This window comes from Vibrio sp. 10N.261.51.A4, assembly GCF_041471945.1.
GTDB lineage: Bacteria > Pseudomonadota > Gammaproteobacteria > Enterobacterales > Vibrionaceae > Vibrio > Vibrio crassostreae_C.
Genome location: NZ_JBFRPJ010000064.1, coordinates 3,968 through 49,538, shown reverse-complemented (window position 1 = coordinate 49,538; position 45,571 = coordinate 3,968). Strand labels below are relative to the sequence as shown.

Genomic DNA, 45,571 nt, shown 5'->3' with positions numbered 1-45,571 from the left:
TAATTACGCAACAAAGCCAACTTTACCTGCAAGCCAATTAGATACTTTCTTTTTTAATAGCACAGAAACACTTCACGTATAACAAAAGTTGGGAATACTTGGCTTATTGAATATTAGATTTTGTCGGCTTCTTAATAAACCGAACAATAAATAATCATTCAGAACAAAAACACCAAAAAGCGTTCATAAAAAAAGCAGTCAGTTAATAAGGGTATTTACAAGCGAAAGCCACCCTTATATTATACGCGCCATTGGAGGGATGGCTGAGTGGTCGAAAGCACCGGTCTTGAAAACCGGCAACCGTTAATAGCGGTTCTAGGGTTCAAATCCCTATCCCTCCACCACATTAAAGAAAGCCGCTGAGAAATCAGCGGCTTTTTTGTATCTGGCGTTTGCGTAAAGAACTTACGCAGTTTCCACTACGCCACCTTTCGGCTCACTTCAAAACGCCCGATCAATTGGTCTAAGCGGCTCAATGCATTGCCCATCAAAGAAACTCGACGTGCGAGTTGCTTAGTAGACAGTTGTAAGTCAGATATTGAACGTTGGGCTTTATCTGCCGTTTGTCCGTTTTTCTGACTGTTCTCATCTAGATTAGACATCGTGGTAAAGAGGTCACTCACCGCTGCTTGAATTTGTTCACTGCGAGCGTTTGAGTCGACTGTTAAGTTTCCTTTACTCACATTCTCGACGCCTCGCTCCATGGACTCAACAGCACTGCGAGACTTACTATGCAGCTCTTTCATTAGGTCACTAATATGGTTAGCAGCTTGTGAAGTTCGGTCAGCCAGAGTTCTTACTTCAGAAGCGACGACAGAGAACCCTCTCCCGTGTTCACCTGCTCTTGCCGACTCAATGGCCGCATTCAAGGCCAAAAGGTTAGTCTGCGCGGTGATGTCAGTAATGATATCTATAATGTCAGACACTTTGGTCATTTCATTATTCACCTCATTCACACTATGTGCCGAGCTTTCTACGATATTGCGAACAATCTCCATGCCTTCGACGGACTGATTGTATTCCTTCTCCGCACTCAGAACGGCTTGTTTCATCACCGTATCCATTTGCGTTGCTGAGACACTCGCATGAGTAATTTCACTCTGTTGATACTGACTCAATTGAAGCATATTGCTCAACGCTTGTGATGCATCATCACTGGTTTGCTTCATCACGACACTGCGACGAAACATCGATTCAGAAACCTCTCTAACTTCGTGACTCGCATGGATCAACTCACTCACCGTGTTATCTAAATTGTCGATAAAACTGTTAGTCCAGCGCCCTAGGTTGCCAAGTTCATTATGACTGAATGTGGTGGGATCTAGTCTCCGACTTAAATTGCCATCACCTTCGGCTAAGGTCTGCATTACCCCGGTCATTTCGTGAATCTTCTTCGCTAGTGGTTTAGCGCTAACTAAACGGAATAAGCCCAATGAAAGCAACGCGCAAGCGAACATAATGCCACTCTGTATAAAAGGTGTGAGTGTATAAAGGTTGGCAAACAGTAATGGAACAAATAGAGGCAGTAGCATGCAGCTGATGAAGTGCTTAGATAAGGTATAACTTAGACTTCGGTCTCTGTAGACCTCTTCTAAATCGGACTCACACATCATGCCAAAGGTATCTGGTGAACCATCCAATTGAAAGGTGATACCTTTGCCAATAACGGGTATGTGGCGATAGTCGGAATACCCGGGATAATCTATAAACAGGTTACTGCCATTTTTAATGGTTTCTCTCACGCCTGGGTGAAGCTGATTAGTGGCTGGGTCTGTAAAGCGAATCTCAAATTCGGTGTGGTGCTGAATCTTAACCGTTCCCCAATCAGTATGAATCCCTTGCTTTAAGTTCTCGCCGTGTGAAAAGGTATTATCTTCAAAGCGAGAACGAGAGAGCGCAACACCCGGCTGAGTATGAGGATCATGAATGGAGTCGACCATAAAGATATAGTTATCACCCGACTCGCTATAAATATGCCCCGCTTCTCTCTGAATAATGTCACCAATAACATCATTTGGAACACGACCACATAAGAATTGTTGTGGCCCTTCATCCCGAGAAAATGGGACATAAAACATCAACGTCACTTGGTCATGAAACGATGAACTCGAGGCCCCTACGTTCAACGTGCGTGGATCCATATACGGCCCATGAAGATAACGCTTTGAAGCCCCTTCAACTAAAGCCTTCTTGTCTCCAAGAGTAACCCCTATATGTTCATGATAACTCGATGCTTGTGCGATCCCCTTGGCATCGACGATCGCCAACTCAGAAAAATCCGTACTGCGTTTAAGAAGGCTAGCTAACGTCCCCTGAGCTTGTTCTTCCGTTCGACTTGCTAAATAAACCGCAGAGTCTTCTAAAAAATCCCATTGATTCTTGACCCAATTATGCAGAAGTTGAACTCGCGTGTGAGCAATACTTTCAAAAGCTTGTTCAAGCTCTTCCGTCCTACTTCTATTGAGGAAACAAGCTCTGCGCATAGCCAGTTTTCCTGTTGCGCCAAACCAATTAAGCCAACTACGTTCCTTGTCCGTCAGGTTCATTTTTATCCCTTGTGTTTTTATAGACACATGGGTAAAGCAATTTACAGACCACAATTAATCACACAAATACGTAACTAATTAATAAAAAAGAACTTTAAATGATCCATAATGGTGCAGCTGTGTCTTTTATGGTGCAATATGCGCTTATTTCACACCATCATTTCAATGAGCTATCAGGCGCCAATTTGAGAGGCTAACTGTAAACATGATAAGCCGCTTTTAACAGTTGCATGTGAATCGGCACCAGATCTTGGTGTTGAGTGCGGTATCCGCCACCGACTACGCTGGCCATCGGAATAGACTCTGATCTCGCTAATTCAATCATGAAACAGTCGCGTTCAAATATCCCTTGTGTCGAGACATTCAAATAACCCAGTTCATCGTCTTGATGGATATCGATCCCCGCATCATAAATAATCAGATCAGGTTGATGGTGAGCAATCGCTAACTTAGTGACTTGTTCAAAACAACGTAAGAACTCTGCATCTTCTGTTTCACGACTTAACGGCACATCTAAATCGGATAATGGCTTTCGTGCAGGAAAGTTTTTGTCGCAGTGGAACGACAGAGTAATGATGCCGTCGTTCTCTTGGCAAAGAGTTGCTGTGCCATCACCATGATGAACGTCGCTATCAACGATCAGCACTTTATCGATATGTTCAAAGGTCAGCGCGTGTTTTGCCGCTAAGACCAAATCGTTCAACAAACAAAAACCACTGCCAAAATCATGATGCGCGTGATGATAACCACCACTCAAATGAATCGCTAAACCACTCTCTATTGCCATTTCAGCGGCCAAGCAGGTTCCACCACTTGAGTAGAGTGTTCTTTCGATAAGTTGCTCACTCCAAGGGAAACCGATGCGTCTCATCTTTGCTGCAGGCAAATTACCAGATACAAGCAAATCGACATATTCACTATCGTGTACCTGCTTTACTTGTTCTATCGAAACAGGCATTGGCTGGAACATTTCGAATGCATTACCCCATTGTGGATCGCTATCCATTAGCGCCTCAACAGCACTATGCAACAACTGATATTTGTTGATTGGATAACGATGACCTTCTGGTAAAGGTAACTGCGAATAGATTGGGTGGTAAATTAAAGGAATCATAATCAGGCTAATTGCGTATCTTTCTCAAAATCATAACAGTCTCAGACTTGGCGACAACCCTAATTAAGGATAATGATTATCGTTACTATCAATTGAAGAAAAGAGATAACAATGAAAAACGTAATACTCATCTTTGGGGTGATCTGCGGCTCAGCGGCAGCAGTAATGATTTTTGTAGGAATGCTAATGGCCAGTTGGTGGAGCGTTGATTTTCTCGTGTTAAGCCATCAAACTTAACTAATTGAACTGAAAAGGAATCACCATGAGCGTTATTTTTATTACTGGAGCGAACCGCGGCATTGGCTTAAGCCTGACTCGACAATACTTGGAAAGTAATCACAAGGTGTACGCGACTTATCGTGATGACAATTCAGCAAAAGAACTGCTCTCACTCGCAGACCACAACACCAACCTTACCTGTATTCAATTAGAGATAACCGATTACCAAGCAGTAAGCCAACTCCCTTCGCAAATAGAGTCGATTGATATCTTGATCAACAACGCTGGCTACTATGGCCCTAAAGGCTACGGGCTGGGTAATACCGATGTTGAAGAGTGGCGTCGTGTATTCGAAGTCAACACGATTGCTCCACTGAAGCTTGTCGAAACATTATTGCCTCTACTAGCAGGCAGCAATATCAAAAAGGTCGCTTGTTTATCCTCTAGAGTCGGCAGTATGACTGAGAACACCTCAGGCGGCGGTTATATCTATCGCTCCTCTAAAGCCGCTCTAAACTCCGTGGTGAAGAGCCTAAGTAACGACTTAACCGAGAATGGCTTTACGGTGTTAGCACTGCATCCAGGTTGGGTGCAGACTGAAATGGGTGGCCCTAATGCTCTGATCGACACCGACACTTCAGCTTCCGGCCTTATTAAAGTCATCGAGTCAGCGAATACCGAAGTGAGTGGTCACTTCTTCAATTTCGATGGCAGCGAAATAGACTGGTAATCCACAGATGAATGCAGGGCATCTCTCAAACCTAGTTAAGCACTCAACGCTGTTTTGTCTAACAGTGATGCTAGCTGGCTGTTTCAGTGATGGTCCCGGCGACTTGTTCGACGACTATCAAACAAAGATAGCCAGAGTACAAGATGCTGACGAGATAATAGAGGAATGGGAATTTGAAAGCCTACCGAGAAAACGAGAACTGCTGCTTGACGTGCCCTCACTCTCTATCGGCCTCATCGACAGCTACCAGCTTCGTCAGTGTGGATTGTTCAATCTGATTGCAGAAAGAAATTCGGTTCTGGGCAAGGTCGCGGATGAGTTTCGTAATTACGATTATCAAGTCGCGCTACTTGAAGGCGTGGGCATGTGTTTATCCAGTAATGAATTAGACCCAGAGATCGTAGAATTACTAAGAGAAATTGAGCAACAGAAACTCGCACAGTTTCCACTGCATCAATGGAATCTCATCTATGCCAGCGATGCTATGCAGTCACAAATGCGGGGTAGTCAGTGGTTACGCGCTGATATAGGCGATCAGGTACGACAAACCAGTGATGCGTTAGAACACGTCAATCAAGCGTTAAACACATCGCTCGTTTCCGGCAAAACCACTGAGGTTCAAGAAGTATTAGAGAAGAGTTCGACCCTTGGGGATTTATACTACTCGCTCGCTCGGGCGTCAGTTGAGCTAGATACCATCACCAAACAGCTGACAACTTTTGATGACAAGATCATCTGTGGTAAACAACGAGACACCACTAAGTTCCGCTATCTCAACAATGTGTTCGAGCAACAATACATAGGTAAGGTTCAGCCTTACATGGCGCAACTGGATGGCTACTATCAGCACATAACCCCGCAACTAGGAATGTTTGACGCGCAACCTGAACTGCACAGTTATTACTTTCCTATCCAAGATGCACATCAAGCCTTTCGATCATCCACTCGTCGCCATGTTGACTATTGGCAGCAACTGTTTAAACGTTGTGGCCGTAAAGTCGGACGCTAATCCTAACCTCAATAAGTCTTAGCTTTTAGTGCTCTTTTTAGCGGAAGTACCTTTCTTAGCATAGGTACCTGTCTTGGCGTAAGACTTCTTCGCCCCACCGCCTTTACGGCGTTTGAAGGCAGGTCTCTCGACTTTAGGAAGGTGGCGGAGTGATTCAGGAACTTCTCCCGTTTTTACTTTACCCATTAAACCATCAATCTTGCTTTCTAACGCTTGCATGAAAGGCTGATACGCTTGATTTCGTTCTGCCATGCCTTGCAGCTGGTGCTCCCAATGTGCCGTCATGTCTGGGAAGGTAGAATCCTCAGGTAAGGCATGAATCAAGCCTCTGCCCGCAGGGCTACTGTGAATACTCTTACCTTGGCGCGTTAGCAGCTGCCTTTTGAATAGAGTATCTAGAATACCCGCACGGGTTGCTTCTGTGCCAAGGCCATCGGTTTCTTTCAAAATGGCTTTGAGATCTTTGTTCGCAACAAAACGCGCGATACCTGTCATCGCTTGAAGCAATGTCGCTTCCGTGAAGTGTTTTGGTGGCTCAGTTTTCTTATCACCAATCACGCCTTCACGGCACGTCAACACCGTACCTTTATCCAATGGAGGAACCGTATCCGTGCCATCCCCTTTTTCTTCGGTATCCGTTTTACCCATCAACACCTTCCAACCGGGGTTGATAAGCTGACGCCCTTTTGCGATGAACACGCCACCAGCGATATCAAAGACCAGCTTAGCATCAGCAAAAACCGCAGGTGGGTAAAACTGCATTAGATACTGACGAGCGATTTGCTGATAGATTTTCATCTCGTTGGCAGACAGGCCGTTCACCGATGACTTCTTCGGAGTAGGAATAATCGCGTGGTGAGCATCGACCTTACTGTCGTTCCATGCTTTTGATTTAAGAGAAAGGTCCGCACCTTGAGCGCCACTTTGCAGCTCTTTCGCATTGTTAGCGATAGCATCAACGATCGATTCTCGCTGCGAGTAGTGCTCTTTAGGTAGATAGCGGCTATCAGAACGTGGGTAAGTGATGAGTTTGTGTTTCTCGTACAATGACTGACACGTATCTAACACCTGTTGAGCACTCATACCAAAACGCTTAGACGCATCAATCTGCAAGGCTGACAGCGAGTAAGGCAGTGGCGCAGCTTGTTTACTTTGCTTTTGCTCTGATTCCGTCACCGTCGCGGGTTGATTCGCAATTCGGTTAGCCACATTCTCAACCAGCTTTCGATTGAGCACGCGCCCTTCTTCATCTTGCCATGGTTTACATGCTTCGCTTGGCTTCCAACGCGCACGAATATCAAAGCTCTGGCCGTGATTTTGATAAGGGATCAAAGCGTGCAAAGTGAAGTAATCTTTCGGAATAAAGTTTTCGATCTCTTCATCGCGCCTTACCACCAAACCAAGTACAGGCGTTTGTACTCGCCCGACCGACAACACACCTTGGTAGCCAGCCTTTTGACCGAGTAAGGTATAAGCACGAGTCATGTTCATGCCATACAGCCAATCGGCTCTAGAGCGCGCTAATGCGGAAATAGAAAGCGGAATAAAGTCACGGTTGCTGCGCATTTGAGAAAGTGCACGTTTTACGGCAGGTAAGTTCAAGTCGCTGATCAGTAGCCTGTCCATCGACTCTTTCTTAGCCTTAGAGACTTTGCAGTAATCAATCACTTCATCAACCAGCAACTGCCCTTCTCTATCCGGGTCTCCGGCGTGAACAATTTGAGTGGCGTCCTTCAATAGCTTTCGGATCACCGTGAGCTGTTTGCTTGAAGTCTTACGCGGTCTTAGCTGCCATTGCTCCGGCACGATAGGAAGATCGGCTAAATTCCACTTCTTATAACGGTCGTCATAAGCATCCGGCTCAACCTGCTCCAATAAGTGTCCAATACACCAAGTCACCACATCCCCATTACCACATTTGATAAACCCTTGGTCTTTCTTCTGTGGATTCGGTAGTGCGGCGGCAATCGCGCGGCCTAGGCTTGGTTTTTCAGCAATGATAAGACGAGACATGTTTTTCCAGATGCTACAAACAATTAGGGCCACATTATCTAATGTGGCCCTAATAAATCAAGAAAAACTGGTTGTTTATACAGTTAGCATTCAACTATTCAAGCTTCAGCTTTCTTTATAAAAACTCAACGAACTTAGAGAAGTCGCGCTCTGGCACTTTCATTGGTGTACAGCCTGGAGTGCCTAGGTATAGGAAGCCAACAATTTCATCGTCGCCTTCTAGGCCAAATGCTTGGTGTACTTCTGGGTGGAACATCCATTTACCTGAGCGCCAAAAGCCTTGGAAACCTTGTGCGACTGCGGCCATTTGCATCGCCTGTGCAGCACAACCCGCAGACAGATGTTGTTCGATAGCAGGCACTTTCTCGTGCTCAGTTACTTTGGCAATCACAGTAATCACCATCGGAGCTCGGAACGGCGCTTTTTTTACTTTCTCGATAACCGCTTCTTCGCTGTCATCCGCTTCAGCGGCGCGCACCAAGATGTCTGAAAGCTTTTGTAGGCCTGAACCTTGCGCGATAACAAAGCGCCATGGTGTTAGTGCACCGTGGTCTGGAGCACGCAGCCCTGCTTTGATGATGTTTTCTAACGCCACACCTTCAGGTGCCGGATCAGAGAGTTTTGCGATTGAGCGTCTGTTGAGCAATAGATCCAAAGCATCCATTTGAAGTCCTTACTATTTCTTTATTATTTGTATACTTGAACTTTAGCACAGAATACAAACGATAATAAATCTCAACGGCTGTCCATTTAGGCTAGATTAGAAACAATAAAGGCTCCTAAATCTATGACTTAGGAGCCTTGTTCAAAATCTAACTCAGCAAATTAAGTAACAATATCTACCGATAAGATTACAGTTTGATAGCTGATTCTATAACTTAATCGCTAGCTCAACACCTTGACGAATTGCGCGTACTGCATCCAATTCACCCGCGTAATCGGCGCCGCCTATCACATGCAGTTTGCCACCAAACTCTTGCCACATGTCTTCGAATGGACGAACTGACACCTGACCTGCACATACGATAACCGAGTCAGCATCCAGCACCTGCTCTTTCTTACCAACGCTGATATGCAGACCTTGGTCATCAATCTTGTTGTAGCTTACACCGCCCAGTAGATTCACACCTCGTTTCTCTAGCGTGCGTTTGTGAATCCAGCCCGTTGTTTTGCCCGGACCTTTACCAACGCGCCCCGCTTTACGCTGCATCACCCAAACCGTTTTGTCGCTGAATGAATCCGGGTAAGGATACAAACCACCTGGGTGTTCCATGTTCTTATCGATGCCCCACTCATGCAGCCAATCATCTAGGCTGTGTGACGCCGGCTCGGTGAGCATGGTTGCCACATCGACACCGATACCACCAGCACCAACAATCGCGACCTTTTCGCCTACTGGTGTCTTTTCGCGAATCAAGGTTTGGTAATCGACCACGTTTTCTTGGTCAATGCCCTCAATATCGAGCTTTCTTGGCTCTACGCCAGCAGCCATCACCACTTCATCGTACTTCAACAACATCTCAAACGTTGCTTCCGTATCCAGTTTCAGATTCACGCCGGATGCATCGATTTGGTTAGCAAAATAACGAATCGTTTCTCTGAACTCTTCTTTGCCCGGTATCTGCATTGCTAATCTAAACTGGCCGCCGATACGGTCATTTTTCTCAATCAAGTCAACCTTGTGTCCACGCTGGGCTAGTGTCGTCGCACAAGCTAAACCGGCTGGGCCTGCGCCAACAACCGCAATGGTCTTAGTCGCTTGCGCTGGCTGAACAACAATTTCAGTCTCGTAACAAGCGCGTGGGTTCACCAAACAGCTCGCACGTTTACCTTTAAACACGTTATCAAGGCAAGCTTGGTTACAACCGATACAGGTATTGATGAACTGAGCTTGGTCTTGAGCTGCTTTATTAACAAAATCCGGGTCTGCCAAGAATGGACGCGCCATAGACACCATATCAGCCTGCCCAGAGCTAAGAATACGTTCGGCCTCTTCTGGCGTATTAATTCGGTTACATGTCACCACTGGGATCGACACGTATGGTTTCACTTTTTCCGTCACCCAAGAGAATGCACCACGTGGTACTTGTGTCGCGATAGTCGGAACACGCGCTTCATGCCAACCGATGCCGGTATTGATAATAGTCACGCCTGCTTCTTCCAGCTTTTGAGCCAATAGAACAACATCTTCAAAGGTGCTGCCTTGCTCAACCAAATCCAGCATCGACAGTCGGAAAATAATAATGAAGTCGTCACCCACTGCTTCGCGAATCGATTTAACAATCTCCAGCGGGAAACGCATGCGCTTCTCATAAGAACCGCCCCATTCGTCGTAACGCATATTGGTACGTTTACAGATGAATTGGTTAATCAAGTAACCTTCAGATCCCATAATCTCAATGCCGTCGTAACCCGCGACTTGGGCGAGTTCGGCACTGTTGGCAAAGGCACCAATGGTCTTTTTAATCTGACGAGGGCTCATCTCACTTGGAGCGAACTTAGCGATAGGCGCTTTAATGCCAGACGCACTTTGCGCAAATGGGTGCATCGCATAACGACCTGCATGCAACAATTGAAGCGCAATTTTACCGCCGTGCTTGTGGACGGCTTCGGTAACAACTTGGTGCGCTTTAGCGTGCTTTACTTTACTGAATTCAGCACTGAATGGGGTTAATCTGCCACGTAAATTAGGAGAGAAACCACCAGTAACAATAAGGCCAACGCCTCCTTTTGCTCGCTCTTCATAAAACGCGGCGAGTTTGTGGAGACCTTCTTTATTTTCTTCTAAACCTGTATGCATTGATCCCATCAATACACGGTTACGTAACTGGGTAAATCCAAGATCGAGTGGTTCAAGTAAATGTGGGTACATGGCAGACATCACTTCTATTATTTTATCCTTGTGGTCTGACCACAGTATAGTTCAATCACCAAAAGTTCAAACAACCGTTTACATTTTTGTAACACCGATCATAATGCTGCACGTATTAATCGTTCAGAAGCCCTTAATTTGACTACACTTAATGAGAATATATATCGATTAACAATTCTTGGTGTAGTTTGAGCTTGGGAATTATCGTAGGATACTAAGCAGTTCATATTATTGAGATTAATGGTACTACGGCTTGTTAAAGCGACGTGATCTCACTGCGGAGACAGAATGAAAAAAATATTCAAATTTATAGGCATGTTCTTTAAAGGGATTTGGAAGCTCATTACGTTTGTACGTCTTGCGCTGGTTAACCTAGTCTTTTTACTCAGTATCGCCATCATCTACTTTGTGTACTTCCATTCAGATACGGCTCAACCGACGGTTCCTCAGGATTCGGCTTTAGTGCTTAATCTGTCTGGCCCTATTGTGGAACAAAGCCGCTATATCAATCCGATGGATTCGGTCACAGGTTCACTACTTGGCAAAGACCTTCCAAAAGAGAACATCCTGTTTGATATCGTTGAAACGATTCGCTACGCAAAAGACGATGACAAGGTTACTGGTATCGTTTTAGCTCTCAAAGAGCTGCCAGAAACCAACCTGACCAAGCTACGCTACATTGCTAAAGCATTGAATGAGTTCAAAGCAACAGGCAAACCGATTTATGCGGTGGGTGACTTTTACAACCAAAGCCAATACTACCTAGCCAGCTACGCAACTAAGGTCTTCCTATCACCAGATGGTGGGGTTCTTCTTAAAGGCTATAGCGCTTACTCGCTTTACTACAAAACGTTGTTAGAGAAACTAGACGTAAACACGCACGTGTTCCGTGTGGGCACTTATAAGTCAGCTATTGAGCCTTTCATTCGTGATGACATGTCAGACGCAGCGAAAGAGTCCGCTTCTCGTTGGTTAAGCCAACTATGGGGTGCGTACGTTGATGACGTCAGCAACAACCGTCAAATAGACGCTAAGACACTGAACCCAAGCATGGACACCTTCTTGAAAGAACTTGAGTCTGTGGACGGTGACATTGCAAAACTGGCCGAGAAACTTGGCTTAGTGGATGAGCTAGCGACACGCCAGCAAGTTCGACTAGAGCTTGCCGATGTTTTCGGCAGTGACGGCCAAGACAGCTACAACGCGTTTGGTTACTACGAATACCGTACAACCATGCTTCCAAACATGACTAGTGAATCACACGACGTTGCCGTGATTGTAGCGAGCGGCGCAATTATGGATGGCAAGCAACCACGTGGCACCGTTGGCGGCGATACCACAGCAGCCCTACTGCGCCAAGCACGTAACGACGATAAAGTGAAAGCGGTTGTACTTCGTGTCGATAGCCCAGGTGGCAGTGCCTTTGCTTCTGAAGTTATCCGTAATGAAATAGAAGCGATCAAGCAAGCGGGTAAACCGGTTGTTGTGTCGATGTCGAGCCTTGCTGCTTCGGGTGGTTACTGGATCTCGATGGGTGCGGATAAGATCCTAGCTCAGCCAACCACACTAACGGGTTCAATTGGTATCTTCAGTGTTATCACCACCTTCGAAAAAGGGTTGAACGATATTGGTGTTTACACTGATGGCGTTGGCACCTCACCTTTCTCAGGTCTTGGTATTACAACTGGACTTAGCGATGGCGCGAAAGACGCATTCCAAATGGGCATTGAAAACGGATACCGCCGATTCATCAGCCTAGTTGGAGAAAATCGCGGTCTGGAAGTCGATGCTGTCGACAAGATTGCTCAAGGTCGAGTTTGGACAGGTCAAGATGCGATTCAGAAAGGCTTAGTCGATGAGATTGGTGATTTCGATGATGCGGTTGCAGCTGCGGCTTCACTTGCAGAGCTTGAAAGCTACAACATCTACTGGGTTGAAGAGCCACTTTCGGCCACTGAACAATTTATTCAAGAATTTATGAACCAAGTTCAGATGTCGATAGGCCTAGATATTCAATCGATGATACCAAGCAGTTTACAGCCTGTTACTCAGCAGTTAGCTCAAGATAGCCAGCTGTTAGGCAACTTTAACGACCCACAAGGCCGATACGCTTTCTGCTTAAATTGCCAAGTTCAATAAGTTGAGCCAATAACTCAATAACTAAGGGGTGCCTCTGTGTGAGGTGCCTCTTTTTATTGCATGATAATTCGCTATAATCGCCCCCCTGTTCCCTACATCACACTAAGTATTAATCGCCATGGAAAGAAAACACATCTATATCGCGTACACCGGCGGCACAATTGGCATGCAGAAGTCTATTGACCACGGCTATGTTCCTGTCGCAGGTTTCATGGATAAGCAGCTAGCTGGCATGCCTGAATTCCATCGCCCAGAGATGCCTGAGTACACCATTCACGAATACTCTCCATTAATGGACTCTTCAGATATGACGCCACTTGATTGGCAGACTATCGCTGATGACATTCGCGCGAACTACGATAAGTACGATGGTTTCGTTATCCTGCATGGCACAGACACTATGGCTTACACTGCCTCTGCACTGTCTTTCATGCTTGAAAACCTCGGCAAACCTGTGATTGTTACGGGCTCTCAAATCCCACTAGCAGAGCTTCGTTCAGACGGACAAGCAAACCTGCTGAATGCGCTACACATTGCAGCAAACTACCCAATCAACGAAGTGACACTGTTCTTCAACAACAAGTTGATGCGTGGTAATCGCAGCACAAAATCACACGCAGATGGCTTCAATGCGTTTACGTCTCCAAACCTGAATCCTTTGCTAGAAGCGGGTATCAATATCCAACTTAGCAATAATGTAAAAGTAAACGAACAACCTGAAGGTGCTTTCAAGGTTCATAACATTACTCCGCAACCTATCGGCGTAATCACAATGTACCCAGGCATCTCACACGAAGTTATCCGTAACACGCTATTACAACCTGTTAACGCGATGATTCTGCTTACTTTCGGTGTGGGTAACGCACCACAAAACCCAGAACTGCTTCAGCACCTGAAAGATGCCTCAGAGCGCGGTGTTATTGTGGTGAACCTAACTCAATGTTTGGCTGGTAAAGTCAACATGGGTGGTTACGCGACAGGTTGTGCACTAGCAGAAGCGGGCGTGGTGAGTGGTTACGATATGACACCAGAAGCGGCACTGGCGAAATTGCATTATCTATTAAGCCAAAACCTAGGCTACGAAGAAGTGAAGGCTCAGATGCAACAAGTATTGCGCGGTGAGATGAGCTTATAACCTGTTCAAGGATTCACGTTAAAGCCAGTTATTCTATGAAAGTAACGGCGGCTTAACGTGAACTAAATCGTTTTATTGCTTATAAATAAACGAGTTAAACTAAAAGGGGTGGCACATTGCCACCCCTTTGTTGTAATTTAAGCTTAATGATTCGGGTTAACCCTAACAATGTCTTCTTGATCTGACTTAAACTGTTTCTTTAGTTCAGACTTAGATTTAAAGCTAATCTCACCACCAGCTGCAATTGTCATATGTTGAGCTTCAGAGTTATGTTTAGATTGGTATAACATAACCGCTTGCATACACGAGTCGCGCTGTTCTTTTGAGAGCGCCGTACCTTCTGGCCATTTACCCGTTTCAACTGCGTAGGTTAAACGTTCGTAGACCTCGGGTGTCATTGCGCTAAGAAGTTGTTCTGCATCCATGGTAAAGCCTTAGTTTTAACAATTTTCACCAGAAAATAACCCGTAACAGAATTGAGTCAAGAACCTGACCAATAATAAGTGCATCTGATCACAAGTGAAGGAATATGAAAATTATGAAATGGTTGGCGATTAGCCTATTGCCTTTCACTCTGGTTGGGTGTCTTGAAGGGAACAAAAATACCGATCAACTGTGCCAAAGCAATCCGGGTCTTCAGTGTGAACAATTGAACATGAACGATGGGCAATGTCGTGTCGCACGTACCGACCTCATCTGGCATCGATTTGAAGTTCAGAAGCAACCCACCGAAATCAACAAAATTAAAGAATTCGAATTAGTCACTGCCTACAAAAAGTGCCTAGAGCTCGCGGCACAGATCGAAACGATCGATCAATCTAAGCTGCAAGAGCGTCGCTTTACGGCATTAATGCACAGTATTGAAGAGTCAGAACGAATCGTTAGTGAGCTATCTCAATCAGACACACCAGAAACACTCTACTTCTTGTGGTCACAAACTGGTGATACTAATGCAAGACGCAGCTTCTTACAGTTAGAAGGAACTGAAGCATTAAATACGGCGGAGATGCAATATGCTCTAGCGACTTTCTATACCACGAGAGATCATGCCAAGACATTGAAGCTACTCAATAATGCGCTAACCTTGTCGAATAACTCGGTTGTTAATACTGAGATATTTAAGTCCATGGCTAGCATCAATCACAGCTTAGGCCATAGAGAAAAGGCGTACGTATGGGCAATGGTAGCCAAAGACTTTGACGTGCCGATTGCTTCTGAAGCCGAGCTCACGGTGTTGTACCATTTCGACAAGGCAACCTATAAGAAGCTAAATAAAGACGCAGATAACATCGTCGAAGCGATTGAGGATGGAATTTACAGCCCTTCAATCGTCCCGAGTTACTGATCGCTTCATTTATAGTGTTCTTACTTAAGCTTGTTATTCACCTGCTTTCAAATAAAAACAGCTACCTTTTTAGTAGCTGTTTTTATTTGTACTAGAGTTAAATCTGAAACCTTGGGCGTTTCAGCCTTCCTAAATCGACAAATGCGACCTGTAAGGATTAGACAATAGTTACAAGTTATTTCGTACTTTCGTCATTTTTGTTGAAAATTAACGACACTGAATTAACACAGAACCGTTCACCTGTGGTCTTCGGGCCATCTGGAAAAACGTGACCTAAATGGCTATCACAGGCGGTACAACGGATCTCTACACGCTTCATTCCGTGACTTAGATCTTCTATATAGCGTACTGCTTCATCATTCACTGGGGCATCAAAGCTTGGCCAACCACACCCAGAGTCATATTTGTTATCCGACAGAAACAAAGGGCTTTCACAGCATGTGCAGCTATAGACGCCAGTCTTATGGTTGTGCAGTAACTTGCCGCTATATGGGGCTTCAGTACCACGCTCACGACACACTGAAAATTCGTCGTCCGTTAGGCGCTCACGCCAGTATTCATCAGGCTTTATCATATTTCCTCCCTTTTGAATCACGTTAATATCTCTCCACATTCTCAGTTATTATATTTACTTTTTTCTATAAAGGCTTGCATATGAGTCGTTTTGTAGCACATACTTTCTCACCAGGAAACATTGTACATATACACTCATAAGTGAATCATCATTTAGGGGTATTTTACCCAACTGGAAGGGTACAGAGCCACTTGCAATGGTCAATTTTCAACCACTTACACCCAATTGTTAAGAAAAGCGTCGCTTTTTTTTGACATTAAACAAGTTAAGTCGGATTATCTATTGCAGATGTATACTGGATTCTGTAATTTTACTACCAGTTATCTTTAATCAGAAATTAAGTTGTGGAGCAACTACAATGACTATCAAAGTAGGTATTAACGGTTTTGGCCGTATCGGCCGTTTCGTATTCCGCGCAGCTCAAGAGCGTGCAGACATCGAAGTAGTAGGTATTAACGATCTAATCGACGTAGAGTACATGGCATACATGCTTAAGTACGACTCAACTCACGGCCGTTTCAACGGTACTGTTGAAGTTGAAGGCGGTAACCTAATCGTTAACGGTAAAACTGTACGTGTTACAGCTGAGCGTAACCCAGAAGACCTTAAGTGGGATGCTATCGACGTAGACGTAGTTGCTGAAGCAACTGGTCTTTTCCTAACTGACGAGACTGCACGTAAGCACATCACTGCTGGCGCTAAGAAAGTAGTTCTTACTGGTCCTTCTAAAGATGCAACTCCAATGTTCGTAATGGGCGTTAACCAAGCATCTTACGCTGGTCAAGACATCGTTTCTAACGCTTCTTGTACTACTAACTGTCTTGCACCTATCGCTAAAGTACTTAACGATAAGTGGGGCATTGAGTCTGGTCTTATGACTACAGTTCACGCTACTACAGCAACTCAAAAAACTGTAGATGGCCCTTCTGCTAAAGACTGGCGCGGTGGCCGTGGTGCTTCTCAAAACATCATCCCATCTTCAACTGGTGCTGCTAAAGCTGTAGGCGTTGTTCTTCCAGAACTAAACGGCCTTCTAACTGGTATGGCTTTCCGTGTACCAACTGCTAACGTATCTGTAGTTGACCTAACAGTTAACCTAAAAGAAGCTGCATCTTACGAAGAAATTTGTGCTGCAATGAAAGAAGCTTCTGAAGGCGAAATGGCTGGCGTTCTTGGTTACACTGAAGACCAAGTAGTATCACAAGATTTCATCGGTGAAGTTCAAACTTCAGTATTCGATGCTAAAGCTGGTGTTGCTCTAACTGACAAATTCGTTAAAGTTGTATCTTGGTACGACAACGAAATCGGTTACTCAAACAAAGTTCTAGACCTAATCGCTCACATCTCTAAGTAATTTCTTTTTAGAAATCGCTTTAGATAAGCATTAGCAAAGACTGTTTTGAGCAGACTTTGAAAAAGGCGACCTTAGTGTCGCCTTTTTAATGCCTGCTATCTTTTAAACCGCGTCTGTCTAAGCTCATCAAGATAGCCCAAACGCAAAATTCAATTCTAATACTGACTCTGCTTGTTACTCATGAAAACACAAGCATCACTCTAGTCAGCATTTGAATTCAATTTCCTTAGAAGGATCATGTAATGGATTTATCTACTCTACCTGCACTGGCGGTACTTTCTGACAACGTCACTATCGTTGAACACGAAGGTGTAAAACTGGTTCGCGTTATCCACGATAAAGCAAACGCAGCGATTTCACTGTTTGGCGGCCATGTGGTGTCATTCCAACCGCAAGGTCAAGAAGACCTAATTTGGATGAGCCAACAAGCTAAGTTCGATGGTAAAACGGCTCTGCGTGGTGGTATTCCAGTATGTTGGCCTTGGTTTGGTCGCATTGCAGCACCAGCACATGGTTTTGCCCGTTCAAGTGAATGGCAATTGGTTGAACACCGTGAAAGCGAAGCTGGCGTGATTGTTAGCTTAGGTCTGAAGCCAAGCGAAGAGACGCTAGCAGTATGGCCTCATCAGTTTGATGCTCGCTTGAATGTTGAGATCGGCGAACAACTAAAAGTAACGCTGGACGTGAAGAACACTGATTCTCAGCCATGGACTTTCTCTGGTGCACTACACACTTACCTAAACGTTGGCGATATCCACAACACAACCACCACTGGTATGGGTGCTGAGTACATTGATAGCCTGCAAGGTGGCAAGATCTGCCAAGGTGGATCTGAACTGGTACTGACCGACACGATTGACCGCGTTTACACGCAACCAGAAGCGCAAATCTTTGTTGCTGACAAGAAGCTGGATCGCACGCTAACAGTTGAAAACCACGGTCATAACTCTGCAGTACTGTGGAACCCGTGGGCAGAAGGCGCTGCAAGTATGGGCGACATGCAAGACGACGGTTACCTAACCATGCTATGTGTTGAATCAACACTGCACGCACCAAGCCTAGAAGCCGGTAAAACGCTCCGGCCGGGTGAAAACCACCAACTGATCACTGTGATTAGTGCCCAATAACCGTATAAATACAGTTATAAAAACGATTTTTGAGCGGCTTTATGTCGCTCTTTTACTTTTTGGTTTTAGCTCGTTACACTTGCGCTGTCTATTCTCCTTTAGAGGTCTCCATGACTTACCAATGCCCTTTGTGTCACCAACCTTTATCTCAAAACGATCGTACGTTTAAGTGTGAAAAGAACCATCAGTTCGACCTAGCGAAAGAAGGCTACGTCAATTTGATGCCTGCGCACCACAAACGCTCAAAAGATCCAGGTGACAACAAAGAGATGATGCAGGCACGTCGTCGCTTCCTTGAAGGTAACCACTATGACCCAATGCGCCAAGCGGTGGTGACGTTGTGTTCTCGCTATCTACCAGAAGAGACGCCTAGCCTATTGGATATTGGTTGTGGCGAAGGTTATTACACCAACGAAATTGCTGTGAATCTTCAAGAAAAGAAAGGGGCTACTTTTGGCCTAGACATTTCTAAGATTGCTATCAAATACGCCGCTAAACGCTACCCTGCTGTCGACTTCTCAGTTGCATCAAGCCATCGCCTACCCTTTGCTGAAAACAGCTTAGACGGAATTCTACGCATTTACGCGCCTTGCAAGGCTGAAGAGTTACAACGCACCATCAAAGATAATGGTGTGGTGATCACCGTGACACCAGCTAGCCGACACCTGTATCAACTGCGTGATGCAATTTATGATGGCGTTCGCTTGCACGACGAAGATCCAGAAGTGATCGAAGGTTTTACGCTTGAGCATCAAGAGCAACTAAACTATATGATGGAACTATCGGGGTCAGATGCATTCGACCTGCTACAGATGACGCCGTTTGCTTGGAAGGCGAGTGAAGAGTTTAAACTACAACTCACCGAGGCAGAGCAATTCAACTGTGAAGCTGACTTTATGCTGCGAGTGTACCGCAAACAAATTTAATTGATATTGATTATCGTTTGCATTGAAATCTTATCTTGCCTCCTTTAGTATGCGTGTTCTTCAAGGAGGCATTTCATGCAACGTATTATTCTTATCGGATTAGCTACTCTTCTCACGGCTTGTGCTAGTCAACCTGCAAAAGACACTTCTCAAAAAGTGGCTCAAACGGAATCCGTTTCCACATTCTATGACTACCAGTTCGCTTCTCCACAAGGCGAAACACTTTCTCTCGATGCATTACCCGAGCAGCTGATTGACGCTGATGTGGTTCTAATTGGCGAATGGCACACGCATTCTGCCATTCACCGCTTCCAAACCGACTTCTTAAAAGCGCGCCGCAACGCAACATCAAACATTGCGCTTTCAATGGAACAGTTCACTCGAGAGCACCAAGCCACACTTGACCAATACTTAAACGGCGAAATTGGCGAACAAATTCTCATGTCTCAAGCGGCAGCTTGGCCAAATTACGAAAGTGATTACCGCGCGTTAGTTGAGTTCGCAAAAGCCAACGACGTCGATGTTATTGCGGCAAATGCACCAAAGCCATTCGTGCAGTGTATTGGCCGTAAAGGATTGCCTTACCTAGACCAATTATCGACCGAGCAACGCCAATGGATTGCTGCCGAAGTGGATACTGGCGATAGCCCTTACAAAGAAAAGTTCATGGCTTCTATGCATCACGGTACGCCAGAGCAAACAGAAAAGCAGTTTTCCGCTCAGGTTACCTGGGACGAAACCATGGCTGAGTCGATTGTGGATTACCTAGCATCAAACCCTGATAAACAAGTGATTCACGTGGCTGGCAAGTTCCACACCGAGGGTGGTTTAGGGACGGCGGCATCAATTCTACGTCGTAACCCTGATTTAAAAATCGCCATCATCAGCCCGGTTGAAGCGATCTCATCGGATAGCGGTGATTATCAGCTTGAAGTGCTTTCGCCGCCGGCTCGCTTTGTAAAGAAAGAGAACCGAATGAAGGCATACAAGCATCTGTCAAAACGTAGCGCTAGCCTAGAGTGTGAGTAGGATCTGTTGATCCACTCTTCTAAGCTAAAGAGTCGATGGGCTAATCCTAGATAATTAGCCCATCGTCACAACTTGATCACGTTCCCGTCATTCATCCTAACTCTATCTAAAATCAAACATTCTTATCGGCACAAGACTTGCTTAGTAAATAGACGATTTAACCAAGCAGACGAAAATGTAATGTGCGAATAAAAAAACATCACTATCGATGATTAATTGCACAAGTTTTTCACACCTCTGCCGATACTATATTTAAGGATAGGTAAGGAGAGCTATATGACGCCAGTAGGAACGAGTAATACTCAGCTGTATTCGCCTTCGCAGATGAACGCTAAGAGTTCAGCTAACGAAGCTGAAAAGCCTACACCGCTTAAGGTTGAGCAAAATACGGTTAGGCTTTCTGATGAAGGCAAAGCACTCTTATCTGCCCTAAAAGAAATTGATAAAGAAGCGAAGAAAGTCGAAGCAGAAAACGCGACAGTTACCGATAAAGTTGAGTCATTCGCTCATGGTGCCTTGGGTATGGATCACCCAGATAAGATTGAAGAAGAAGATGATGGTTCTTATTCAGCGGGGCAATACCTGTCCGCAGCGGCAACCGTAGGCGGTATTCTTCTCGCACTCATTTAGCCTTGCCAACCTATCGCATTCTCTAGAATAAAAGCGATTTATCGTTACGACAATAGACCCGATTAGGTCTAAAAAACGAGTTCATTCCATAATTCCGCTCTCATTTTAATGGAATAATACTCGTGAAAAACACTTTTGAGCTTATCGATAAGCCAACCTTTTTTGGTGCTATAGCACTCCTACTCACGATAGTTTTCCCGCTCATTTTGTTCCCTGCACAGGGCGCAGACTGGATTGCGGTTGCGAAAACATTCATGACTGATCAACTCGGATTCCTGTATCTTGCTCTAGGTCTCGCAGCCTGTGCATTTATGGTGTACGTAGTATTCAGTGATATGGGACAAATTAAACTGGGCGAAGCTGATGAAGAGCCTGAGTTTAAAACTGCATCATGGGCTGCCATGCTATTTTGTGGCGGTATCGGTGCAAGTATCTTGTATTGGGGCTGTATTGAGTGGGCTTACTACTACCAATCACCGCCTTTCCAACTAGAACCTGGCAGTGAAGAAGCAGTACGCTGGGCTGCGACCTACGGCCTATTCCACTGGGGACCAATCGCATGGTCTATCTACCTAATCCCGGCAATTCCTATCGCTTACTTCTTCTACGTACGTAAACAACCTGTTCTAAAGATTTCAAGCGCATTAATGCCTGTTCTTGGTGAACACCGTAGTAAAGGCGTACCAGGAAAGATCGTTGATATCCTATTCATTTTCGGTCTATTAGGCGGCGCTGCAACAACATTAGGTTTAGCCGCTCCTCTGATCACTGAAGGTCTAAATCATCTATTTGGTCTACCTAAAAATAACCTAACGCAAGTGATGGTGCTTTTAGTGTGTACTGCGATTTTTGCTTACTCATCTTATGCTGGATTGGAAAAAGGCATCAAGATCCTAAGTAACATCAACTTCTGGGGTGCGATGGGTCTACTGGCTTTCGTTCTGATCGCGGGTCCAACAATCTTCATGTTAGAAACAGGCTTAGACTCAATTGGTCGTCTACTGTCTAACTTCTTCGTGATGGCAACGTGGGCTGAACCATTTGGTGGTTACGGTACATTCGAAAACACTCACTTCCCACAAGACTGGACGATTTTCTACTGGGCATGGTGGCTAGTATTTGCACCGAGTATGGGTCTGTTTGTTGCGCGTATCTCTCGCGGCAGAACCATCAAACAAATGGTGTCAGGGTCGATCTTCTTTGGTTCTCTAGGTTGTTTCCTGTTCTTCATGATCTTAGGTAACTACGGCCTATCACTGCAGCTTTCTGGTGAGCTAGATGTCGTTGCCATTTTGAATGCGGAAGGCGCAACCAAAGCTATCTTCTCGATGCTTGCACAATTGCCAATGAGCACGCTGGTTATCGCTGTATTTACAATGCTGTGTATCATTTTCACGGCAACAACATTTGACTCTATCTCATACATCCTAGCGTCTGTTGTACAAAATAACGTGACCGAAGAGCCAATGCGCTGGAACCGTATGTTCTGGGCATTTACTCTGTCGTTCTTACCAACGATTCTAATGTTCTTAGGCGGTCTAAGTACGCTACAAACGGCGGCGATTGTTGGTGGCTTACCACTGCTTGCTATCTCTGTGATGCTGATGATTTCAGCGGTTCGTGCGACTAACCTCGACCTACGCCATCAAGATGCGTATATCGAGCCAACGATCAACATCGAAGAACTGCCAGACATGGACCCTTGGTCTGCTGAAGGTATGGCGTTGGCTCAGTTTGAGAAAGAAAGAGATGCAGCACAAGAAGCCGCAGAACTTGAGCGTGTTGCTTACACAGAACTTGCCGCAGTGAAGAAAGAAATTCGCGCTTATGTGTTAGAACAAGGTTCACAAATGGAAACTCACGAGTTACCAGAGAACCTACAACAAGCACTTGAGCAGGCCGAGAGTAATCTTAGTGCCGCACAAGCGAAAAAGATCGAGTTATCTGAGCAAGCTCAGAATGCTCGTATCACGTTCAATCAGGTGGTTGCAGACTTACCGCTTGCTTGACATTAGCCATGACACAGTCCATTGATTTGGACCCTCCTAAATACGACAAAGGCTCACAGAAATGTGAGCCTTTTTTTTATTCGGGTGATTGACTAGTCTTCGTTAACTAGCGGTTCGGGTGGTTCAAGATGTGATCTTCCCAATCGACAACATCGATTTCGTATACCACTTTGTTACGAACGCTTTCACCTGCTGCATGCATCTCTGTTTTTGATCCGGTGATCAACGGGTGCCATTCAGGAATCGGCTTAGATTCTGATAAAAGGCGGTAAGCACAAGTGTCTGGTAGCCAGTGAAACTCATCGATCTTGTCACGAGTCAGCTTCAAACACTCTTCACCTGAAGTGAAGCGGTTCGGGTAATCTTTACACGAACATGTTTTGTCGTTTAACCAGCTACACGCCACATTGGTGTAGTAAACTTCATCGCTATCTTCATCCATTAGTTTATGTAGGCAGCACTTACCACAACCGTCGCAAAGTGATTCCCACTCATTCTCGGTCATCTGTTCTAATGTCTTTTCTTGCCAAAATGGATTCGTCATAGGATTACTTCTTACTCTTTTACTGGGGTGCGTGTTATACCGCTAGCCCATAAAAAGTTCAAGGATAATAATTGTTCATTCTTTGATTCAATCAACAGCTGTCACTCTCATCATTTTTTGCTACTATCGCGCACCCTGTTATTTAGTGAGTTTAATTTGATGGAATGTCGCCTAGGTTGTGGAGCATGCTGTATCGCTCCAAGTATTACATCTGCTATTCCTGGAATGCCTAATGGTAAGCCTGCTGGGGTACGCTGCATCCAATTAAATGAGCAAGATCTCTGCAAATTATTTGGTCAACCTTCACGCCCGAAGGTATGTCACCAATTCAAAGCTTGCCCTGTCATTTGTGGTAAAACCGACCAAGAAGCCCTTGATAACCTGATCGAGTTAGAAGCTATTACCTAAGCGGTATTAGCCCTTTTCTATATCCCAGCAATTTCTTTTCCTACTCATACTTTGCTTTAGGTTATAGGTGCTTATGAGGCCTCAATAGTCTTTCAAACAATACTGACTACCTCGCTATGAGTAATAACCGTTTCAGGAAACTCTCGGCGAAATAAAGCCATCGATAAGACATCACAAATCAATGAGGCCTTTATTCTCGTACCCATAAACCAACCAATAACTTGCCTTGAATAAAGGTCAATAATGGCAACTAATTATAGCCAATATTTGTTTGTAGCTACGTCGGTGATATCTCCTGCCCATTTTTAAATTAGCAGTCGTTGCACTGAAGACCTGAGCGAGCAAGGCCGTAACTACGGGTATTCAGTTCAGGTCAAGAAGTGGACAATATCTTATAAACTTGAAGTACTATGTGTATATCATCAGGTAGCGTTTTTATTTACTTTGTTGTCAGCCAATATATTGGATAATATGGCAATAATACATTATGGAAGGAAAATGTGATGAGTAAAAAAATGACCATGGCGGAGATTTCAAGACAGCTTGGAATTTCAACAATGACCGTGTCACGTTACTTTAATGACGGTTATGTCTCGGCTGAAAATCGCCTTAAAATTGATGCTATCGTCAAAGAAAATCATTATACCCCTAATATATTTGCTCGTTCCATTCGTAGCCAATCTAATATTATTGGTTTCGTTGCTCCTCGCATTGAGTCATATACAACTAGTTTAGTAATTAAAGGGGCACTGGCGGCTGCCAATGAATCACAAGTACGAATGCTTTTTCATGCCTCAGGGTTTAACCATGAGTCAGAATGCCAAGCTGTGAGAGAGTTTAATGGCTTAAATGCATTGGGCACTATTATTATTGCTTCAAAGCACAGTGTCGAAGAGACGTTTTATCAAACCTTAGACAATGTGTTATTTATTGGTAAAAACACCCCCCACCATTGCTGTTTATATTACCCCGACCATGCTGCAATTAAAGCACTCGTTTCCCAAACCATCACTCAGTTAAAACAACAGCAGGCACCGCTGGCAGCCGTACATTATATTTATGATGAGCGTATGCTTTCCAGCCGTACTAAGTTGATGCAAGCCACCATTACTGACACCGTCCCTGAGTTGAATTTTTCACTACAAGCTCTAGCCAACTCGGAGGACAAAGCCGGCTACCAGGCAATTCAATTACAGCCTAATCATGTCTACTTTTGTGCCACCGATAATATTGCTATTCGTTTATATCGTCGCGCCAAAGAACAGCAACTCAAGATTGGTCATAACTTATGGATTGTAGGCATGGGTGACTATGACTACAGCGATTTGTTAGTCCCAAGCCTGACTACTGTCGCTTTTAACTACTATCAAGTGGGCTACCAAGCTGTCAAAAAATTGCTCAAGCGCGATTTCAGTTCCGTTGAAGGCACATTCGACATAAGAATGAGAGAAAGTTCACAGTTTCTCTGAAATTGTATTGAGTCCAAATAGGTTCCATTTAACACTATGTGTTAACGATAACACACATAGTATAACCGATGACACTCGCTAATAATCTACACTCAAAACCACTCGCGTGGTGGAAGAAAGCAACTGCCTACCAAATTTATCCCCGTAGTTTTTATGATACAAACCAGGACGGTATTGGTGACATCAATGGGATCATTGCTAAGCTAGATTATCTTGCTGATTTGGGCATTGATTTAATATGGATCTGCCCATTCTACGCATCACCGAATGATGATAACGGTTACGATATCAGTGACTATCAAGCGATTCATCCTGACTTTGGAACCCTTGAGGATGTGGATAAATTAATCACTGCTGCTCATGAACGTGGCATTCGCATTATTATGGATTTAGTGATAAACCACACTAGCGATGAGCATCCATGGTTCATCGAATCGCGAGATAACAAAGATAGCCCTAAGCGTGATTGGTATATTTGGCGTGATGGTTGTGAGCCTACAGCTGAAAAGCCGACTTGCGAACCAAATAACTGGGAAAGTATTTTTCATGGTAGTGCATGGGAATATGATGACAAAACTGCACAATATTATTTGCACCTATTTTCTAAAAAACAGCCAGATCTTAATTGGGAAAACCCTGAAGTTAAACAAGCACTATTTAAAATGATTCATTGGTGGTTGGAACGAGGTATTGATGGTTTCCGTGTCGATGCAATTAGCCATATTCAAAAACAAGCTGGTTTACCCTCTTTACCCAATCCAAAGGGTGAAAACTATGTCTCTTCATTCGATTATCATATGAATGTGGCAGGGATTGAAAAACATCTGTATGAGTTAAAAGAGCAGGCGTTTTCGCCTTTTGATATCGTGACCGTTGGTGAGGCCAATGGGGTGACGGCCGACAACGCATTGCCTTGGGTTGCTGAAGCGACCGAGCACGATCAAGGTGGTGTTTTTAACATGATTTTTCAGTTTGAACACATGAAGCTATGGTCGGAAGAACAAAGCAACGAGAATTTCGATCTCGTGGCGTTCAAACGCATTTTATCGCGTTGGCAAGATGCCTTAGAAGGTAAAGGCTGGAATGCGCTTTATTTAGAAAACCACGATCAAGCTCGTAGTATTGATACTTTTGCCGATCCTAACTCTAGGTATGCCAGTGCTACCGCGTTAGCGAGTTGTTATTTCTTGATGAAAGGGACTCCATTTATTTATCAGGGCCAAGAGATTGGTATGGTAAATCATCAGTTTACTTCTCTTGACGAATTTAACGATGTATCTGCGAGAAATTTAATTCAAAAGCTATCGCAACAAGGTCAGAGCGATGCCGATATCTTAGCCTTGTTAAATCAAGTATCCCGCGACCACAGTCGCTTGCCAATGCAATGGAATGACCAGGATTTTGCCGGTTTTTCTGAGGTGCAACCTTGGTTCTCGGTGAATCAACAGTATGCAGATATCAATGTTGAGCAACAACAGCAAGATCCAAATTCGATCTTAGGTTTCTATAAGCAGTTGATTGCTTTGCGTAAGTCACATGAAAGCTTAGTGGTTGGCCGTTATCAATTACTGCTAGCTAACGATCCTAATATCTATGTTTATCAACGTGTTGCTCAAGATATGACATGGACCATTATTACCAATTTAAGTCCACAAGAGAGCGTTGTTGATATCGACTGCACCCAATTAGGCGAGTTAATGCTTGATAATCAGAATATTAACAATGAACACGTTCGCTCAGATTTTATAACAACGCAAATAGCCCCCGCTTATGCCGCGTATATATTTGCAAGAAAGTACTAAATTATATTTATGGCTAGGCGCTGATAACGTTAGCCTGTATTTAAATCAAGGAACTATTTATGAGTAAGTTACTATCGTTTGATTTTTGGCAACGATTTGGGAAGTCCCTTATCGTTGTTATCGCGGTGATGCCTGCCGCTGGTATCATGATATCACTAGGTAAAGTGGTCGCAATGTATGCGGGTGGGTTTGGTGCCATTGAAACACTAGGCGCTATAATGGAAAACATAGGTTGGGGGATCATTGTTAACCTTCACCTATTATTTGCGGTCGCGATTGGTGGCTCGTGGGCAAAAGAGCGTGCAGGTGGCGCATTTGCCGCGCTAATTGCCTTCATCTTAATCAACCGTATCACTGGGGTTATATTGGGCGTGGATAACGCTATGCTCAGTGACCCAGAAGCGGTTGTGATGAGCCTATTTGGTTCTGAGTTACCTGTCTCTCAATTCTTCACGAATATTTTGGGTGCTCCTGCCCTAAATATGGGTGTGTTTATCGGTATTATGTCTGGCTATTTAGGTGCCAACTTATTTAACCGCTATCATGACTTCGCTCGCTTACCTCAGGCATTAGCATTTTTCAACGGTAAGCGTTTTGTACCTTTTGTTGTTATTTTCTATTCGCTGATTATTGCGTTTGGTTTATCTGTAATATGGCCTTTAATTCAAGGTGCGCTTAATGATTTTGGTCAATGGATTGCTACCTCTAAAGACACTGCGCCGATCACTGCTCCTTTCTTGTATGGTACGTTAGAGCGTTTATTACTGCCATTTGGTTTACACCACACTTTAACTATTCCAATGAATTACACCGAGTTGGGTGGTACTTATGAGCTTTTGACTGGGATGAATGCGGGCTCAAGTGTTTATGGTCAAGATCCATTATGGCTTGCTTGGGTCAGCGATTTAAATAATCTTAAATTAAGCGATCCGACAACTTACCAACACCTGTTAGATACGGTGCACCCAGCACGCTTTAAAGCAGGCCAAGTTATTATCGCAGCCTCTTCATTGATTGGTATTGGACTTGCGATGTATCAATGTGTTGATAGTGATAAGCGCGCACAATATAAGCCAATGTTCTTATCTGCCTGTCTTGCTGTGTTATTAACCGGTGTGACTGAGCCTATTGAATTCATGTTTATGTTTATCGCTCCCGTTTTGTATGTTGCACATGCTGTGTTAACAGGAGTTGCATTTGCGTTGGTCGATGTGATGGACCTACGTGTACATGCCTTTGGTTTGATTGAGTTACTCACTCGTATACCTATGATGGTTTCAGCGGGCATCGGTGGTGATCTGGTTCGCTTTGCATTAGTTTCTATTGTTTTCTTTGTGGTTAACTATGGATTGTTCCGCTTCCTAATCGTGAAATTGAAGTTACCAACACCGGGTCGTATGGGTAACTACCTGGATGAAAGCTCAGAATCGATGTCAGAAGATGAGAAGATGAACATTATTATTCAGAATTTAGGTGGCCGTGCCAATATTGCTGAGATTGATGCTTGTATGACTCGCTTGCGTATTACAGTTAATGATCCGAAGTTGGTTGCTGAATATGCGTCATGGAAGCCGACAGGGGCTCTTGGTGCTGTGATTAAAGAACAGGGTGTACAAGTTATTTATGGCCCTGGGGTGGATGTTATTAAATCTAAGTTAATAGAGAAATATTCAGCACAACCTGCGTAATTCTTTTTAGATCAAATAACCTCGAGAAACGCAGCCTTGCGCTGCGTTTTATCTCACTAGAATAAATAAGTGAATAATAATGAAGTTAATGACACTAAATACCCACAGTTGGCAAGAAGAAAAACAGCTAGAAAAGTTAGATGTGGTCGCGCAAGCCATTATCGAGCAAGGGTGCGATGTGGTTGCATTACAGGAAGTGAATCAACATCAAGATAGCCCGGCCGTTGATGCCAATATATTAACCAATCACACTGTGTTGGCGAATAACTATGGTTATTTATTACAGAAAAAACTCATGGAATACGGTCATCACTACCAACTTACGTGGGATTTCGTTCATCAAAGTTATGAAGTATATCAAGAGGGGCTCTCATTTTTAACGCGACTACCGATTGTCGAACATGAGGTCATTGATTTAAGTGATAGCTATGATGTGAGCTTTTGGAAACATCGGCGAGCAGTGCGTATTAAAGTGACCTCTCAACAGGGTGATTTTAATCTTTATAATTGTCATTGTGGCTGGTGGAATGACTCAGAGAACTCATTTGAGGATCAGTTCGACCGAATCAAGGCAACTTTACCAACAGAGTTGAGCTTTCTATTAGGCGATTTCAACAACCCAAGCCATATACGTAATGAAGGCTATGATTACGTATTACAACGCGGTTTGATGGATTGTTATGAAGTTGCTGAAATCAAAGGTGATGGAACCACTGTCATTAAAAACATTGATGGTTGGGAGCAAAATAGCCAAGCGCTACGCATTGATTTAGTACTTAGTAATCAGCCTGTAGTGGTAAAGCAGCATAAGGTGATTTTTAATCACGATTTTTATCCGGTTGTATCAGATCACTTTGGGGTGTTGGTAGAAGTAGAACTTACTTAATTTTTATCAACTCATCGTAGTTTAAATAAAAAGAATACTGACACAAATACGGCTAATTATCAGGTCACTCTTACTTGCTAAAACAGCGATAGAATACGACTGACCTTAACGATCTTTAGTGCGAGTTCGAAGTGATTACATAAGATTCTCTGTTCTTTCTTTCAACTATATACACAAGATTTCACACTTCTGCGAAATCTAAACTATCTTGTTGATACTGGTACAGATTAATAAGGATCGTTATGAATAGGTATATTGCAGAAATGTTCGGTACATTTTGGTTGGTGTTAGGGGGTTGTGGTAGTGCCGTCTTGGCCGCTGCTTTTCCCGATGTAGGTATCGGCTTACTCGGGGTTTCCCTCGCGTTTGGTTTAACCGTACTCACCATGGCTTTTGCTATTGGCCATATATCCGGCTGTCATCTCAACCCTGCTGTTACAATAGGTCTTTGGAGCGGTGGTCGCTTTGATGCCAAAGACGTCGCACCTTATATTATTGCCCAGGTCATTGGCGGTATTATCGCGGGTGGTGTGTTATTCGTGATTGCTTCAGGCCAAGCAGGCTTTGACGCTGCGGTATCTGGCTTTGCTTCAAATGGTTACGGTGAACACTCACCGGGCGGCTATTCACTTACCGCTGCACTGGTCTGTGAAGTGGTCATGACCATGGTATTCCTATTCGTGATCATGGGCGCAACTGATTCAAAAGCGCCTGCTGGGTTTGCACCCATTGCGATTGGTCTCTGTTTGACCTTGATTCACCTTATCAGTATTCCTGTAACCAACACCTCTGTGAACCCTGCTCGAAGTACCGGCGTGGCTGTATTTGTCGGTGATTGGGCCGTTTCGCAATTGTGGCTATTCTGGGTTGCACCGATTATTGGTGCCGTGATTGGCGCGATGATATACAAAGCGGTGAGAGGTTCAGATTAAGCGCTGAAAAACGTCTAAAGCAATAAAAGAAAAAGCCGCTTAGTGATGCTTCACCAAGCGGCTTTTTTAGATCTTATGACGACCGAGTAAGGAGTGCGAAAGCGTGGTGCCATCCACCAGCTCTAGCTCACCACCAACGGGAACACCATGAGCGATACGGCTAGCGTTCACTTCATGGGCATTACATAGCTCAGCAATGTAGTGCGCTGTCGCTTCCCCTTCAACTGTTGGGTTAGTCGCTAGGATTACTTCAGAGATATCACCACGACGCAGGCGGTAGTCCAAAACATCGAGACCGATGTCACTTGGACCAATACCATCAAGTGGTGAAAGGTGGCCCATCAATACAAAGTAACGGCCTGAATATTGGCCAGTCGCTTCTATTGCTGCAATGTCTGCAGGGCTTTCTACTACACAGATTTGACCATTTTCCTGACGTTTAGGATTGGTACAAATGTGGCAAGTATCTTCTTCAGTAAAAGTACGGCACTCATTACAGTGACCAATTTCGGTCATTGCTTGGCTAAGAGCTTCAGCCAATTGTAGGCCGCCTTTTCTATCGCGCTGTAACAAATGAAAGGCCATACGCTGCGCCGACTTGGGGCCAACCCCAGGTAGACAACGTAAGGCCTCCATCAAATGCTCCAGCATATGACTGGTACGCATATTTAACCGTTCTAATGTTCAAGTAATAGCCTGTTCAACACAAACCACCACCTGAATTAACCTTTAAGAATAAGTTACTTAGAAAGGCATCTTCATACCTGGTGGAAGTTGCATTCCGCCAGTTACGCTAGCCATTTTCTCTTTTTGAGTTTCTTCAACGCGACGAGCCGCATCGTTGAAAGCAGCAGCGATAAGATCTTCAAGCATCTCTTTATCGTCTTCCATTAGGCTTTCATCGATATCAACACGGCGAACGCTGTGGCTACCAGTGATCGTTACTTTTACAAGGCCAGCACCTGACTCACCTGTAACTTCCATATTTGCGATTTCTTCTTGAAGCTTTTGCATGCGCTCTTGCATTTGCTGGGCTTGCTTCATCATGTTGCCCATACCGCCTTTACCAAACATGTTAATACTCTCTGGTCTAATTGGTTTATTAAAATTAATTAAGCTATACGAGCTTAAATGGGGGTTAAAACAGTGTGATTCAACCCCTCGATGTTCAGTTCTCAGATTTGCTTATCTGGGATGATATGCCGGTCACTAAACAAGAAAACGTTCTAGATAGGACGAACGCTGTCTCTGTCGAGTTCAGCGGCAAAACGTCTTTCAATGAACTGTACGTTGGCATCGTTTTCTAAAGCGGTAAACGCGTCTTTCAACTTACCTTGGTACAACCTTTCTCGTAATTCTAGCGGCGTTTCTCCACCATCACCGATTTCAACACTCAAATGACACTCTTCTCCAAGCACAGTATTGAGAGACTGCAATAATTCACTCTGTGCACGGTCCGTATTCAAGTGAGCTTGGCTCGCTCTTAACGTTAAAGTGATTGATGTGTCGTTTTTAGCAAACACTGAGTTCAATGCTAACTGTTCAACAAGCTTGGCTGTCTCTAGCTTTTGAATCGTGGCGGACCATTCATCTTGAGCAATCGACTCTTGAAGCAATTTGTCGACCATTTCTGGTGTCTTAATATGCTCTAACGCACGCTTGATCTGAGTAGGTGTAAGCTCTTTGCTCACCTCTTTCACTACAGGTTTAGACGGTTTCCAGCGATAAGGTTCATTATCGTTGGTCACATTTTCTGTCGAAGAGGCTGATAAAGAAGCTGGCGACACCCGCTCAGAACCACCGTGTTGCTGAGCAACTCGATCAAGTACTGAAGTTTTAGCTGGTGTCGCTTTAGCCTTTTTTGGCGCCGAGCCTTTGTTTTCTGTTGCCGCGCTGCCTCTACGTTGAGAACGTAATTGGTGGCGTAAACCACTCACAGGCGAAGTTGCACGCGCCGGCTGCTCTTGCGGAGCAGAAGGTGCAACGCTTGGCTGTTGAACCGGGCTCTGGTTTTGATAATTCGTTTGTTGCTGCTGAGGCTGATCTGCACCGTAGCTTGGACGCTCATCATAAGCAGGAGGCGCGTCATACTGGCTATGCGGGTAATCCTGTTCTGGATAACCTTGGTTACCTGAATGATCAGCGTAACCTTGCGAATCTGAATACTGTGCTGGATTCTGCTGCGGAGCCTGTTGCACCGGTTGCTGCTGCATAGCTTGCTGTTGAGGCGCCTGTTGTTGCATCTGAGGCTGTCTCGGAGCTGCCATTGGCGCAGGTTGACTCACTGACTGAGCAACGTTCTGAGCTTGAGCTGCTGGAACTGGCGCTGGGCTTGCCGACTGAGTCGAGATTGCAGTAGCAACCGCTTGTTCAGCAGGTCTAAAGGCCAACATGCGTAAAACTACCATCTCAATACCAACACGAGCAGTTGGCGATAACGGTAAGTCTTCACGACCTTTCAATACGATCTGGTAGTAAAGCTGAATGTCTTGAGGGCTTAGTGCCTTACTCAACAGTTCAAGCTTCTCAGCGTCAGGCTGTGCCTTATCTAGTGTAGATGGCAAAGCTTGGAACATCGCAAGACGATGCAGTTGAGTCGCAAGCTGATTCAGCAAACCGTCCCACTCAACACCGTTCTCAGCAAGGCTTTGGATACACGCCATCGCTTGTTGCGGCTGCTTACTGCTAATCGCTTCAAGCAAGTGGATAGCTTGGTCGGTATCCAGTGTCCCAAGCATATGAGCAACAGTATCTGTTACGACATTGCCGTTACCTAATGCGATAGCTTGGTCTGTAAGGCTTAGTGCATCACGCATACTGCCATCAGCAGCATGAGCAATCATTCCAAGCGCACGAGACTCAGACGTCACATCTTCTTGTTCAAGAATATGATCGAGCTGCTCGTGAATATTATCAACGCTGATCGGCTTAAGGTGGAACTGCAAACAACGCGACAAGATAGTCACTGGAAGCTTCTGTGGATCCGTTGTTGCGAGCAAGAATTTCACATACTCAGGCGGCTCTTCTAAGGTCTTTAGAAGCGCATTAAAGCTGTGCCTAGAAAGCATGTGGACTTCATCGATTAGGTAAACCTTGAAGCGACCACGTGCAGGCTTGTACTGAACATTGTCCAGAAGCTCGCGGGTATCTTCTACCTTAGTACGTGATGCCGCATCAATCTCAAGTAGGTCAACAAAGCGACCTTCATCGATTTCTTTACAGGTTGCACATTCACCACAAGGTGTTGAGGTAATGCCTGTTTCACAGTTGAGCCCTTTAGCAAACAAACGGCCGATGGTCGTTTTACCGACACCTCGTGTACCGCTGAACAGGTATGCATGGTGCAACCTGTTCTGGCTAAGGGCATTCTCTAATGCTGTTAAAACATGGGCTTGACCAACCACTTCTTTGAATTTGGTTGGTCGCCATTTTCGCGCTAACGCAAGATAGCTCATGAATAATTCCGAAAAGGATTAGTGACCGTCGAATTCGCAGATGCTAAACACTTCTAGACCTAAGCCTTGTAAGCGCTTGTCACCACCGATTTCTGGAAGGTTAATAACAAATGCAGCGTGTTCTACCACACCACCAAGCTGACGAATCAACTTTGTTGTTGCTTCAATCGTACCGCCCGTTGCTAGCAAATCATCAACCATCAACACTTTATCGCCTTCAACGATAGCATCAGTATGGATTTCTAGAGTGTCGGTGCCGTACTCAAGCTCATAAGATTGTGCCACAGTTTGACGAGGCAGCTTGCCCGGCTTACGAACAGGAATGAAGCCAACACCTAGCTCAAGTGCCAAAGGCGCACCAAATAGGAAACCACGAGCTTCAGTACCAACGATCTTAGTAAAGCCCATGTCCTTGTATGTTTCCGCTAGCAGGTCGATAGTCGCTTTGTAAGCTACTGGATCTTCCATCAAGCTTGTTACGTCACGGAACAAAATACCCGCTTTAGGGTAATCAGGAATGCTTTTGATGCTTGCTTTGATCAGAGAGATTTTTTCTGTGTTCATAATCTTATGCACTTCATTAGGCCGCTTTCCAAACTCTCGTTAACGAATCAAACATCAACGCTCGGAATTAAGGAAAGGTACGATTGGTATTCATTGCAACGAGAGTCATAACTCTGATTGCTGAAATAATAAACGCCCGCTATACAAGCAGGCACACTGGCTTAATGGTAGTGATTTTCTTTGCTGTCAGCAACCAACTCATGGGTTGGAAGTCGCATAAACCATGTGAGAAGAATAACAAGTACACAAATTAGGAAAGCCTTGACCCAAATGATAGGGGCAAAGTAGATGGATAACGCAAAACTCAACAAGATAAAGAATACGCCACGCGTTTTAACTTGTTTGGTGACGGCACCGTGTTGATACCAATTGTTCAGCAAAGGACCCAGCGTTTTGTGCTCATGCATCCATTTATGAACTTTCGGATTGCTTCGCATGAAGCATGCGCTGGCAAGAAGGAGAAAAGGAGTGGTTGGCAGAACGGGCAAAACTATCCCTAGAACTGCGAGAAATATACAAAGGCCACCAGCAATATTGAGGCTTAAAACTCGAACGCTAATTGTGGCCTCCTTGAGTTAGCTATCACCAATCGGCGACGACAGCTTAACTAGAATGTTGCGTAACCATTGAATACGCGGATCAACGTAAGTGTTGCTGGTAGCAATGGAATCATTAAAAATGCGGCTAAAAATCCTAAAAAGTAGAATACATTAAACGGGTCTTGAAAGTCTTTGTTATCTGCCATGATTGCTTCTTGTTTTTGTTAGTGAAGGTAAGTATCCGGCGAACCAAACCCGCTTTGCTAAATCGACATTTAACAAAAAAGGCATAGCCACACCATTTGCGCAACTATACCTTAATCAATTATTCACAAAAACCGAGGAAATATAGGGTTAATCAGTAGACCCTTGGTGTATGTCTAAACTAAAACTTGCCGCTCCAAGTAGGCTCAACGACAGTTGGCAGCCCTGTTCGATCGGAAGGTCCCGCGTAATAAAGTTCTTCTTGCAGTTCTCACCCAAGCGCTCACCTGCTGCAATATATTGATTCAATTCACCATTCGACCATTGCCCGTCTAGACCCGCAGGCAAAATGGAGATGGTTCCCTCGGCAAGGTCAGCAACACCAAACAAGGCATTCACTGGGGTGGAGCATTTAGAGCAACGAATCCCCTTCTCTAAGATTTCAGCAATATCTTTGAGATCAACATTAAAATCTTTTCTGTTTCTTATGTAATCGTGGAACAGCGCTCTCACTAACAATGTTGTCGCGGAGCCGCCATTATCAGACGACGATGAGTCGACGAGGTAAAAAGCAAACTGCCCGTTCATCATCCACGCATAGTCAAACACAAGTGGCATCATCTCTGTTGATTGCAGTAACCGGTAACTGCAACGCCATGAGCCTTGTCGCGTATCTTTCTCTGGAAGCAGCGCATGCAGTAAGTCTTTTGCTGCGCTTGGGTTATCTTGAAGGTAATTCAGGTGCCAATGCAGTTCTTGGTCTTCAGGGATCTCTCCCCCATCATCCACACAGAACCATTGGCTCGAAAAATCTCGTTGGTCTGAAATGTTATCGAACGAATCTGTCAATGTATTCGCAATCGCACTTCCTAGGTGACGGTGATCCTCTAACGGCTTCGCCAAGAAGTCTTTAATACCAAATCGCAAGGCTTTCGCCACGTCAGACATATCATCAGTGCCAGACACAACGATCATAGGCAGTGACGGGTACTCTAAACTGATCTCTTCCACAAGCTCTATGCCATCAAGTATTGGCATTGATAAGTCACACACAATTAAATCTGGCGCTGAGTCTCTAAGTTTCTGCAAAGCGTCCAGTCCATTTTCAGCCTCAACCACTTTATAACCCACCTTGTCTAGGTACGCGCTGGTTATACGGCGAAAAATAGGATCATCATCAACCAACATCACGCATTTTTGGTTAATTACTTCCTGAGCCGAGGTCATTACTGGCTGACTGTGAGTTTTGTACATAATCTATAACCTCACAAAACTAAGTCGAATTATTATTGTTATCTGTTCTAAGAACTAATATAAAACTTAGTAATAAAATGCTAAATACACAAATTTGCACTCTTTGCTGGTAATTCGTGACGAGGGTTGGAATACTTGTAAATAGTGCAACGAGTTGACGTAACGCAAACATTGATCTCACTGTTACGTATAAATTAGATGAGATTGTAAACAAATGTGTCTGGATTTATGAAATTAGATGATTTAAACCTCTTTCGACTCGTCGTTGAAAATGGGAGCTACACCGCAACATCGCGCAAGACTATGATTCCGGTTGCGACCATCACACGACGCATCCAAGCCTTAGAAGATTCTTTGAACCTTAGGCTTCTCAATAGACACGCGCGTAAACTTTCTTTAACAGAGGCAGGCGAACGTTTCTTCAATGAATGCTCTCCGCTATTGCAACGTCTCTCTTCTACTGCAGAAGAGTTAACTGACGTGTGCAAAGGCGCTTCCGGTAAGATTCGTATTACGGCACCCTCAAACCTGACCAAGCGCATGATGATGCCAATGTTCAGTGAATTCATGACTCAATACCCTGATATCAATATTGAGCTGATGATGAACAACCAAGCGGATCAGCTGGATCCAACGGAGTGGGACGTAATTTTCCGTGTCGGCCCGCAGCGTGATTCAAGCCTAATCGCTCGAAAAATCAGTGAAGTCAAAGATATTCTTATCGCGAGCCCTGAATACTTAGCGAAGAACCCAGCTCCAAGCCATGCTGAAGAGCTAGCGAACCATTCGCTACTCAAAGGCTACCCGCTAATTAAGTGGCAGCTGAGTAATTCGAATGAAGAGACGGTGGTAAATAGCGAGAAAGGCCGTTTCAACGCTAACGCGCTTAATGTCGTGAGACAAGCGTGCTCAGAAGGCCTAGGTATCACCCTAATGCCTGACGTGATGATTCGTGAATACATTGAAGATGGCAGCTTAGTGCAAGTCTTAGAAGACTGGAGCGCTAACCCTCGTGATATCTACATGCTTTATAACCACAAAGATCATCTACCAGAGAAAGTGAGATTGTTTATTGATTTTGTGATCGCGTACCACATTCATTAAGGTCAATCCCCTTCTCTATAAACAAAAAAACCAGAGCCGAAGCTCTGGTTTTTTATTTTCTGTATCGCTAGCAATACGGAATCATTGCTAGGAAAAACTCTTTATCACTAACGAAACGCTAATTAAGCGCCTTCGTTGTGTAACTCTAAGTTCGCAAGATCTTGTTGAATCTCACGTTGAACCTTTGAGTCGTCATTACGCAAAGAGTCTAGGAAATCTAGGTACACTTGGTCGATATCGCCCGTTACATACTCGCCGTTAAATACAGAAGTATCAAAACGAGAGATGTCTTGATTGCCCATGCCCACTGCAGAAATCAGATCTGGTAGCGTTTGGAAAATCAAGGCGTCTGCGCCAATCTGCTTACAAATCGTTTCGTTATCACGACCATGAGCAATCAACTCTGTCGCGCTCGGCATATCAATGCCGTAAACGTTAGGGAAGCGAACCTCTGGAGCAGCTGAAACCATGAAGACCTTATTTGCGCCAGAATCACGAGCCATCTCAATGATCTGCTCTGATGTTGTGCCGCGAACGATAGAATCGTCAACCAGAAGAACGTTCTTACCTTTAAACTCAGAGCGAATTGCGTTGAGCTTACGGCGAACCGACTTCTTACGTTGTTGCTGACCTGGCATGATGAATGTGCGGCCAACATAGCGGTTTTTCACGAAACCTTGACGGTATGGCTTATTGATCGCTTGAGCGATTCGTAGCGCAATATCGTTTGATGTTTCAGGGATTGGAATAACTACATCAATGTCTAAGTCTGCGTACTCTTCTTTAATACGCATACCAAGCATCTCACCCATCTCAACGCGTGCGCTGTAAACCGAGATTTTGTCGATGAATGAATCTGGGCGTGCAAAGTATACAAACTCAAAGATACATGGGTTTAGTTGTGGGTTGTCTGCACATTGCTTAGTGAAAAGCTCACCGTCAAACGTTGCGTAGATAGCTTCACCTGGTGCTACGTCGCGCATGAAGTCGAAACCAACAGCATCGAGTGCTACCGATTCAGACGCAACCATGTACTCTGTTTTACCTTGAACTTCACGCTTACCAAGACACAATGGACGAATACCATGTGGGTCACGGAATGCGATCATACCGTGGCCGATGATCATCGCCGTTACGGCGTAAGCACCACGAATTGTACGATGCACATTTGCCACAGCGCGGAAAACGTCATCTGAAGTTACGTTACCTTTAACAGTATCGATCTCATGAGCTAATACGTTCAGTAGAACTTCAGAGTCAGAGGTTGTGTTTACATGACGACGGTCTTTTTCGAACAACTTCTCACGAACTTCGTTTGCGTTCGTCAGGTTACCGTTGTGCGCCAACGTAATGCCAAAAGGAGAGTTTACGTAGAAAGGCTGAGCTTCAGACGCACTTGAACTACCCGCAGTAGGATAACGAACATGGCCAATACCAACTTCACCTTGTAGGCGCTGCATGTGTTTTGCTTCAAAAACATCTTTTACTAAACCGTTCGCCTTACGCAGACGGAAACGATTGCTTTCTATGGTACAAATACCAGCGGCATCTTGGCCACGATGCTGCAATACCGTTAAAGCGTCATAAATAGACTGGTTTACAGGTGTTGAACCCACGATTCCAACAATACCACACATGTCCTAATCCTCGATTTTTCGACATTAACTGGCGCTAGAGCGCGCCAGATAAGAAACTAGATGTTGCTTGTAAATGCTCGAAGAACGGCGCAATGATTCGACTAAATTCTGGAACCAATTGCGAATTCTTCCACCACTCAGAACTTGGGAATGCAGTAAACGCATCCATGAAAAACAACACTGCAGAAACAATCAAAACACCACGTAAGCCACCAAAGACGACACCGAGGATTCTGTCTGTACCTGACAGGCCTGTTTTCTGAACTAGTTGACCGATGACATAGTTAACTAAGGCACCCACAACTAACGTTGCAACAAACAATGCTGCTATCGCAGTTCCGTTTCGAAACATCTCATCTTCGATATTGGTGAAGTACATCGCTAATTTAGCGTAGTACTGGCTAGCAATAAAAAATGCTCCAAACCAAATAACGAGTGACAAGGCTTCTTTAGCGAAACCACGAACTAAACTGATCACGGCAGAGAAGCCGATCACGCCTAAAATGACAAAATCTAACCAATTCATGAATTCTTCATCTTAAGTTGGCGCGCATTTTAACAGAAAAAATGCTGACGCAAACGTTTTCTTATGGATTTAACGGTTTAAATTTGAGCAACTGGCCTTTTGAACCCGTAATTTTTTCTAATTCCTTAATTTGTCGCTCAAGTTTGGATTTAGAGACATCCGGGCCAATAATTACTCGCGTAAAAGTTTTTTCTTGCTTGGTGTGAGCCTGATAACCGCGCTTTTGCAGATCCTTAACAACGTTTTTTGCGTTGTCAGCATTCTTCAAAGCCATCAATTGAATAATCCAAGCACTGTCTTGGTATTCATTTTTTTCAGGTACCGGCTTAACCACAACTGCCACTTTGTCTGCTTCTTTATCATTAGAAGAAGACGCGGTTTGCGTGTTTGAATTATCAGTACGACCACTTTCAACCACTTGCTCAACCGGAGAATCCGGTAGCGCTATCTGATCTTCAACGGGATCGAGTACTTCAAACACTTCAACATTACTATCAAGCTCAGGCTTAATTGGAATGCTTGCAAACTCTTCTTTGTAGTGGAGCTTCTTACCATCTAGTACATCGGGCAATACAATCACGCCAATGGCCACTAAAATGATGGTGCCGACTAACCGGCTTTGGAATTTACTTGCCATTTAGTTTCCTTTTTTCTGCCAATGCTCCAACACTTCACCCACTGTATGGAAAGAACCGACAACCAACACAACATCGTCACCTTTAACAGAAGCTAAAGCCGCTTCAAACGCTACAACAGGGTTTGAATACCGCTCTACACCTTCAGGTAAGCTTTGACACAATTCAGCGGCTGTTGCGGCTCGTGGGCCGTTCAGCGAAGCTGGGTACCAATGTGTTGTTATTGGAGCTAATACTTCCAATGTCGCGGGGATATCTTTGTCATGAAGCATGGCGACTACAACGTGTAAATTTTTGCCTGCATACTTCTTCGCGACTTGCTGCGCAAAGTACTCAGCAGAATGCGGGTTGTGTGCTACATCAAGCACAATCACCGGTTGTTCGCTAATTTGCTGCATACGCCCAGGAAGCTGCGCATTCTTCATGCCGTTAACCACGTTCACGTCGCTAATACTAAGCTCTGATGTGCCCAATGCCATCAACGCTGTTGCAGCGTTAGGTAACGGCAGGCTTGGAATAGGTAGCGATTCTAGTTGGAATGCACCACTGCGCCAGTTCCACGTATCACCGTCAACATCATAAGTGTATTGAATACCGACTTGGTAGAACTCAGCCTTAATGTCATCAGCGTGCGCTGCAACCGTAGCCGGTGGCTTGGGTTGACCACAGATAGCGGGTTTACCGCTACGATAAATGCCCGCTTTCTCAAAACCAATCACATTGATGTCATCACCTAGCCAGTCAACATGGTCGACAGCCAAACTAGTAATCACAGAAACATCATGCTCAACGATATTGGTCGCGTCTAAACGCCCGCCTAAACCCACTTCTAAAAGCACAACATCAACCGCTTCAGTTTGAAATGCACGTAACGCCGCTAAAGTGCCATATTCGAAAAAACTCAGGCTGATTTCGCCACGCTCTTTCTCAATGAAATCGAAAGACTGAACCATCTTTTCATCAGATAGATCTTGGCCGTTGATACGAACACGTTCGTTATAGCGAATTAAGTGAGGAGAGCTGTAGACACCAACTGAGTAACCAGCGTCCAATAGAATCGCTTCCATCAGTGCACATGTTGAGCCTTTGCCATTGGTTCCGGCAACAGTAATAACATGTTGAGCAGGCTTGGTGAGGTTTGCCTTAGAGGCGACGGCCTGAACTCGGTCTAATCCAAGATCAATAGCGCTTGTGTGGATGTTTGATAAATAATCAAGCCACATCTCCAAAGAGGATGTGGCTTGAGGAATAGGTTGTTGACTCATCTAACTCATAACCATAATTAAGTTGGTTTGTTAGAAGGTACTTTACCCTTTTTCTGGCGCTTCTGGTACTTCATAAGTAGCTTCATTCGGTGAATCGTTCACAGAAACTACTAATGGTGAAGGCTGGTTGGTCATTTTAGCAACAAGGCTTGCAACGCGCTGACGCATCTCACGACGGTCAACAATCATGTCGATAGCACCGTGGTCTAGTAGGAACTCACTGCGTTGGAAACCTTCAGGAAGGTCTTCACGTACCGTTTGTTCGATTACACGACGTCCAGCAAAACCGATCAGTGCTTTTGGTTCACCAATATTGATATCGCCAAGCATTGCCAAACTTGCAGAAACACCACCCATTGTTGGATCAGTCATAACTGAAACAAACGGTAGGCCTTTCGCAGATAAACGCTCAAGCGCAGCACTGGTTTTCGCCATTTGCATTAGAGACATCAATGCCTCTTGCATACGAGCACCACCACTTGCAGAGAAACACACTAAACCACAGTTGTTCTCGATAGCAGCATCTACCGCTTTCACGAAACGAGCACCAACAACAGAACCCATTGAGCCGCCCATGAATGAGAATTCAAAAGCACACGCTACGATAGGTAAACCCAATAGTTCGCCTTTCATTGCAACTAATGCGTCTGTTTCACCACTGTTCTTTTGAGCAGCAGAGATACGTTCTTTGTAACGCTTAGAGTCTTTAAACTTCAGCTTGTCTTGTGGCTCAAGATCAGCACCTAGTTCAACACGCTCACCTTTGTCTAGGAATGTATCCAGACGACGACGTGCTTTCATGCGCATGTGATGGTCACATTTTGGACATACTTCTAGGTTACGCTCTAGTTCAGCATGGTACAGAACCTGCTCACAAGAAGTACATTTCGTCCAAACACCCTCAGGGATAGACGCTTTACGAGATGTTACGATGTTGCTTTTTTCTAAAATCTTTTCAAGCCAACTCATGGAAGACCTTTTTGTTTCGATTCTTCCGCTTGATTGCGAAAGAAATAAATTTGGGAATTATGCGTGGGAATTAAAGCACATAAAACAGCGACTGTAGATAAAAAACTGGTTGTACCTATTTTCTGGGACTATCTTACGCACTAAACCGTAATAATTTTTGAACCTAAGTCTCACATTTAGTTCAAATTATCCGGTAAAAATAGAGGACCAATTGGCTCTCGTGGTAGCTCAAAATGTTCAGGATAATCAACATCCACCAGATACAAACCTTCCGCTTTTGCAGTTGCGCCGGCTACTTTTCGATCTTTAGCTTCTAAAAGCCACTGGATCCACTCTGGTTTCTGCTCACCTTTACCTACGGCAATAAGGCTACCCGTAATATTCCTCACCATGTGGTGAACAAACGCATTCGCTTTAATATCGATCACAATGTAGTGTCCATGACGAGTCACGTTCAAGTGAATCATGTTTCTCCATGGGCTACGAGATTGACAGTGTGTTGCCCTGAACGAAGTGAAGTCATTCTCACCAAGTAAGTACTGACCCGCTTCATGCATTTTTTTCTCATCAAGATGACCATGATAATGGCTCACACCTGAATTCAAAATGCCTGGGCGTAGTGCATGGTTAAAGATAATGTAGCGATAACGGCGGGCAGTAGCCGAGAAACGAGCATGGAAATCCTCATTCACTTCTGTCGCCCAACGAACCGCAATATCTTTTGGCATGTTGGCATTCGCGCCCATTGTCCATGCCACCATTTTACGATCGACATTAGTTTCAAAGTGAACGACTTGTCCCGTACCGTGAACACCGGCATCTGTACGACCTGCGCACATAACTTCTACAGGGTGATTCGCGACAACTGAAAGAGCCTTTTCCAATTCTTCTTGGACACTTTTCACGTCTCGTTGGCGCTGCCAACCAAAGTAGTGGGTACCGTTATATTCAATACCTAAAGCAATTTTCATGTTCTTGTTCTCTTTGAAAATGGGCGAGAAGTATATACGGAAATCAGTGCTAGCCCAAATAGGATGGGGCTAAAACTTCAATAAACAATCAGCATCGACCGAGATGATGCTGTTGAAAAACCAAATGAAACGATAGCGCTCTGTATCGCCTTAAAATAAAGGGTAGCCAACGCTACCCTTTCTGATTTGTAAATTTATCGACCGTTTAACGTATCGATAAGATTTTTTGCCTCTCGACGAATATCATCGCTGCCGTCAACGATTGCCTCTTCTAGAAGCTTAATTGCCCCTTGCGAGTCACTCATCTCGATGTAGATTTTGGCCAAATCAAGCTTACCCGCAGCTTCTGCATTGCTGTCGACATCATAATTGCCAATATCACCGATAACATCAGGGAATTCGTTAAGACCCACATCCAGTTTAAGCTCTTCATCGTCTGGATTAATGACTTCTTCACCTTCTTGCTCGACTTGAGCCATTAGCTCATCAATCGTCATGTACTGCTTATCACGACTGTTGCCTGATTCGGTTAGATTGTCTTGTTCAGCCCAATTCTCTTCTTTGATTTTCGGTTCAGCTTGCTGTTCAGCCGATGCCCAAATCTCTTGTTGGTCATCAGGCACATCATTATGCATGCTCGATTGTTGTTCTGGCGCTAGGTTAAAGCCTTTCCAGTCTTCGCCGCCGACTTCAAGCATGGCGTCAATATCTAACCCTGCGCTATCAATCGAAGTTGCGTCCAATGGCTTATCGAACATGTTGTCGACAGAGTCTTGAACATCTTCAGAAAGCAACTCAGCTAATGCTGTCTCATCAAAGTCATCAAAGCCTTCTAGTGGCTCGTCTTGAACCGCTGCAGGCGTTGAGTTTGGCTCTGAAGCCGCGCTCAGTGATTGTTCTGGCTGTGCAAAACCAGCCGGTTCAGAGTCTTCAGCACTCGAGAAATCATCAGCCTGACTATAGCTCTGCGGATTTGAGAACAGATCATGCAACGCATCTTGCTCTTCGCCTTGTGGGCTGAAAGAAGTCAGTGGTGTTGGCTTCTCAGCAAACGCATCAGAGATGGCTTCATCTTCACCATATTCCGGTAAATCAAACTCATCGAACTCTACGCCTTGGGCTTCCGCCACCGGCTCGGCATTGCTTTGCTCAATATCATCTAAAACAGAGTCTGCTTTTGCGCTTTCTTCATCGTACTCCGGAAGATCAAGGTCATCGAACTCGAACTTCTCTGTGTCAGGCGCTAAGTCTTGCTCTAACTGTGCTTCATCTGGTTCACTCACCACTTCCGCTAACGCATCGTCTTCACCAAACTCTGGTAGTTCGAAGTCATCAAGCGAGAATTCTTCTTCGCTTTCTGGTTTCGCAGTTTCAACTTGTGGTGCAGCATCTAACTGAGGCTCAGCGGTAGGTTGCGATTCAACACTTGATTGAGAGTCTATAGCAGGCGTTGCTGGCTCTGTTGTTGATTCAGCATCAGCTTCCGCTAGTGCGTCTTCTTCACTAAACTCTGGTAAGTCGAAATCATCAAACGAAAACTCTTCGTCGTCTTGCGCCTGAGCTATAACTTGGGCTTCAGTTTGAGGCTCAACACTTGGTTGAGCATCAATAGCTGGCGTTACTGGTTCTGGTGTTGATTCAGCATCAGCTTCCGCTAGTGCATCTTCTTCATTAAACTCTGGCAATTCGAAGTCATCAAACGAGAATTCTTCTTCGCCTTCTTGTCCTAGAACTTCAGCTTGTTCTGCTACTTCCGCTTGTGGTGTAGCTTCAACTTTCGGTTCAGCGACAGGTGTCACTAGCTCTGGTGTTACGTCAGTTTCCGCTAATGCTTCTGGTTCAGACGCCTCATCTTCAATCAGCCAATCATCGTCTTCTGGCACACCAAATTCATTTGGAATGATCTCTGGCATGTTTGCAGCACGAACTGGCTCTGGCTCTGGCTCTG

41 protein-coding genes, 1 tRNA gene and 1 pseudogene are annotated in these 45,571 nt (G+C 44.6%); 20 read left to right on the top strand and 23 right to left on the bottom strand.

Features of this window, described 5'->3' with window-relative positions:
• Positions 1-253: 253 nt before the first annotated feature.
• A tRNA-Ser gene (locus AB4384_RS14440) sits at positions 254-344 on the top strand.
• A gap of 75 nt (positions 345-419) precedes the next feature.
• On the opposite strand, the gene AB4384_RS14435 is transcribed toward AB4384_RS14440, so the two are convergent.
• On the bottom strand, positions 420-2,546 hold the full coding sequence (locus tag AB4384_RS14435) for a methyl-accepting chemotaxis protein (RefSeq protein WP_372129714.1): 2,127 nt from the start codon (positions 2,544-2,546) through the stop codon (positions 420-422).
• A gap of 193 nt (positions 2,547-2,739) precedes the next feature.
• Positions 2,740-3,660 carry a histone deacetylase gene (locus AB4384_RS14430; RefSeq protein ID WP_372055160.1) on the bottom strand — a complete coding sequence of 307 codons (921 nt, stop codon included), beginning with the start codon at positions 3,658-3,660 and terminating at the stop codon, positions 2,740-2,742.
• Positions 3,661-3,771: 111 nt separating this feature from the next.
• Between AB4384_RS14430 and AB4384_RS14425 the strand changes: the two genes are divergently transcribed.
• The 3 genes from AB4384_RS14425 to AB4384_RS14415 are packed head-to-tail and all read left to right on the top strand — an operon-like array spanning position 3,772 to position 5,618.
• On the top strand, positions 3,772-3,897 hold the full coding sequence (locus tag AB4384_RS14425; RefSeq protein ID WP_017063447.1) for a hypothetical protein: 126 nt from the start codon (positions 3,772-3,774) through the stop codon (positions 3,895-3,897).
• A 25-nt stretch (positions 3,898-3,922) separates the two neighbouring features.
• On the top strand, positions 3,923-4,609 hold the full coding sequence (locus AB4384_RS14420; RefSeq protein ID WP_372129713.1) for an SDR family oxidoreductase: 687 nt from the start codon (positions 3,923-3,925) through the stop codon (positions 4,607-4,609).
• A gap of 7 nt (positions 4,610-4,616) precedes the next feature.
• Positions 4,617-5,618 (top strand): DUF3080 domain-containing protein, encoded by a 1,002-nt coding sequence (locus AB4384_RS14415; RefSeq protein ID WP_372129712.1) that lies wholly within the window; start codon positions 4,617-4,619, stop codon positions 5,616-5,618.
• Positions 5,619-5,636: 18 nt separating this feature from the next.
• Here AB4384_RS14415 and AB4384_RS14410 read toward each other — a convergent pair whose 3' ends face one another.
• The 3 genes from AB4384_RS14410 to AB4384_RS14400 form a co-directional block, all read right to left on the bottom strand.
• A complete protein-coding gene (locus AB4384_RS14410; RefSeq protein ID WP_017063444.1) occupies positions 5,637-7,631 on the bottom strand; it encodes a DNA topoisomerase III in 1,995 nt (664 codons plus the stop codon).
• A 115-nt stretch (positions 7,632-7,746) separates the two neighbouring features.
• Positions 7,747-8,295 (bottom strand): NAD(P)H nitroreductase, encoded by a 549-nt coding sequence (locus AB4384_RS14405; protein WP_017059376.1) that lies wholly within the window; start codon positions 8,293-8,295, stop codon positions 7,747-7,749.
• Between the two features lie 207 nt (positions 8,296-8,502).
• Positions 8,503-10,512 carry an NADPH-dependent 2,4-dienoyl-CoA reductase gene (locus AB4384_RS14400; RefSeq protein ID WP_170967980.1) on the bottom strand — a complete coding sequence of 670 codons (2,010 nt, stop codon included), beginning with the start codon at positions 10,510-10,512 and terminating at the stop codon, positions 8,503-8,505.
• Between the two features lie 279 nt (positions 10,513-10,791).
• Here AB4384_RS14400 and sppA point away from each other — a divergent pair, with 279 nt between their 5' ends.
• Complete coding sequence (sppA, locus tag AB4384_RS14395; RefSeq protein ID WP_102320043.1) at positions 10,792-12,642, top strand: signal peptide peptidase SppA; 1,851 nt, start codon at positions 10,792-10,794, stop codon at positions 12,640-12,642.
• Positions 12,643-12,760: 118 nt separating this feature from the next.
• On the top strand, positions 12,761-13,777 hold the full coding sequence (gene ansA, locus AB4384_RS14390) for an asparaginase (RefSeq protein ID WP_019823767.1): 1,017 nt from the start codon (positions 12,761-12,763) through the stop codon (positions 13,775-13,777).
• A 143-nt stretch (positions 13,778-13,920) separates the two neighbouring features.
• On the opposite strand, the gene AB4384_RS14385 is transcribed toward ansA, so the two are convergent.
• Positions 13,921-14,202, bottom strand: a complete 282-nt coding sequence (locus tag AB4384_RS14385) for a YeaC family protein (RefSeq protein WP_010437067.1) — start codon at positions 14,200-14,202, stop codon at positions 13,921-13,923.
• A gap of 113 nt (positions 14,203-14,315) precedes the next feature.
• Here AB4384_RS14385 and AB4384_RS14380 point away from each other — a divergent pair, with 113 nt between their 5' ends.
• On the top strand, positions 14,316-15,122 hold the full coding sequence (locus tag AB4384_RS14380) for a DUF2989 domain-containing protein (protein ID WP_102320044.1): 807 nt from the start codon (positions 14,316-14,318) through the stop codon (positions 15,120-15,122).
• A 175-nt stretch (positions 15,123-15,297) separates the two neighbouring features.
• On the opposite strand, the gene msrB is transcribed toward AB4384_RS14380, so the two are convergent.
• On the bottom strand, positions 15,298-15,735 hold the full coding sequence (gene msrB / locus AB4384_RS14375; protein ID WP_080582205.1) for a peptide-methionine (R)-S-oxide reductase MsrB: 438 nt from the start codon (positions 15,733-15,735) through the stop codon (positions 15,298-15,300).
• Positions 15,736-16,054: 319 nt separating this feature from the next.
• Between msrB and gap the strand changes: the two genes are divergently transcribed.
• The 6 genes from gap to AB4384_RS14345 all read left to right on the top strand — a co-directional run bounded on the left by gap (position 16,055) and on the right by AB4384_RS14345 (position 22,771).
• Positions 16,055-17,050: a type I glyceraldehyde-3-phosphate dehydrogenase gene (gene gap / locus AB4384_RS14370; RefSeq protein ID WP_017059382.1), complete on the top strand. Its 996-nt coding sequence runs from the start codon at positions 16,055-16,057 to the stop codon at positions 17,048-17,050.
• Between the two features lie 242 nt (positions 17,051-17,292).
• Positions 17,293-18,177 (top strand): D-hexose-6-phosphate mutarotase, encoded by an 885-nt coding sequence (locus tag AB4384_RS14365; RefSeq protein ID WP_017070751.1) that lies wholly within the window; start codon positions 17,293-17,295, stop codon positions 18,175-18,177.
• 110 nt (positions 18,178-18,287) lie between these two features.
• Positions 18,288-19,103, top strand: coding sequence for a 23S rRNA (guanine(745)-N(1))-methyltransferase (rlmA, locus tag AB4384_RS14360; RefSeq protein WP_017059384.1), 816 nt, complete (start codon positions 18,288-18,290; stop codon positions 19,101-19,103).
• A gap of 75 nt (positions 19,104-19,178) precedes the next feature.
• Entirely contained in the window at positions 19,179-20,132 is a 954-nt protein-coding gene (locus tag AB4384_RS14355) for a ChaN family lipoprotein (protein ID WP_372129711.1), read from the top strand.
• 276 nt (positions 20,133-20,408) lie between these two features.
• Complete coding sequence (locus AB4384_RS14350) at positions 20,409-20,762, top strand: hypothetical protein (RefSeq protein ID WP_017059386.1); 354 nt, start codon at positions 20,409-20,411, stop codon at positions 20,760-20,762.
• A gap of 122 nt (positions 20,763-20,884) precedes the next feature.
• Positions 20,885-22,771, top strand: a complete 1,887-nt coding sequence (locus tag AB4384_RS14345) for a BCCT family transporter (protein WP_017063436.1) — start codon at positions 20,885-20,887, stop codon at positions 22,769-22,771.
• Positions 22,772-22,877: 106 nt separating this feature from the next.
• On the opposite strand, the gene AB4384_RS14340 is transcribed toward AB4384_RS14345, so the two are convergent.
• Positions 22,878-23,315: a YcgN family cysteine cluster protein gene (locus AB4384_RS14340; RefSeq protein WP_017059388.1), complete on the bottom strand. Its 438-nt coding sequence runs from the start codon at positions 23,313-23,315 to the stop codon at positions 22,878-22,880.
• A gap of 159 nt (positions 23,316-23,474) precedes the next feature.
• Here AB4384_RS14340 and AB4384_RS14335 point away from each other — a divergent pair, with 159 nt between their 5' ends.
• On the top strand, positions 23,475-23,723 hold the full coding sequence (locus AB4384_RS14335) for a YkgJ family cysteine cluster protein (RefSeq protein WP_017059389.1): 249 nt from the start codon (positions 23,475-23,477) through the stop codon (positions 23,721-23,723).
• 21 nt (positions 23,724-23,744) lie between these two features.
• Here the strand turns inward: AB4384_RS14335 and AB4384_RS14330 are convergent.
• Positions 23,745-24,086: pseudogene (locus AB4384_RS14330) on the bottom strand (DDE-type integrase/transposase/recombinase); the annotation flags it as partial.
• A 140-nt stretch (positions 24,087-24,226) separates the two neighbouring features.
• Here AB4384_RS14330 and AB4384_RS14325 point away from each other — a divergent pair.
• The 5 genes from AB4384_RS14325 (at position 24,227) to aqpZ (ending at position 30,500) form a co-directional block, all read left to right on the top strand.
• Positions 24,227-25,192 (top strand): LacI family DNA-binding transcriptional regulator, encoded by a 966-nt coding sequence (locus AB4384_RS14325; RefSeq protein ID WP_017070321.1) that lies wholly within the window; start codon positions 24,227-24,229, stop codon positions 25,190-25,192.
• A 68-nt stretch (positions 25,193-25,260) separates the two neighbouring features.
• On the top strand, positions 25,261-26,994 hold the full coding sequence (locus AB4384_RS14320; RefSeq protein ID WP_372129710.1) for an alpha-glucosidase: 1,734 nt from the start codon (positions 25,261-25,263) through the stop codon (positions 26,992-26,994).
• Between the two features lie 59 nt (positions 26,995-27,053).
• The gene (locus AB4384_RS14315; RefSeq protein ID WP_372129709.1) at positions 27,054-28,682 is read left to right on the top strand and encodes a PTS transporter subunit IIBC; all 1,629 of its coding nucleotides are present in this window, start codon (positions 27,054-27,056) and stop codon (positions 28,680-28,682) included.
• Between the two features lie 79 nt (positions 28,683-28,761).
• A complete protein-coding gene (locus AB4384_RS14310) occupies positions 28,762-29,568 on the top strand; it encodes an endonuclease/exonuclease/phosphatase family protein (RefSeq protein WP_372129708.1) in 807 nt (268 codons plus the stop codon).
• Between the two features lie 242 nt (positions 29,569-29,810).
• Entirely contained in the window at positions 29,811-30,500 is a 690-nt protein-coding gene (gene aqpZ / locus AB4384_RS14305; RefSeq protein WP_372129707.1) for an aquaporin Z, read from the top strand.
• A gap of 66 nt (positions 30,501-30,566) precedes the next feature.
• On the opposite strand, the gene recR is transcribed toward aqpZ, so the two are convergent.
• The 7 genes from recR to AB4384_RS14270 form a co-directional block, all read right to left on the bottom strand.
• Positions 30,567-31,166, bottom strand: a complete 600-nt coding sequence (recR, locus tag AB4384_RS14300; RefSeq protein ID WP_019823189.1) for a recombination mediator RecR — start codon at positions 31,164-31,166, stop codon at positions 30,567-30,569.
• A gap of 78 nt (positions 31,167-31,244) precedes the next feature.
• Complete coding sequence (locus AB4384_RS14295) at positions 31,245-31,574, bottom strand: YbaB/EbfC family nucleoid-associated protein (RefSeq protein WP_017062338.1); 330 nt, start codon at positions 31,572-31,574, stop codon at positions 31,245-31,247.
• A gap of 152 nt (positions 31,575-31,726) precedes the next feature.
• Positions 31,727-33,955 carry a DNA polymerase III subunit gamma/tau gene (dnaX, locus tag AB4384_RS14290; protein ID WP_102320048.1) on the bottom strand — a complete coding sequence of 743 codons (2,229 nt, stop codon included), beginning with the start codon at positions 33,953-33,955 and terminating at the stop codon, positions 31,727-31,729.
• An 18-nt stretch (positions 33,956-33,973) separates the two neighbouring features.
• A complete protein-coding gene (gene apt, locus AB4384_RS14285; RefSeq protein ID WP_017062340.1) occupies positions 33,974-34,519 on the bottom strand; it encodes an adenine phosphoribosyltransferase in 546 nt (181 codons plus the stop codon).
• A gap of 161 nt (positions 34,520-34,680) precedes the next feature.
• Entirely contained in the window at positions 34,681-35,052 is a 372-nt protein-coding gene (locus AB4384_RS14280; protein ID WP_029225617.1) for a YbaN family protein, read from the bottom strand.
• Between the two features lie 74 nt (positions 35,053-35,126).
• Positions 35,127-35,264 carry a hypothetical protein gene (locus tag AB4384_RS14275; protein ID WP_017067606.1) on the bottom strand — a complete coding sequence of 46 codons (138 nt, stop codon included), beginning with the start codon at positions 35,262-35,264 and terminating at the stop codon, positions 35,127-35,129.
• A 148-nt stretch (positions 35,265-35,412) separates the two neighbouring features.
• Positions 35,413-36,516 (bottom strand): response regulator, encoded by a 1,104-nt coding sequence (locus AB4384_RS14270; RefSeq protein ID WP_102320049.1) that lies wholly within the window; start codon positions 36,514-36,516, stop codon positions 35,413-35,415.
• 228 nt (positions 36,517-36,744) lie between these two features.
• Between AB4384_RS14270 and AB4384_RS14265 the strand changes: the two genes are divergently transcribed.
• Positions 36,745-37,620 carry a LysR family transcriptional regulator gene (locus AB4384_RS14265; protein WP_017067604.1) on the top strand — a complete coding sequence of 292 codons (876 nt, stop codon included), beginning with the start codon at positions 36,745-36,747 and terminating at the stop codon, positions 37,618-37,620.
• A 122-nt stretch (positions 37,621-37,742) separates the two neighbouring features.
• Here the strand turns inward: AB4384_RS14265 and purF are convergent, their stop codons facing one another.
• The 7 genes from purF to AB4384_RS14230 all read right to left on the bottom strand — a co-directional run.
• Entirely contained in the window at positions 37,743-39,257 is a 1,515-nt protein-coding gene (gene purF / locus AB4384_RS14260; RefSeq protein ID WP_017062345.1) for an amidophosphoribosyltransferase, read from the bottom strand.
• Positions 39,258-39,291: 34 nt separating this feature from the next.
• Positions 39,292-39,783, bottom strand: a complete 492-nt coding sequence (locus AB4384_RS14255; RefSeq protein WP_009848678.1) for a CvpA family protein — start codon at positions 39,781-39,783, stop codon at positions 39,292-39,294.
• Between the two features lie 61 nt (positions 39,784-39,844).
• Positions 39,845-40,420, bottom strand: coding sequence for an SPOR domain-containing protein (locus AB4384_RS14250; protein ID WP_017063432.1), 576 nt, complete (start codon positions 40,418-40,420; stop codon positions 39,845-39,847).
• Complete coding sequence (gene folC / locus AB4384_RS14245; RefSeq protein ID WP_017062347.1) at positions 40,421-41,683, bottom strand: bifunctional tetrahydrofolate synthase/dihydrofolate synthase; 1,263 nt, start codon at positions 41,681-41,683, stop codon at positions 40,421-40,423.
• Between the two features lie 42 nt (positions 41,684-41,725).
• A complete protein-coding gene (accD, locus tag AB4384_RS14240) occupies positions 41,726-42,652 on the bottom strand; it encodes an acetyl-CoA carboxylase, carboxyltransferase subunit beta (protein WP_017062348.1) in 927 nt (308 codons plus the stop codon).
• 176 nt (positions 42,653-42,828) lie between these two features.
• Entirely contained in the window at positions 42,829-43,623 is a 795-nt protein-coding gene (gene truA / locus AB4384_RS14235; protein ID WP_004734161.1) for a tRNA pseudouridine(38-40) synthase TruA, read from the bottom strand.
• A gap of 194 nt (positions 43,624-43,817) precedes the next feature.
• Positions 43,818-45,571: FimV/HubP family polar landmark protein (locus AB4384_RS14230; RefSeq protein ID WP_372129706.1), on the bottom strand; the 1,754-nt coding region annotated here is incomplete at its 5' end.

Bases quoted from the DNA above. Each gene is read 5' to 3' on its own strand.
- sppA (WP_102320043.1), top strand. From the start codon at position 10,792: ATGAAAAAAATATTCAAATTTATAGGCATGTTCTTTAAAGGGATTTGG.
- AB4384_RS14320 (WP_372129710.1), top strand. From the start codon at position 25,261: ATGACACTCGCTAATAATCTACACTCAAAACCACTCGCGTGGTGGAAG.
- AB4384_RS14255 (WP_009848678.1), bottom strand. From the start codon at position 39,783: ATGAATTGGTTAGATTTTGTCATTTTAGGCGTGATCGGCTTCTCTGCC.
- AB4384_RS14405 (WP_017059376.1), bottom strand. From the start codon at position 8,295: ATGGATGCTTTGGATCTATTGCTCAACAGACGCTCAATCGCAAAACTC.
- dnaX (WP_102320048.1), bottom strand. From the start codon at position 33,955: ATGAGCTATCTTGCGTTAGCGCGAAAATGGCGACCAACCAAATTCAAA.
- AB4384_RS14250 (WP_017063432.1), bottom strand. From the start codon at position 40,420: ATGGCAAGTAAATTCCAAAGCCGGTTAGTCGGCACCATCATTTTAGTG.
- AB4384_RS14415 (WP_372129712.1), top strand. From the start codon at position 4,617: ATGAATGCAGGGCATCTCTCAAACCTAGTTAAGCACTCAACGCTGTTT.
- aqpZ (WP_372129707.1), top strand. From the start codon at position 29,811: ATGAATAGGTATATTGCAGAAATGTTCGGTACATTTTGGTTGGTGTTA.
- AB4384_RS14425 (WP_017063447.1), top strand. From the start codon at position 3,772: ATGAAAAACGTAATACTCATCTTTGGGGTGATCTGCGGCTCAGCGGCA.
- AB4384_RS14380 (WP_102320044.1), top strand. From the start codon at position 14,316: ATGAAATGGTTGGCGATTAGCCTATTGCCTTTCACTCTGGTTGGGTGT.
- apt (WP_017062340.1), bottom strand. From the start codon at position 34,519: ATGAACACAGAAAAAATCTCTCTGATCAAAGCAAGCATCAAAAGCATT.
- AB4384_RS14275 (WP_017067606.1), bottom strand. From the start codon at position 35,264: ATGGCAGATAACAAAGACTTTCAAGACCCGTTTAATGTATTCTACTTT.
- gap (WP_017059382.1), top strand. From the start codon at position 16,055: ATGACTATCAAAGTAGGTATTAACGGTTTTGGCCGTATCGGCCGTTTC.
- AB4384_RS14325 (WP_017070321.1), top strand. From the start codon at position 24,227: ATGAGTAAAAAAATGACCATGGCGGAGATTTCAAGACAGCTTGGAATT.
- AB4384_RS14310 (WP_372129708.1), top strand. From the start codon at position 28,762: ATGAAGTTAATGACACTAAATACCCACAGTTGGCAAGAAGAAAAACAG.
- msrB (WP_080582205.1), bottom strand. From the start codon at position 15,735: ATGTGGAGAGATATTAACGTGATTCAAAAGGGAGGAAATATGATAAAG.
- AB4384_RS14410 (WP_017063444.1), bottom strand. From the start codon at position 7,631: ATGTCTCGTCTTATCATTGCTGAAAAACCAAGCCTAGGCCGCGCGATT.
- AB4384_RS14265 (WP_017067604.1), top strand. From the start codon at position 36,745: ATGAAATTAGATGATTTAAACCTCTTTCGACTCGTCGTTGAAAATGGG.
- AB4384_RS14420 (WP_372129713.1), top strand. From the start codon at position 3,923: ATGAGCGTTATTTTTATTACTGGAGCGAACCGCGGCATTGGCTTAAGC.
- AB4384_RS14350 (WP_017059386.1), top strand. From the start codon at position 20,409: ATGACGCCAGTAGGAACGAGTAATACTCAGCTGTATTCGCCTTCGCAG.
- AB4384_RS14385 (WP_010437067.1), bottom strand. From the start codon at position 14,202: ATGGATGCAGAACAACTTCTTAGCGCAATGACACCCGAGGTCTACGAA.
- AB4384_RS14430 (WP_372055160.1), bottom strand. From the start codon at position 3,660: ATGATTCCTTTAATTTACCACCCAATCTATTCGCAGTTACCTTTACCA.
- AB4384_RS14400 (WP_170967980.1), bottom strand. From the start codon at position 10,512: ATGTCTGCCATGTACCCACATTTACTTGAACCACTCGATCTTGGATTT.
- AB4384_RS14270 (WP_102320049.1), bottom strand. From the start codon at position 36,516: ATGTACAAAACTCACAGTCAGCCAGTAATGACCTCGGCTCAGGAAGTA.
- AB4384_RS14295 (WP_017062338.1), bottom strand. From the start codon at position 31,574: ATGTTTGGTAAAGGCGGTATGGGCAACATGATGAAGCAAGCCCAGCAA.
- recR (WP_019823189.1), bottom strand. From the start codon at position 31,166: ATGCGTACCAGTCATATGCTGGAGCATTTGATGGAGGCCTTACGTTGT.
- folC (WP_017062347.1), bottom strand. From the start codon at position 41,683: ATGAGTCAACAACCTATTCCTCAAGCCACATCCTCTTTGGAGATGTGG.
- purF (WP_017062345.1), bottom strand. From the start codon at position 39,257: ATGTGTGGTATTGTTGGAATCGTGGGTTCAACACCTGTAAACCAGTCT.
- AB4384_RS14315 (WP_372129709.1), top strand. From the start codon at position 27,054: ATGAGTAAGTTACTATCGTTTGATTTTTGGCAACGATTTGGGAAGTCC.
- AB4384_RS14355 (WP_372129711.1), top strand. From the start codon at position 19,179: ATGCAACGTATTATTCTTATCGGATTAGCTACTCTTCTCACGGCTTGT.
- AB4384_RS14340 (WP_017059388.1), bottom strand. From the start codon at position 23,315: ATGACGAATCCATTTTGGCAAGAAAAGACATTAGAACAGATGACCGAG.
- AB4384_RS14335 (WP_017059389.1), top strand. From the start codon at position 23,475: ATGGAATGTCGCCTAGGTTGTGGAGCATGCTGTATCGCTCCAAGTATT.
- truA (WP_004734161.1), bottom strand. From the start codon at position 43,623: ATGAAAATTGCTTTAGGTATTGAATATAACGGTACCCACTACTTTGGT.
- rlmA (WP_017059384.1), top strand. From the start codon at position 18,288: ATGACTTACCAATGCCCTTTGTGTCACCAACCTTTATCTCAAAACGAT.
- AB4384_RS14365 (WP_017070751.1), top strand. From the start codon at position 17,293: ATGGATTTATCTACTCTACCTGCACTGGCGGTACTTTCTGACAACGTC.
- ansA (WP_019823767.1), top strand. From the start codon at position 12,761: ATGGAAAGAAAACACATCTATATCGCGTACACCGGCGGCACAATTGGC.
- AB4384_RS14435 (WP_372129714.1), bottom strand. From the start codon at position 2,546: ATGAACCTGACGGACAAGGAACGTAGTTGGCTTAATTGGTTTGGCGCA.
- accD (WP_017062348.1), bottom strand. From the start codon at position 42,652: ATGAGTTGGCTTGAAAAGATTTTAGAAAAAAGCAACATCGTAACATCT.